We start from the raw sequence: 56,972 nt of genomic DNA on the forward strand, positions 1-56,972 counted from the left end.
AACGCAGAACGGCCCGGGGGCCCTTCGGTGAAGCGCTGGACGATGGACGCTCCCTCAGTCGCCGCGTGCGGGTTGAGCCTAGGCTCAAGTCCGACGACCATCCGACCCTGAGGGTCGTCGCTGGCCGGCGATGCTGCTGGAAGGACCGGAGGACGGCGTGCCGTCGCGTCCGGTGAAGCGGATGTAGTGGGGCTCGCCGCGCGACGCAAGGGGCCGGGCGCAGGCCGGCCAAGCCCGGGATGCACACCTCCGCATCCGCGCCCGACCGACCGCCGCCGCATCGCCTGTAGTCCTCCGCGGACCGGCGGTTTCGCAAGCGTCCTGTCCGGGTGCCCGAACCGATCCCCCTCGCGCGGCCGACAGGCCGGGCGCGCCGGCCGGGAACCTGCGGATCGCCGCGATCGCCGACGCCCGCCCCCGCCCGCGGCTCCCTGAAGAGTACCGGGCTCATGGCATGAGCGCAGCGGACCGGGCGGCGGCGAGCGGCATGATCGCATTCGCAGTCTTGAACGCAGATCAAGCCCGCGATCTTCTGGTCCTTAAAGATGGAATTAGCATCTTCGCATCTATGGAGTCCCTGTTTCCAGCCGCAGCTTGCCCGGCGGCTCACTCCGAGGCCCCTTAGGCATGCGCGCGGATCCCCAGCCTGCCGACCTGTCGCGCCGGGAGGCGGCGCGTCCGCCCCTGCCGGAGCGGGGCGTCGGGCGCGATCCCCTGCTCCCCTTTCTCGACGCGGTCCGGCAGGGTCTGCTGATGATCGACCCCACCGGGACGGTCATCGCGGCGAACGCCCCGGCCCGGCAGCTCCTGGCCGGCCTCAATGTCACGCTGCGGGTGCAGGCTTCGGCGATCCCGCTGCTGCGGGCCCTGCGGGCCGGGACCGCCCCGCCGCGGGGCGCCCTGCTGCGCAGCCTCCGCCGCGCGCTGGCCCGGCGGCAGCCGGTCGTGTTCGAGTTGCGGCACCGGGACCACACGGTCCAGGTGGAACTCCATCCCCTCGCGACGGGCGGCTGGGTCGTCTCGCTGGAGGATGTCAGCACCCGGAAGGCCACGGAAGCCCGGGCCGACGCGATGGCGCGGCGCGATCCCCTCACCGGTCTGCCGAACCGCCTGCTCCTGCGCGAGCGTCTCGCCGAGGCTCTTGCGCGTCTCGCGCGCACGGGCGAGTGCTGCGCCCTGCTGCTGATCGACCTCGATCGGTTCAAGCCGGTCAACGACACCCTCGGTCATCCGATCGGCGACGCGCTGCTGGAGACGGTCGCCGACCGCCTGCGCTCGACGGTGCGGCCCACCGACACGGTGGCGCGGATCGGCGGCGACGAGTTCGTCATCCTCCAGGCCGGGATCCGCGACGCGGCGGGCACGCAGGCCCTCGCCCGCCGCGTCGTCGACCTGATCGGCCGCACCTACATGGTGGAGGGCCATCTCCTGACGATCGGCGCCAGCGTCGGCGTGGCGCTGGCCCCCGAGGACGGGACCGACGCCGACCGGCTCCTGAAGAACGCCGACCTCGCCCTCTACCGGGCCAAGCTCGACGGCCGCGGCACCTACCGGTTCTTCGAGCCGGAGATGGATGCGCGCATGCAGGCGCGCCGCAAGCTCGAACTCGACCTGCGGCAGGCGCTCGCCCGGCGGGAATTCCAGTTGCACTTCCAGCCGCAATTGCAGCTCGCGAGCGGCACGCTGATCGGCTGCGAGACCCTGATCCGGTGGCGCCATCCCGAACGCGGGTTGGTCTCGCCCCTCGATTTCATCCCGCTCGCCGAGGAGATCGGCCTCATCGTCCCGATCGGCGAGTGGGTCGTTCGCCAGGCCTGCCGCGACGCCATGACCTGGCCGGAGCACATGTCGGTGGCGGTCAACGTCTCGCCGGCGCAGTTCAAGAGCGACCGGCTGGTGGAGACGATCATCTCGGCCCTGGCCGGCTCGGGGCTGCCCGCCCGGCGGCTGGAGGTGGAGATCACCGAGGGCGTGCTGCTGCAGGAGAACGACAGGACGCTCCAGACCCTGCACCGGCTGCGGGAACTCGGCGTGCGCGTCTCCATGGACGATTTCGGCACCGGCTACTCGTCGCTGAGCTACCTGCGCTCGTTCCCCTTCGACAAGATCAAGATCGACCGTTCCTTCGTGAAGGATCTGACCAGCAAGCCCGACGGCGAGGCGATCATCCGGGCGATCGCCGGCCTGGGCAAGAGCCTGGGCATGACCACCGTCGCCGAGGGCGTCGAGACGGCCGAGCAGATGCAGCGCATCCGCCTGGAGGGCTGCACCGACGTGCAGGGCTACCTCATCAGCAAGCCCGTACCCGCCGAGGACCTGCGCCAGGTCTTCGCCGGCTTTCCGCAGACCTGATCACTCTCCCCTTCGGGACGCCTTGCCATGAGCGACCTCTACCGTCTCGTCTATGCCAGCAAGAACCTGCTGCAGGGCTCGGAGCCGGAGGTGATGGCCGCGGTCCGCCAGATCCTGGACGCGTCCCAGCGGAACAACGCGGCCCTCGGGGTAACCGGCGCCCTGATGTTCAACGCGGGCGCCTTCGCGCAGGTGCTCGAAGGTCCGCGTCGGGGGGTCGAGACGACCTTCGAGCGGATCCAGCGCGACCTGCGGCACGACGACGTCACGGTCCTGCAATGCGGCCCGGCGGAGAGCCGCGCCTTCGCCAACTGGTCGATGGCGTTCGTGGGCCAGTCGTCCAGCGGGCAGGCCCGCTTCAGCAGCCTCTCGGCCGAGAGCGGCTTCGACCTCGCGCGCCTCGACGGCGACCGGGTCTTCGCCATGCTGCACGGGCTCGTTCTCGAGGAAGAGGGATTTCCGGTCGTGGGGGCCGATCCCGTGGCGACAGCTATCTCGGAGACCGCCCCCGTGGAGGCCGCCCCCTTGGAGAGCGCTCCCGTGGAGCGCGCGCCCTTGGCGGCCGGGCCCGAGCCGCGTGCGGCTGCCGGGCTCGACGTCGCGCAGGTGCGGGCCGAGATCGCGCGGCTGCGTCCGGAGCCCGCATCCCAGGCCCCGGCGCCGGCTCCTGCCGGGTCGGATCGGGCGCCGCGGGCCGCACCGGTCCTGCGTCGCCCCGCCGGGACGCGCGGCGCGGCCGAAGCCGCCCTCAGCGTGCTCAAGGCGGCCCTGGCGAGCGAGCGGCAGCGTACGACCGACCTGCGGGCGGAGATCGACGGCCTGCGCGTCGCACTGGCCGCCTCCGCGGACCGGCTTGAGGTCCTGCGCGACGAACGGGACCTGTGGGCCGGACGGGCCGGTCTCCTTGCCCGCACCCTGGCGCAGGAGGCCGAGGGCGTGCGGGCCGCCGCACCGGCCGTGGCGGACGAGACGCCACCGGCGGCGGTGCGCGAGACCGGCACCGCCTGACTCCGCCGCGGCGAGCGGGCGAAAGGGTGTCATCGTGGCCGACCTTGAGGGACCCGATGACGCGGCCGCACAACCTCCGGAGCCCCCGGGCATGACCGGTGGCGCCCTGTGCCTGCCCCTGTCCGCCACCGACAGGAACATCCTGTTCGACGCGTTCACCCCGCAGCGCGCACAAGACCTGCGGCACTGGCACACGGTCGTCACGCTCGGCCAAGGCGGCGACCTGACCGCCGGGGCGACACAGTCCTGCGCTACGGACTGTCCACCGTGATGCTCGGCTATCGGGCGGCGGCCCTGCTGCGCGCGCGGACCCGACGGGACAGGTCTTCGCCGGCATGGCGCCCTGGCCGTGGCGTCGCCGGGCGCTGACCGTCCCAGCATGAACGCGGGATCGTTCTCTTGAAAGTCTGATACGTTCTGCATAAAGAACGCCCGTTCGCTCCGGTTGGACGGTGCGGACGATCTCTGCGTGGAGGACGAGGCGATGTCAGAGGGATTTGCGGCCCGTACCGTTGCGGCGGCCAACGGCGTGGCCCAGGACGCGGCCTTCGGCGCGGTGATTGCGCCGATCCACCTGTCGACGACCTTCAAGTTCCCGGCCTTCGAGCAGGCCGGACCCTATGACTACTCGCGTCTCGGCAACCCCACGCGGGACGCCCTCGCCGACACGATCGCCAAGCTCGAGGGCGGCGCCCGCGCCGTCATGGTGGCGAGCGGCATGGCGGCCCTCGATCTCGCGCTGTCGAGCCTGCGGCCGGGCGATCTCCTGGTCGCGCCGCACGATTGCTACGGCGGGACTCACCGGCTGTTGAGCTTCCGCGCCGCCCGCGGGCATTACCGCGTGGCCTTCGTCGACCAGACCGATCCGGACGCGCGGGCGGCAGCCCTGGCCGAGGGGCCGAAGGTCGTGCTGATCGAAACGCCCAGCAACCCGCTGATGCGCGTGGTGGATATCCGACGCATCACCGCGGACGCGAAGGCGGCCGGCGCGCTGGCCGTGGTGGACAACACCTTCCTGTCGCCCGCCCTGCAGCAGCCGATCGCCCTCGGGGCGGATCTGGTCGTCCATTCCACCACCAAGTTCCTGAACGGCCATTCCGACGTCATCGGCGGGGTCGTGGTCGCCGCCGACAAGGCCGTTGGGGAGGAACTCGCCGCCTGGGCGAACACGATCGGGGTCACGGGCTCGCCCCTCGACGCTTATCTGACGCTCCGGGGCCTGCGCACCCTGTTCGTGCGGGTGGAGCAGCAGCAGCGCAACGCCGCCGTCCTGGCGGCCTTCCTGGAGGCGCATCCGGCGGTGGCCCGCGTGCATTACCCGGGTCTGCCCACCGATCCGGGACATGCCCTGGCGAAGACGCAGCAGGCGGGCTTCGGCGCCATGCTGAGCTTCGAGCTCGCCGGGGGCCGTGCGGCGGTGAAGACCTTCGTGGAGGCCCTGCGGGTGTTCACGCTGGCCGAATCCCTGGGCGGCGTCGAGAGCCTGATCGCCCATCCGCCGACCATGACGCATGCGGCCATGGACCCGGAGGCGCGCGCCATCGCGGGCATCACCGACGGGCTGCTGCGTCTCTCCGTCGGCCTGGAGGCGGAAGCCGACCTGCTGGCCGACCTGTCGCGGGCCTTCGAGGCCCTGGACGGCTGAGCCGGCCGGTCACTCCTCCTCGACCACGCTGAACCCGGACTCGTCCTCGACCACCCGGAAACGGGCGCGCTGCACGGTCCGGGAGCGCTCGGCCGCCTCGTCGCGGCACTTGTCGACATGGGCGGCGCGGTTGACCACCTGCAGGTTCGGCGCCCCCCAATAGCCGAGCAGCACCGGCCAGGGCGCGTCGCGGTGTTCCCGCCAGACCCGGTAGAGCGGCAGGGTGTGGTCGACCTCGGCCGTCTTCAGCAGGCGTTTGCCGGTGGTGGTGCAGCGATGCCGCTGGCGGAGCTTCAGCGCCCGGACCTGGGCATGCGGCGCGATCCAGAACTTCCAGGCCGCGACACAGGCTGCGTGCCAGCCGGCATTGGTGTTGGGGGCGCCGCGCGCCCAGAGATCCCGGTGCCAGCCGAACCGGTAGACCGGCTGACCGCAGATGCAGCAGACGCCCCGGCCGCGGGCGAAGGCCGGATCGCGGTAGGGTGCCGGCGGCATGCGGAAGCTTCCGGCCCGGCCCTCGGCCCCGAGCTGCCAGGTCCAGCCCTCCGGCGTCCCGGAGCGGGCCGCCAGTGCCCGGGCCAGCCGGTCGGCGCGGAGGATGTGGTTGCGCCAGTAGCTCTCGACGGCGAGCCGCGGCGTCGGCGGGATCAGCGGGCGCGCCAAGGCGTGCTGGAGGACCGGTGCCGGGAAGATGGCCGGCAGGGCTTTCTCCAGTCGCGCCCGGGCCTGCTCGTTGCGGAGGGTGCGCCAGCTCGATGTGGTCATGGTGGACCGGTGGTAACCCGGCCGGCGCCGCGCCGCGACGGCGCCGCTGCAACAGCGGGCGGCCCCCGCACGCCCGACCTTCAGGGTTAAGAAAATGTTTCCCGTGAAACATTGCGCGGCCCGTCAGAAGCAGCATGGCCGCTCCGGTCCGGCTCAGAGATCCACCGCCATCGACAGGAGGTAGGTGCGCGGCGCGCCCTGGAAGAAGGTGCCGAACGACGCGACCCCGGTCCAGTACCGCGCGTCGGTCACGTTGAGGATGCTGGCCCGGAAGGTCGTCGGCCGCTCGGCGACCAGGGTCGTGTAGCGCAGGCCGAGGTCGAGGCGGGCCCAGGCCGGCAGGGCCTGGGTGTTCGCGAGGTCGACGAACTGCCGCCCGGTAGAGATGACGGCGCCGTTGAGCGTCAGGCCGGGCAACCCGGGCAGGTCCCACTCGGCGCCCAGGCTCGCCTGGACCTCAGGCACGCCGATCGGCCGGTGCCCGCGATTGGCGGCGAGCGCCGTCCGGACGAGGCGTCCGTCCAGCAGGGTCACGCCGCCGACCACGCGCACCTGCGGCGTGATCTCGCCAAACAGGCTCAGCTCGAGGCCGCCGACGCGCTGCTCGCCGGTCGCCGCGAAGCGCCCCTGCGGGCCGAGCTCGCCCGCGGGCTTCGTGATCCGGAAGGCGCCAAGCGTGGCGCCGAACCGGCCGAGATCGAGCTTCACACCCGCCTCGACCTGTCGGGCCACGTAGGGAGCGAGGATCGTGCCGGAATTGGTCGCCACCGCCGGGGCCACGTCGCCGCGGCTCAGGCCCTCGATGTAGTTGCCGTAGAGCGAGACCGAGTCCCAGGGCCGCACCACGAGACCGACCATCGGGGTCGTGGCGCTCTTGTCGTACGACGAGGCCAGCGTGCCGACATTCGACAGGTAATTGTGCGCCTCCACGCGCTGGCGGCGCACACCCAGGGTCAGCAGGACGCGCTCGTCGAGGGCCGACAGCGTGTCGGCCACCGCGATCCCCGACAGGGTGCTGTCGGACAGGCGGGGCCGGCCGATGCCGTAGATCGGCGCGATGTACGGGACGAGGGCCGGCACGTAGAGGTTCGACAGGTAGGCGCCCCGGCCGGGCGAGAACCGCCGTCCCGTCGCCTCGTCGTACACGGAGCCCTGAAGCGTGAGGGCGTGGCGGATGAATCCGGTCTCGAACCGGGCCCGGACGCCGGCGTCGTAGGTGAGCCGGTCGACGCCGAGGGCGTAGAATTGCGGCGTGCTGGTCGTGTCGCCGCGGCCGTTGAGGATCGTCGGCGCCGATTGGAAGTACCGCTCCACGCCGGTCTGCCCGCCGCCGACATCCGCGAACAGCGTGACCTGATCGGTCAGGTCGTACTCGGTGCGCAGCAGGCCGCCGCGATCGTCGACGTCCGAGTATTCCCAGGGCTGGGTCAGGTTCAGGCGACCGTCGGGCGCCCGCGGTACGGGCACGCCGGCCCGCAGGAGGAACGGGCGCAGCGGCGCGTTGAAGCGGTCCGTCTGCGCCAGCAGGTAGAGCCACGCGCGGAACCGGTCACCCTGGTAGTCGAGGGCCAGGGCCCCGACGCCGGTCGTCTCGGTCTGGCGGTCGAAGGGCGTGGCGCCGCCGTGCAGGCTGCCGACGACGCGGGCGCCCCATTCCCGTCCCGGCCCCCAGCGGCGGGCGACGTCGACCTGGCTGCCGCCCCAGGCGGTCGAGCCGTAATCCAGGGTGACGCGGGTCAGGTGCGCGCCGGCGCGCTTCGGGACGATATTGACCACGCCGCCGACCGCGCCGTTCGGCGACACCCCCGTGAGGGCGGCGGACGGCCCCTTCAGGACCTCGATGCGCTCCACGTAGTCGGTGAAGATGCGGAAGCTCGGGGCAATGCCGTAGAGCCCGTCGAAGGCGACCTCGCCGCTGGTGTTCTCGTTGGACGGGAAGCCCCGGATGGAGAAGGAGTCGAACGGCGCCCCCGTGGTCTGGGTGGCGCGCACCGACGGGTCGAGGACCAGGGTCTCGGATACCGTCCGCGCCTGCCGGTCCCGGATGAGCGTGTCGGTGTAGCTGGCGATGCTGAAGGGCGCCTTCTGGATCTCGGTATCGCCCAGCAGGCCGAGGCGACCGCCCCGCGCCACCTGACCGCCGGCATAGGCCGGGACCGGTCCGCGCGGCGCGGCCGCGCTCGCGACCGAGATCTCGTCGAGCTGGACCTCCCGGCCGGCCCCGGCCTCCTCCGCGCGGGCCGCGTGCAGCCCGGAACCGACGAAGCCCAGCAGGAAAGCCATCGGGAGAACCGGCCGTGCCGCGCGCCGCCGGCGCCGGTTCCGCGCGGAAACCGACACCGAGAAATCTTGAGACCGCATTGTCGTGACGAAAGCTCCGAATCACGGAGCAAGGCAGCAAATATCTCTACGTGTGTCAAAAATACATTTGGATTAATTATAATTATATTCAGCGCACGCAGGGTCGATCTACGTGATCGATATTGATTGCTTTCTATACTGACTTCCATTGCCGAACGACATCATTATCAGTGCCTCACTCATCATCGCACGGTCGAGCAGGCGATTTCGCGGAAGGCCGGGTTAGAGCTCGGCTGAGGCGCGCGGCCGGGATCGTCGGGCCGGGCGGGGCGTGCGGGGCCCGACACGGCCGCGATCGGGTGTGGATCGCGCGCGTCCGATCGGGTTGCCGCGGCGGAGACCGGGGCGCCCGGTTGCCAGGGTTGCCCACCCCGCCTAGACGGGCCCGGCGCGAAACGTGCCTGTCACCCCTCCTCTAGTGCAGAGGTTTTCCCGTGATCACCGGTCCGTGCCTCATCGTCCAGCCGATCCACGCGGCGGGCCTCGACCGGCTGCGGGCGGCCGGATTGGAGCCGCGTCCGGCGAGCGGCACCGATCCCGAGACCCTGGCCCGCGAGGCCGCCCCGTGCGTCGCCGTCATCACCCGCAACACCGGCTTCCCGGCCCGCGCCATCGCAGCGGCCCCGGCCCTGCGGGTGATCGGCGTGCACGGCACCGGCACCGACCACGTCGCCACCGCCGAGGCGACCGAGGCCGGGATCGTGGTGGTCAATACGCCCGGCGCCAACGCCGTCTCGGTGGCCGAGCAGACGCTGGCGCTGATCTTCGCCCTGGCCAAGGCCCTGCCGGAGGCCGACCGCTCGGTCCGGCGCGGGGACGACAGCTTCAAGTTCACCGCCCGCCTGATCGAGCTGGCCGGCCTGACGCTGGGCCTCGTCGGCTTCGGGGCGATCGGGCAGGCGACGGCCCGGCTCGGCACGGCCCTCGGCCTGCGGGTGCTGGCCTACGGCCCGAGCCGGCCGGACGCCGACTTCGCCAATGCCGGTGCCCTGCGGGCTCCTTCGGTGGACGCGCTCCTCGCGGAGGCCGACATCGTCTCCCTGCACGTGCCCCTGACCCCGGCCACCCGCGGCCTGATCGGCCGGGACCAGCTCGCCGGGATGAAGCGGGACGCCTTCCTGATCAACACCAGCCGCGGCGGCCTGATCGACGAGGCGGCCCTGGTGGAGGCGCTGGAATCCGGCACGATCGCGGGCGCCGGGCTCGATGTCTTCGCCCAGGAGCCCCTGCCGGCCGACCACCCCCTCGCCCGTCAGGCGCGGGCGATCCTGACGCCCCATGTCGGCGGTTCCACCGGGTCGGCCCTGATCCGCACCGCCGAGACCGCCGCCGGCCGCGTGGTCGACGTGCTGGCAGGCCGGCGGCCGGGCGGACTGGTCAATCCGGATGTCTGGGCGCGGCGGCGCGCCCTGTGATACCCTGAGACGGGTTGCCGCCGCGGGCCGCGCGACCGATCTCCGACCGGCACCTCAGGATGAGGGCGCGGGTGGGAAGGCCGCGCTCCAACGGCTCCGACCGCGCCCGGATCACGCCCTTTCGTCCGCACCACGACCACCCGCCGCGCACGTTGTCATGCAATCGTCGCAGACGGGCCGGAAAGCCACGCGCTGCATCCGAGGCCAGAGAGGGCTCCATGGACTTCCACCGTCGCTTCACGGTCCTGATGTGCGCCCCCGCCTTCGATCCGGACGATCTCGAAGGCGCGCGCGTCAATCAGATCGTGGCAGCCGTGGAGCAGCGCGGCTTCGAGGTGGTGCGCGCCCGGCGGGTCGAGGACGCGGCCATCGCGGTGCAGACCGACGCCGCGGTGGGCTGCCTCGTGGTCGATTGGGGCAAGCGCGGCCTCGACGGCAAGGCCGCCGCCCTCATCGACATGATGCGCAAGCGCGGCCTGGAGATGCCGATCGTCATCATGGTCCGCCGCAAGCGGCTGGAGGACATCCCGGTCGAACTGCTCGATTTCATCGACGGCTACATCTTCCTGGCGGAGGAGACGCCGGAATTCATCGCCCGCGGCCTCGTCAGCCGGGTCACGCAATACGCCCAGACCCTCAAGACGCCGTTCTTCGGCGCGCTCGTCGACTACGCCGAGAAGGGCAACCAGCTCTGGACCTGCCCGGGCCACAACGGCGGCATCTTCTACAACCGGTCGCCGATCGGCCGGATCTTCGTGGAGCACCTGGGGGAAGCGATCTTCCGCGACGACCTCGACAACTCGGTCCTCGACCTCGGCGACCTGCTGACCCACGAGGGCCCGGCGCTGAAGGCCCAGAAGGAGGCCGCGAAGATCTTCGGGGCCGAGAAGACCTACTTCGTCCTCAACGGCACCTCGGCCTCCAACAAGATCGTCCTGTCCTCGCTGATCGCGGAGGACGACCTCGTCCTGTTCGACCGCAACAACCACAAGGCGGCGCATCACGGCGCCCTGTTCCTGGGCGGCGGCATCCCGATCTTTCTGGAAACGGACCGGAACGCCTACGGCCTGATCGGCCCCATGTATCATGAGGCCCTCGACGAGACCCGGATCCGGGAGAAGATCCGCCGGAACCCGCTGGTGACCGATCCCGAGGCGTGGCGCCGGGAGCGGCCGTTCCGCGTTGCGGTGATCGAGCAGTGCACCTACGACGGCACGATCTACGACGCCCAGGAGATCCTGGAGAAGATCGGCCACCTCTGCGACTACATCCTGTTCGACGAGGCCTGGGCGGGCTTCATGAAGTTCCACCCGCTCTACGCCCGCCGCTTCGCCATGGGGCTGACCGGCCTCGACGAGACCTCGCCCGGCATCGTCGCCACGCAATCGACCCACAAGCAGCTCGCGAGCTTCTCCCAGGCCTCGCAGATCCACACCCGCGACGGGCATATCCGCGGCCAGACCCGGCGGGTCGAGCACAAGCGGCTCAACGAGAGCTTCCTCGTCCACGCCTCCACGTCGCCCTTCTACCCGCTCTTTGCCTCCCTCGATGTCGGCGCCCAGATGATGAAGGGCCGCTCCGGCATGATCCTGTGGGACGACACGATCCGGCTCGGGATCGAGTGGCGCAAGAAGGTCCGGGCGATCCGGCGGGAATTCGAGGAGAACGAGCGCGATCCCGCAAGGCGCTGGTTCTTCGACCCCTTCGTGCCGGACGTGACGGTGAATGCCGACGGGGCCGAGGTGCCTTGGGAAAGTGTGCCGACCGACGAGCTCGCCGCCACGCCGCGCCACTGGGAGCTGAAGCCGGGCGCCCGCTGGCACGGCTTCACCCACGTGGCGCCGGGCTACGCGATCACCGACCCGAACAAGCTCACCGTGCTCACCCCCGGCTTCGACCGGCACACGGGGGCTTACGCCCAGCACGGCGTGCCGGCGCCGATCGTGGCCCAGTACCTGCGTGAGAACCGGATCGTCGCCGAGAAGAACGACCTGAACTCGCTGCTCTTCCTGCTGACCCCGGGGGTCGAATCCTCCAAGGCCGGCACGCTGATCTCGGGCCTCGTCGCCTTCAAGCGGCTCCACGACGACAACGTCCCGCTGGAGGAGGCCATGCCGGAATTCGTCAACCGCCGGCCGAACCGCTACCGCGGCGTGCGCCTGCGCGACCTCTGCGCCGAATTCCACGCCTTCCACCGGGAGGCCGGCACCTCCACGCTCCAGCGGCGCCAGTTCGCCCCGGAGCACCTGCCCGAGATGGTGATGCCGCCCAAGAAGGCCGCCCAGCTGCTGACCCGCAACAAGGTCGATTACGTGCCGATCGCCGAGGCCGAGGGGCGGATCGCCACCACGCTGATGCTGGTCTATCCCCCGGGCATCGGCACGGTGCTGCCGGGCGAGCGCCTGGACGACCGGGCCAAGCCCATGCTCGACTATTTCAAGATGTTCGAGGCCTCCGCCAACCTGTTCCCGGGCTTCGAGGCCGAGATCCAGGGCGTCTACCGCGAGGTCGATCCGGACGGGCGGATCCGCTTCCACACCTACGTGGCACGCGAGGGGGCCTGATGGAGATCGAGGTCGAGACGCCCGGCCTGGTCCCGGCCCGCACCTGCCCCGACATCGTCATCCGCGCCTCCTCGGATGCGGATGTCGAGGCGATGGTGGCGATCTACGAGCACCACATCAGCAGGGGCGTGAGCGATGTCGGCGTCGCCGAGGAGGACCGTCTGCTTCCCGACGACCTGAAGCGGCGGCGCAAGACCATGCGCAAGAAGCGCCTGCCCCACCTCGTGGCCGACCGGGACGGCGCGGTGGCGGGCTACGCCTACGCGGTGCCGTTCCGGAAACGCCCGGCCTACCGCTACACGCTGAAGCACTCGATCTACGTGCATCCCGACCACCTGCATGCCGGGATCGGCCGCCGGCTGCTGCCGGCCCTGATCGAAGCCTGCGCGGCCGGCGGCTACCGCCAGATGATCGGCTACATCGACGCCGAGAACGCCGCGTCCCTGCGGCTCCACGAGGCCTGCGGGTTCGAGCGGGTCGGCTACCTGCGGGCGGTGGGCTTCAAGTACGGCCACTGGTCGGACAGCGTCATGGTCCAGCGGGCGCTGGGCACCGGGTCGGAGGACCGGCCGGGGTAGCGGGCCGGGACGGGGCGGCGTCCGACGCCCGGCCGCCGTCATTGCGAGCGCAGCGAAGCGATCCAGGAGCGCCACACTTACGGAGGGCGCGCTACCCTGGGTCGCTTCGCTGCGCTCGCAATGACGGAGCGCGTGACACCCGCCGAAGGAGTCGACCGGGGCCGGGATCAGTGGCCGGAGGCCGGCTGCGCCGTCGCGACGATGTCGACCTCGACGCCGACATCGAGCGCCACCCATTGGCCCGAGGCCCAGGCCCCCTGGCCGACGCCGAACTCGGTGCGGACGAGGCCGACGCGCCCCACGGCATGCGCCGCGCCGCCGTCGAAGGTCAGGTGGAACGGCAGCGTCACCGGCCGGCTCGTGCCGCGGATCGTCAGCGTCCCCACCGCCGCGTAGTCGCCCTGCCCCTTGTCGACGAAGCGGGTCGCCTCGAAGCGCGCCTGGCTCGCCGCCTTGACGTCGAACCAGTCCTTCTGCGGCAGGGCCTCGTCGCGCTGGACGTCCCCGGTCCGCGCGCTGGCGAGGTCGACCAGCACGAGCGCGTGCCCCGCCTCGGGCTTGGCGGGGTCGAAATCCACGCTGGCCGTGAACCGCTCGAACCGCCCGGTGAACGGGACGCCGACCTGCACGCCCGAGAACCGGATCGCGCTCCGGGCCGGATCCACCGCCCACTCGGCGGCGGCGGCCGGCAGGGCTTCGCCCAGGAACGCGCCCAGGAACGCGCACAAGAACGCGCCCTGCAGCGCCGCGAGCAGGCAGAGGTGACGCGCGTTCATCGGGTGGGCTCCACGATCGGGGCGGTCGACGGCCGGCGCCCCGGCAGCATGCGGCGCAGCACGTCGTCGCGCAGGAGGAAATGGTGGCGCAGGGCGGCCGCCACGTGGACCCCGAGGAGGGCCGCCAGGAACCACGCCCCCAGGGCATGGACCTGCTTGAGGAGACCCTCGGCGGCGGCGGGGTCGGGGACGTGGGCCGCCAGCGGCAGGTGTGGCCAGGGGACGAGGCCGTAGAGCACCGTCGGGATGTTGAACGGCGACAGCGAGACCACGGCCCAGCCGGTCAGGGGCAGCCCGACGAGGAGCAGATAGAGCAGGTGATGCGCCGCCGCGGCCGCCCGCCGCTCCCGCGCCGGCATCCCAGCCGGGTGCGGTGGCGGCCGGTGGGTCAGGCGCCAGAGGAGGCGCAGGACCGTCAGCGCCAGCACCGTGACGCCGACCGACTTGTGCCACTGGTAGAGCTGGAACTGGCGCAGCGGCGCCAGGGCCGCGTGCGTCATGGTCAGCCCGAGGCCGATCAGGACGAGCACGGCGAGCGCGCTCGCCCAGTGCAGCAGGATCGCCACGGCGGAGTACCGCCGCGCGGAAACCCCGTTCGCCATGGCCGATCCCCCGGTGTCAGTCCTGCTTCTCGAAGGCGCCCGCGATGGTGAGGTGCAGCTCGTCGCCGATCAGCGGCACGTAGGTCTTCACCCCGAACTCCGAGCGCTTGAGCGTGCCGGTGGCCTCGAAGCCGACCGTATACTTCTTGCTCAGCGGGTTCACGCCGGCGCCGACCAGGGTGACGTCCAGCGTCACCGGCTTGGTCACGCCGTGGAGCGTCAGGTCGCCCGTCACCTTCGCGTGGTCCTTGCCGGCCGGCGTGACCTTGGTGGACACGAAGGTCATGTCGGGGAACTTGGCGGCGTCGAGCCACTGGTCGCCCTTGAGCTCGTCGGTGAGCTTGGCGCTGGTGGTCGTCACCGAGGCGACCGGGATCTTCACCGAGAGCTTGGCCGCCGCCGGGTTCTTCGGCTGCAGCTCCAGCGTGCCGGACACGTCCGAGAAGCCGCCGGCATAGTTCGAGAAGCCCATATGGGACACGCGCCAGCCGACCTGGGTGTGGCCGGGATCGACCGCGTAGGTGCCGGCCTGGATCTGCGCCGGATCGCGGGTCGGCGGGGTCTGGGCCAGCGCCGAGGTGGCGACCGGGGTGGCGACCAGCAGGGCCAGCAGGCCGGAGGCGAGAATCGACTTCAAGGGTGTCTCCTGCAGAGCAGACGGTCGAGCGCGAGTCGCTGCGCCGCAGCAGCCCTGTAGACCCGTTCACGGCACCGGTTGAGCCTGCTATCCGGAACCCCATGGTTGCGAGAACGGAAACCTTCCGGGGCGGACTCGAGGATGTGCGGGCCTTCTGCGCCGTCGTCGATCTCGGCACGGTGACGGCCGCGGCCGCGAGCCTGCAGGAGACCAAGGGCAGCGTCAGCCGACGGATCTCCCGCCTGGAACAGGCGCTGGGCGCCCGGCTGATGGCGCGCACCTCACGGGCGGTCTCGCCGACGGCCGAAGGGCTGGCCTTCTATGCCAAGGCGCAGGAGAGCCTGACCCTCCTCGACGAGGCGGCCGAGACCGCCCGCGACGCCCGCACGGTGCCGACCGGGCACCTGCGGATCACGACCTCGATCGATTTCGGGATCGAGGTGATGCCCGAGATCGTCGCGAGCTTCCGGACCGCCTACCCGCAGATCACCGTGGAGATGCTGAACACCGACGCGCGCCTCGACCTCGCGGCCAACCGGATCGACCTCGCCCTGCGTCTCGGCGGCGCGGAGGAGACCGGCTACCGCGCGATGGTCCTCGCGACCCTGGCTCTGGGCCTCTACGCCGCCCCCGCCTATCTGCTGCGCCGCCCGGCCCCGACGGACCTCGCGGGCCTGCACGACCACGACCTGATCCTCGCCCGGGAGCGGATCGGCACGGCGGGACTGGTGCTGACCGACGGGCAGGGCCGTACCGAGCCGCTGGCCTTGAGCCCGGCCATCCGGGTCAGCGACTTCGCCACCGCGCACCGGCTGACCCTGGCGGGCGCCGGGATCGGCCATCTCCCGAGCCTCGTCGCCGCCCGCGCCGTGGAGGCGGGGGAGATCCTGCGGGTGCTCAGCCCCTGGGCGACCCGCGGCGCGCATCTGCGCGCCGTCACCCTCGCGGGGCGCGAATTGCCCGCCCGCGTCCAGGTCTTCCGCGAGCATGTCCGCAGCGCCCTGGCGGCGCGCGACTGCCCCGGCGCCACCCTGGACGGCGACGACCCAAACAGATGACGCCCTCTCTTGCGCCGAAGATGACAGGGGCTGCGATCGGAATGGGCATCGCCCGGGCGACCGCCTAAGCCGGGCGACCCGCCGCCACCAGGTTCGTTCTGCCGTCGGCGGGCCGGTCCATCACGACCGACTTATATCTGCGCCGTGGCGACAGCATCGCCATGCGCACCGGCGATGCGCGCCTACCCCCGGACCAGCCGACGGATCTCGCCATCCCGTGCGCGACGCACCCTTCCGCCCCGTCGGAGTCGGGGCATCGCGGCGCGGCTCAGCCGTCGCGACCGAGGCCGAGACCGCGGATGATGTCGCCGATCGGATCGATCTTCGGGGACGGGGCGGCCACCGGGGCCGTCTGGGGGGCCGCCGCGACGACGGCCGGCCGATCGGATTGCGCGGTACGCTCGAGTGCGGCGTGGCGAAGCCGGGCAGTCCGGCGCGACCCGCGCTCCGCCCCCTTCGGCCGATGCGTCGCCACGGCCTTCCGCAGCGATTCGGCCGGACGTGCCATCTCGGCCGGAAGCGGCGCGGTCGGCATCGCCGTGGAGGGGACCGCGGCGGCGATCCGCGGCGTCGGGACAGCCGCCAGCGCCCCGGTGGTCTCCGGTGCGGACGAGCGGGCCGGGGGATTCACCCAGGCGGCCGGCGCGACCGGTGCCGCAGCCGTCACGACCGGACGTGCAGGGCGTGTCTGCACCTCGTAATTGCCTGGATGCAGAATATGCGCGGCCGCCACCAGCCCGAATACGGCAACGGCAGTGGTACCGAGGGTGGAGCGGTAGTGTTCCATGGCGGAAAAACGTACCGCCAAGCTCTCGGTTCCGCGCCAACGAACCGTGCGTCGGCGCAAACAAAAAAGGCCACTCCCGAAGGAGCGGCCCGAAGTCTAGGGAGGAAACGCCCAAGAAGGGCAGCGGGATCGCGACGCCATCGCCATCCCGCAATGCAAAGATAGGATACCGCAGTGCGGCATGCAACGGATCGGACGCCGGGGAGATATGCATATGCTCCCCTGTCGGGCCGCCCAGCCATGCACCTAAAGCATGTCACCGCGCGGGATCGCGGACGGACCGCGCGACGCGCAGAGCGCCCTGCACGCGGATCTGGCGGTGGCGGGTGGACGAGAACGGGATCTAGGCCCCCCCGGACCGACCATCCTGGCCGATGAGCCGCTCGATCTCCGCCTCCGCGACGGCGCGTGCCGCGTGCTCGGAGGTGTACGGGCGGAACGACCCCCGGACCAGCTTGCCGCGGTCGCGGATCGCCCAGGTGAAGCGGCCGGGATCATGCCGGCTCGGCCTGACCTCGACCGTGTAGAGATGCCCGCCCGTCGCACCCATGCTGGGAATGTGCGGAAGCGTCCCGCATCGGGACAGGGGGTGCGACCCTGGGCGTCAGCCCCGGTCGCGAGAGCCGTTCTCCCCGCGTTGCTATGGCGCGCTCCGGACCAGGGCCGGCCGTCCGACCCGCCCCCGTCCTCCGGAGGGGCCGGAGCGCGGGCCCCTCAGGCGGAGAGGGGTGGATCGGAACGCCGCGGAGGCCGCATCGTCGGTCCCGTCACCCCGCGGTGGGGAATCACAGAACCCGGTTGCACCCCGTGCGGGAACGGCCCTAGCGCGCCGGCCGCCGCCGGCCCTGGGCCGGTCCGCGCGGTCCGGCGCCGCCCGCCGGTCGGCCCTCGCCCCGGCCCTCGCCCCGAGCCTCGCCCCGAGTCTCGGCCTGCCCCTCGGTCCGGGTCCCGAGCCAGACCACGTGCTTCGGGCCGCTGCCCCGGCCGCTCGCGTGGACGCGCTGCTCGTCGACCGCGAAGCCGGAGCGCTGCAGGCGGCTCTTGAACTTCCGGTCCGGCGCGCCCGACCAGACGCCCAGGATGCCGCCCGGCCGCAGGGCCCAGCGGGCGCGCTTCAGGCCCCAATTGTCGTAGAGCCGGTCGTTCGCCTTGCGCATCAGCCCCTCCGGGCCGTTGTCGACGTCGAGCAGGATCGCGTCGTAGCGCGCCGGGCCGGCCTGGATCAGGCGGTTGACGTCGGCCTCCTGCAGGTCGACCCGCGGATCGTCCAGGCAGCCGGCGAAGACGTGGGCGAGCGGCCCCCGGGCCCAGGCGACCACGGCGGGCACCAGTTCGGCCACCACCACCTGCGCCTCCGGCCCGAGGCCTTCGAGCGCCGCCCGCAGGGTGAAGCCCATGCCGAGGCCGCCGATCAGGATCCGGGCCCGGGGCCGGTCCTGGAGCCGCGCGCAGGTCATCGCGGCGAGCGCCACCTCGGAACCGCTGCGCCGGTTGTTCATGAGCTCGATCGTGTCGGCCATGATGGCGAATTCGTCGCCGCGCCGCATCAGGCGCAGGTCGGTGCCGCCCCCGGGCACGGATCCGGTATCGAGATGAACCCAGGGTATCACGCACACGTCCTCGGCTTGCCGGCGCCCGTCCCGTACGGGCGGCGGAGGGATCGCGGCAGGAGCAAGGCGGCGCCCGGACCCGGCAGTGCGCGTCGCGCAACCCCCTGCCCGGCGACGCACCTTGCCGCGACCGATTCCGGCGGCGTATCAGCACCTATGGCCAAACGCATCAAGTCGAGACCCCAGGAGCGGGGCTCCGTTCTGTTCGATATCGTCTTCACGGACGGTTCACGGGCCTCGAACCGGCGTGTGCCGGCCGAGATCCTCGGCGGCCTGGACGGCGACGAGCCGGCCCGGCAGCTCATCGCCGAGCAGGAGGAAGAGATCGCCCGCAAGGCCGGACGGCCGGGCCGCGCGATCGAGAGCCTGACGCGCTCGCCCGTCGTCAAGCCGAAGCCGGTCGTCTGACCGGAGCGGTCAGGCGCTCTCGGCCAGCCGGCGCAGGACCTCGTCGCGCAGGGCCTCGTTCATCGCCGCGAACCGGGGCTGCAGGCGCGTCCGCAGCCACGGGACCAGGGCGGGGGCGAGCAGGCCTGCGACGGCCACCGCCTGGACGAGGCGGACCCCGTCGGCGGTCTCGAGGATCCGGACCTCGTGCTCGCCGACGAGCAGGGGCGGCATCGTGAGGCCGCCGCGCCAGGCGAGGCGCCGGCCGGGCTCCCAGCCGGTCACCGTCACCTGGCGCGTCCGGTAGGCGCGGCCGTTCAGGGTCCGCTCCAGGCGCCAGCGCGCGCCCTCGCGCAGGCGGCCCGCCGCCTTGCGGATATACGGGTTCCACGCCGGGTAGGAATCCAGATCCGTCAGCACGGACCAGACGAGTCCGGCCCGCGCGGGGATCGCGATCTCCGTGCTGCTGATCCGAACGCCCGTCATGCCTTCCCTCCCGCCGCCCTCCCGCCGGCGCCCGTTCGCCCCGGCCGCTCCCGCTCTCCGAAACCGCGCGCCGCCCACCCGGCGGTTCAGACCGCGCCCTCGACCACTTCCAGCGCCCGCAGGATGGCGAACCCGATCCGCTCGGCCTCAGTCTCCGCGTCGGCGGGGAGCAGCGCCACGGTCTCGACCCCCCGCTCGTCCTCCGGACCGACCACGACCCGGATCACGTCGCCCTCGACCGCCGACGGGTCCCGGATCAGGCCGACCCGATGGCCGGCCCCCGTGCCGAAGACGCGCAGGGGCGCCTGGGCGGGATCGGGCTCCGGTTCCGGCGCGGGGGTGCGGGGGACGCCGAAGGCGGGGCGGATGACGTTGTCGTCGGACATGCGGAACCCAGTCTCCGTTCGTACGCGGGTGCCGGTGCGGCCGGGGCTCAGGCCGGCCCGGTCCGGGGGGCGGCGAGACCCGCCGTCGCGAGCACCGCGTCGGCCAGCACCTCCAGGCCGGCCCCGGCCCAGGCCGGCGTGATGCTCTCGGCCTCGTTGTGGCTGATCCCGCCGTGGCAGGGGCAGAACACCAGGGCCGCCGGCACCGCACGGGCGCAGTAGACGGCGTCGTGGTAGATCGCGGTCGGCATCCGCGTCCAGGCATGGCCCCGCGCCTCCGCCGCCGCCTGGACGCGATCCACCAGAACCGGATCGAACGGGGTCGGGGGCGCCCGCCAGAACTCCGAGACCTGGATCGTGACGCCGCGCCCGGCCGCCAGCGCGTCGGCCCGGGCGCGGATACGCGTCCCCATCGCCTCCAGCTGCGCGGTGTCGCCGTGGCGGGTGTCGAGGCTGAACCAGACCCGGCCGGGCGTGATGTTGCGGCTCGCCGGCTCCGCCTTCAGCACGCCGACGGTGGCGCGGCCGCGCTCGCCCCCCTCGCCGACCGCCGTCTCGGCGATGTCCTCCAGCGAGGCGATCAGCGCCGCCGCGGCCATCATCGCGTCCCGCCGGCCCGCCATGGGGCTGCCGGCATGGGCCTCCTCGCCCAGCACGGTGATCTCGTACCAGATCTGGGCGAGCGCCCGGTCGACCACCCCGATGGTGAGGCCGGCCTCCTCCAGGCGCTTGCCCTGCTCGATGTGGAGCTCGAAATAGGCGCCGATCTCCCGCAGGGCGGCCGGATCCGCCGTGCCCTGCCAGCCGATGCGCCGCAGCGCGTCGCCGAAGACGTGGCCCGCGAGGTCGCGGGTCGCCAGGATGTCGGCCTCCGGGACGATGCCCATGGCGACGCCGCTGCCGCTCATCGGCGGGGCGAAGCGTGCGCCCTCCTCGTTGCACCAGTTGATCAGCAGGAGCGGCGCCTCGGTCTCGATCCCGGCCTCGTGCAGGGCGCGCATGATCTCGAGCCCGGCCAGCACGCCGAGGGGTCCGTCGAACTTGCCCCCGGTGGGCTGGGTGTCGAGATGGCTGCCGATGGCCACGGGCTTGCGGCTCGGATCGCGCCCGGGGCGGCGGAAGATCATGGTGCCGACCCGGTCCACGGTGAGCGTCAGCCCCGCCGCCTCGCCCCAGCGTTGGAACAGGGCGCGGCCCTCGGCGTCGCGGTCGGTCAGGGCCTGCCGGTCGTTGCCGCCGTTGGGGAGCGCGCCGATCCGGGCGAGGTCCATCAGGCTGTCCCAGAGCCGGACCTGCGAGAGCGGGAGGTTGATGCGGTCCACCGTGCGCTCCATGGTGCCTCTGCCGAATGCCGACCGGACGGTGCAGGTTACGGCGCACCGGCAACCCGCACCAGGGTCGGGCGACGCGCGTTCCGGCGGCCGGGCAGCGGCCGTCCCGGAGCCCGGGGCGGAGTGCGGAATTCTCTCCGATCGCGCGGTCTACCCATCATTTGTGATCGAACTTTCTCTGCCGCAGCGATGTGGATCCGGTCTTTGTGCCGTGATGGGACGACCGAGACCTGTCGAGGAACGCCGAGATTCGCCCTGCGCCGCATCGATGTCTTCCTCGGCCGCAATGCGACCCGAAACTCGGCGGCCGCGACGCCGCGTATGAAGCTGTCGACCGGGACGATACTGGACATCCGGCTTGCCGCGCGCATGTGGCGCGGATCAATCTGTCCATCATCGTACAATCATCGATACTAGCCAGTTCGGAGAGGATTCCATGATGCTGGCTTCTACGGCAGCCTCTGCCCTGCAGGCCGCCGGACTGATCGGACTCTGGGATACGGACGTCCGGGCCGGCCGGTCGGTGCTCGACACGGGCGCGGCGTCTCTTCTGGCGGGGGACCCGCGGCTCGCCGGGACGCCGCTGCCGCTCGACGCCGCCCTCGGCCGCATCCACCCGGCGGACCGGGACTGGGTGTTCGGCCGGATCCACCATGTCCGTCGGACCGGGGGCCCGGTTTCGCTGGAGTTCCGCATCCTGACCGGGGCGGGCGAGACCCGCTGGATCCTCAACCGCGGCTGCCTGACGCCCGACGCGGACGGCGTGCTGCGGGGGCGCGGCGCCTATATCGACGTGACGGATCTCCATCCGCCGTCGGTGCGGGCCGCGGAGGGCAGCGGCGCCGCGCAGGGGGCCGACCTGAACGTCGCGGCCGACCACGGCATCGCGGTCCACGCGGCGCTGGAGCGCCACGGGGACCCTTATCTGAAGACGGTCTCGGAGATGCTGCTCCTCGGGATCGGCCGTGCGCTGGCGCGGCGCGAGCCCTGAGGAATCCGCAGGCTCAGGTGCGCCAGGGATGGGCCGGCAGTTCGGTCTGGCCGATGGCCTTGGCGCCGGCTTCCGCGACGGTGTGGTCGTTCTCCACCGTCGAGCCGCTGACCCCGATGGCGCCCGACATCACGCCGTCGGCGTCGACGATCGGGATCCCGCCCGGGAAGGTGATCAGCCCGTCGTTGGAGTGCTCGATCCCGTAAAGCGGACCACCCGGCTGGGACAGCTGGCCGATCTGGCCGGTCATCATGCCGAAGAACACCGACGTCTTGGCCTTCTTCTGGGCGATGTCGATGGACCCGACCCAGGCATCGTCCATGCGGTGGAACGCCTTGAGGTTGCCGCCGGAATCCACCACGGCGATGCACATCTGGGTGCCGAGCTCGACGGCCTTCGCCCGCGCGGCCGCGATCGCCGTCTCGGCCTGCTCGATCGTCACGTGCATGGGACACTCCCGTTCGCGTTGTCTGCGCGACAGGCTGTGACGGTTTGAAGCGCCCGGCGCAAGATCGACCGCAGATCGGCGGCGCGCTCAGCCGGCGCGCTCCCGGGCGGCGCGGATGCGCTCCAGGAGGTCGGCCGCCAACGCCGCGCACCCGGCGGAATCCGGGCAGGGCCGCTTCCACACCACCCGTCCCTTGCGCAGGATGACGTCCGCCTCGGCGGCCATCGCGGGCAGCGGCCGGTCCGGCCGCAGATCGGCCGCGACGCCCTGCGGGCCGCCCCGGAGCCGGGCGACGCCCAGCGCGCAGCAGGATGCGCGCAGCCGCGCTAGGTCGAACAGGGCGAGCACCGGCGCGGGGGCCGCGCCGAACCGGTCCTCGACCTCGCCGGCCAACGCTTCGATCGCCTCGGGATCCTGCAAGCGCAGGAGGCGCGTGTAGAGGCTGAGGCGGATCTCGGGCTCGGGGACGTAATCCTCGGGAATGCGGCTCGGCAGACCGAGTTCGATCTCGGGGCTCCAATCCTCGGCGCGCTCGCCCTTGGCGGCGGTGAGCGCCAGCTGCAGCAGGTGCTGGTAGAGCCCGAGCCCGACGAGCTTGGCGTGACCCGCCTGATCCTCGCCGACGAGGTCGCCGGCGCCGCGCAGATCGAGGTCCCGGGCGCTGACCGCGAAGCCGGCGCCGAGGCGGTCCAGGGCCTCCAGGGCCCGCAGGCGCTGGAGCGCCGCCGCCGGGGGCGGCGCTGCCGGGTCGCTCAGCAGATGGACGGTGCCGCGCCGCTGGCCGCGGCCGACGCGGCCCCGGAGCTGGTGGAGCTGCGCCAGCCCGAACCGGGCGGCCTCCCAGACCAGCATGGTGTTGGCCCGGGGCACGTCGAGACCGCTCTCCACGATGGCGGTGGCGAGCAGGACGTCGCCGTCGCCATCCGCGAAGCGGACCATGACCTCGTCCATGGCGGAGGGCTTGAGATCCCCGTGCGCCACCAGGATGTCGAGGCCCGGCACGAGGGCGCGCAGCCGCTCGGCCATGGGGCCGATATCCTCGATCCGCGGGCAGACCACGAAGCTCTGGCCGCCCCGGCGGTGCTCGCGGATCAGTGCCTCGCGGACCGCCTCGGCGTCGAAGGGCGCCACCACGGTCCGGACCGGCTGGCGCAACGCCGGCGGCGTGGCCAGCACGCTGAGGCTCTGGAGGCCGACGAGCGCCGCCTGGAGCGTGCGCGGGATCGGGGTCGCGGTGAGCGTCAGGACGTGGCCGCCATCCGCGAGGCGGCGCAGGTCGGCCTTCATCTTCGCGCCGAAGCGCTGCTCCTCGTCGATCACGGTCAGGCCGAGATCCGCGAAGGACACCCCGCTGCCGGCGAGCGCGTGGGTGCCGACCACGAGCCGGATCGTGCCGTCGGCGAGCCCCGCCTTGACGCGCTTGGCCTCGGCCGGCGCCACGAGGCGCGAGAGCTGCGCCACCTCCACGCCGAACCGCCCGAAGCGGCGGCGCAGGGTCTCGGCATGCTGGCGGGCCAGCACGGTGGTCGGGGCGATCAGCGCCGCCTGCCGGCCGGAGAAGATCGCGGCCGCGAGCGCCCGGAGCGCCACCTCGGTCTTGCCGAAGCCGACATCGCCGCAGACCAGCCGGTCCATCGGCCGGCCAGAGGCGAGGTCGGCCATCAGCGCATCGACCGCAGCCGCCTGATCGGGCGTCGGCGCGAAGCCGAAGCCCGCGGCGAACCGCTCCATGTCCCGGGCCGGGGGCGACAGGACCGGCGCCTCCGTCTCCCGGCGGGCGCGGGCGGCCTCCAGCATCAGGCGGGCGGTCCGCGCCATGGTGGCCTCGGCCTCCAGGCGGCGCCGGGGCCACGTGCCGCCGTCGAGCTTGTCGAGGGTGACGGCGTCGGGCTCCGGACCGTAGCGCCAGATCCGGTCGGCCTGGGTCACCGGCACCATCAGGATCGCGTCGCCGGAAAAGCGCAGGCGCAGGGCCTCGGAGGGCTCCTCGCCCCGGGTCGTCACCGCCTCCAGCCCCTCGAACACGCACAGGCCGTGATCCCGGTCGACGGCCACGTCGCCGGGGCGCAGGTCGACCTCGCCCATGGGCAGGATCGCCCGGGCGCCGCCCGTGACGGCGGCCTCCGGGCCGAACAGGTCGGCGGCGGCGATCACGGTCGCGCCCTGCTCGGGCACCCGGAAGCCGGCCGCCAGCGGCGCCTCCAGGGCGAGGACGTCGCCGGGTGCCGCCTCGGCGACGTCGGCCCAGGCGTCGATCAGCCGGATCGGGCGCTCGGCGATCTTGCCCGCCTGGCGCACGAGGCGCCGGAGCGGCCGGACCGAGCCGGCGAGCACGACGACGTCGCCGGCCTTCAGCCGCTCGCGCAGGACCTTGGCGAAGGCCGTTCCCGGCCGGCGCTCGCCGGCGAAGGTCGGCATGGCCCGGGGCTCCCCGGCCGCCTCGGTGACGGCAAGCCGGCCGTGCGCCGCCACGATGGCGCGCCACGCCTCCGGCGTCAGATAGAGGGCGGCGCCGGGCTGCCCCTGCGCGTCGCGGGCGGTCAGCCGGCCCCGCGCCTCGTCCATCTGCTCGAAGAAGGCGTCGACCCGGGCCTGCGTGCCGTCCTCGACCGCGAGGCGCGCGCCGGGCACGTAGTCCAAGAGGGTGACGAGGCGGGGGTAATAGCGGTCCAGGCGATGCTCCTGGCCGGTGAAGGGCTCGAAGCTCTGGCCGGATCCGGGCTCCAGGATGATCTCGGTGGCGGGATCGATGACGAGTTCGTCCGCCTCGGCCACCGAGCGCTGCGAGATCGGGTCGTAGGAGCGGATCGCCGTGACGCGCCCCTCCGCGTGCTCGATCCGGCAGGGCCGCGGCGCGGCGGCGGGGAACACCTCGACGGTGCGGCCGCGGACGGCGATCTCGCCGGGCTCGTCGACCCGTTCGTCGAGGATGTAGCCGAGGCGCTTCAGGTCGGCGGTCGCGGCGGCGACGTCGAGGGGGTCGCCGACCCGCAGGGTCACGCGGGCCGAGGCCCAGGTCTCCGGCGGCGGTACGCGCTGCACGAGGGCGGGGGCGGTGGTCAGCACGAAATCCGGCAGCGCCTCCCGGTCGGTCAGCCAGCGCAGCACCGCGGCCCGGGCGCCCATCATGGCCCGCGACGGCGAGGCGTGGTCGAAGGGCAGGCAGTCCCATTCGGGATAGATCGCGACCTGCGCGTCGGGATCCAGCGCCCGGAGGGTCGCGGCGAGGTCCTCGAGGCGGCGGGCATCCCGGGCGACATGCACCACCGGACCGGGGCCCTCGGCATAGGCCAGGAGCGCCACCGCCAGGGCGCCGGTGGGCATCAGCGGCGCATCCTCCAAGCCCTGATGGGCGCCCGCCTTCGTCCTGCGCTTGGCCATGCCTGATCCGAACCCGTCCCTCTTGAGCCGGCAACGCCGCACCGCCCCCGCGGGCTCCCGGCCGCGGCGATCCGATCCACAGCCGTGACCGCGCGGCCTCCGGTGCGGTCCGCGCCGGCACAGATCACGAAGACACCGCAGCGGGCGCCCGGACGGGATCGCCGGCCCGGACAAGACTTGGCCGGCGCCTGTGAAACCATGTTGTCGCCGACGATCCGATGCGAATGTCGACTAATGGACTGTCGCGGAATGCTTGGGCTGGTCGCGCCGCCGGGCCCGTGAGGCAGAGTTTCATTAGGGAGGCGCGGGCGCTTACGCTATGACGGTCCCGTGTCGCAGACCGAGACAATATCCCGCCCGTCGGGTTTCGAGCCCGAGCATCCCCAGCGGCTCGCCGCCTTGCGCGCCTACGCCATCCTCGACACGCCGCCGGAGCGCGCGTTCGACGAGATCGCCGAGATGGCCGCCCAGGCCTGCGGCACGCCGATGGCCCACATCAATTTCGTCGATGCCGACCGGCAGTGGATCAAGGCCGCGTTCGGCCACCCCGCGCGGGCGATGCCGCTCGATTTCGGCTTCTGCACCGAGGCCATGCGCGAGGACGGCGTCCTCGTGCTGCCCGATCTGGCCGCGCTGCCGGACCGCGCCGCCAATCCGCTCGTGGCCGGCGAGCCGCACCTGCGCTTCTACGCCGGCGTGCCCCTGGTGACGCCGGACGGCTGGGCCATCGGGACGCTCTGCGTCCTCGACCGCGTCCCGCGCACCCTGACCGACCAGCAGATCTTCATCCTCAAGGCGCTCGCCCGGACGGTGATGACGCAGCTGGATACCCGGAATGCCGAGGCCGCCCTGCGCCGGAACGAGGAGCGCTACCGCTCGCTCTTCACCTTCATCGATGCCGGCTTCTGCCTGGTCGAGCTGACGTTCGAAGACGGCCGGGCGGTCGATTACCGCTTCCTGGAGGCCAATCCCGCCTTCGAGCGGCAGACCGGCCTGACGGACGTGGTGGGGCGGTGGATGCGGGACATCGCCCCCGATCACGAGCAATGCTGGTTCGACCTCTACGGCCGCGTCGCCCTGACCGGCGAGCCGGTCCGCGTCGAGCAGGCCGCCAAGGCCCTCGACCGCTGGTACGACGTGCACGCCTACCGGGTCGACGGGCCGGGCCGGAACCGCGTCGCGATCCTGTTCAACGACATCACCGAGCGCCGCCGGAGCGAGATCGCGCTCCGCGCCCGGGAGGCGGAACTCCGGCTGGTCGCGGACGCGATGCCGGTCCTGATCGCCTTCATCGACCGCAGCCTCACCTATCGGTTCGCCAACGCCGCCTACGAGTCCTGGACCGGCTGCAGGCCCTCCGAGGTCGTCGGGCAGACCGTGCGGATGCTCATCGGTCCCGAGGCCTTCGCGATGCGGCAGGCCGCCTTCGAGCGGGTGCTGGCCGGGCAGGAGATCCGCCGGGAATGGACCTGGACGCTCCCGAACGGCGAGACCCGCGTCGCCGACACCCGCTACCTGCCGCGCCGGGGAGCGGACGGAGGGGTCGACGGGTTCTACGTCTTCGCCCACGACGTCTCGGAGCGGAAGCGGATCGAGGCGCTGCTCCAGTCCCGGGCGGAGCGCCTCGAAGCGCAGGTCGCCGCCCAGACCCGCGACCGCGACCGGGTCTGGACGCTGTCGCCGGTGCTGAAGCTCGTCGCGGACCGGGACGGGCGGGTCCAGTCGGCGAACCCGTCCTGGAGCCGGGCGCTCGGCTGGTCGGAGGCCGAGACCCTGGGCCGGGCCGCCCTCGACTTCGTGGCCGCCCCGGAGCGGGCGGCCGCGCAGGCGGCGCTGCGGCCCCTCTGCGACGAGAGCCGGGTCGAGGATGTCGAACTCTCCTGTCTGACCCGCGCCGGCGACCGGCGCCGGGTGCTCTGGACCGTCGTGCCGGAGGACGGGCTGTTCTACGGCTTCGGGCGCGACATCACCGAGCAGCGGCAGGCCGAGGAGGCCCTGCGGCAATCGCAGAAGCTGGAGGCCATCGGCCAGCTCACCGGCGGGGTGGCCCACGACTTCAACAACCTCCTGACCATCATCCGGTCCTCCATGGAATTCCTGCGCCGGCCCGACCTCGCTGAGGAGCGCCGCCGCCGCTACGTCGACGCGGTCTCCGACACCGTGGACCGCGCGGCCAAGCTCACCGGCCAGCTCCTCGCCTTCGCCCGGCGCCAGGCGCTGAAGCCCCAGGTCTTCGACATCGGCGCGCGCCTGCGCAGCATCGCCGACATGCTCGACTCGGTCACCGGCGCGCGCATCCGCGTCATCATCGAGCTGCCGGAGACGCCCCGCTTCGTGCGCGCCGACGAGAGCCAGTTCGAGACCGCGCTGATCAACATGGCGGTCAACGCCCGCGACGCCATGCGTGGGGAAGGCAGCCTGACCCTGCGCCTGGAGGGCGAGTGCCCGATGCCGCCGATCCGCGGGCATGCCGGCGCGCCGGGGCCGTTCGTGGCCGTGCGGGTTTCCGATACCGGCGACGGCATCCCGGACGCCGATCTGGGGCGGATCTTCGAGCCGTTCTTCACCACCAAGGAGATCGGCAAGGGCACCGGCCTCGGCCTCAGCCAGGTCATCGGCTTCGCCAAGCAGTCGGGCGGCGACATCGACGTGGCGAGCGCGCTCGGGCGCGGCACGACCTTCTCGCTCTACCTGCCCCAGGTCGAGGCGCCCGCAGAGGTCGCCGAGGCCGACCGCGACCGCCGCCGGGCGGCGGAACCGCGGCGGGGCCTGTGCATCCTCGTCGTGGAGGACAATCTCGGGGTCGGCCGGTTCTGCACCCAGATCCTGGAGGATCTGGGCCATGCCCCGGTCTGGGCGAAATCCGCCGAGGAGGCGCTGGGCGAACTCGGGCGGACGCCCGACCGCTTCGACGTGGTCTTCTCCGACGTGGTCATGCCGGGGATGGGCGGCTTCGCCCTCGCCCGGCAGCTCCAGGCCGACCGTCCCGACCTGCCGGTGGTGCTGACCTCGGGCTACAGCCACATCCTGGCCACGGACGACGCCCACGGCTTCACCCTCGTGCGCAAGCCCTACTCCGCCGAGCAGCTCGCCCAGGTCCTCTACGAGACGGCGAAGCGCGGCGGGCAGCCGGCCGCCCCGGCGCCGCAGCCGGGCGGCGCTGACGGGGCGCGCGATCCTTAACCGCCTTCGCCCGAATTCGTCCGCATTCTAACCTAAGCATTTTGGGCCACACCGGACTGGATGTATTGTATTCGCCTCGACAATCGGGGCGCGAGACCGCCATGCCGCTGACCGGACGCTTCTGGTTCCGCCGGACCTGGACCGGCAAGCTGATCCTGCTCGTCGAGGAGGAGCGCGGGCGCTGGTTCCGTCGCCACCTCGGCCGCAAGCTGCGCTGGCGCGATGCGCGGCTCCTCGACCTCGCCGAAGCGCCCCTGCGGAACCTGATGACGCTGGAGCGGACCTACCGCGCCGAGTTTGGCCCCGGAGATCTGCGCCGGCCGGTCGGAATCGCTCCGATGACGGGCGCATTGCCGTTGCGACGCGGCGTTCCGGATCCAGGAACAAGACCACCTGTGTCGAGTTGATGCCGGGCCAGACGGTGCCGACCGCATTGTCCGGCCGCCCCGCTCGGGCGTTTCCTCCCTAGACTTTCGGACCGTTCTCTTGAGGGCGGTCTTTTTTTATTGTCGGTCCCCTTCCCCAGCCTGACCCGGAGCGAAGAGTTCTCAAGTTTCTCTTAGAATATCATCCGGGTCGCCGTCCGGCCCCGCCTCCAGGGCCAGGACCGCGAAGGTCGCGAGCCAGTGCTCGCCCATGTAGTCGCCGGTGACGTGCGGGAGCCCCACCGCGAGGTGATCCTCCGCGGCCGCGCCCAGGAGCGGCCGGCGGGGATCGTCCGCATCGAGGGCCGCGGCCAGCGCGCGGAAGCACCATGCGCGGCTGAGATTCAGCCCGTCGAGATGCGCGATCTTGCCGTCCGAGCGGTCGGTCACGCGGGCCGGGCGGAACAGGGTCGCGGGCCGGGACGCCGGGAGATCGGGCAGGAACCGGTCGAACCAGGGCGCGAAACGCGCGGGGGGCAGCAGCCGGCGCATGCATTCGGCCTCGATCAGCGCGGAGGACAGGAAGTCGTCGCCGCCGGGCTCGCCCCAGGCCGGGCAGTCCGTGTCCGCCCCGTACCAGCGCTCGGCTGTGTCGCGCAGCAGGGCGGTCAGCCCGGCATCCCCCGCGCCCTCCGCGTAATCGGCCGCCAGGCGCAGCGCGAAGGCGGTGTTGAAATGGGTCCCGACCCGTACCGGATAGACGGCGACCGGCAGGAAGTCCCGGAACCGCTGCGCGATCATCCCGGCCAGCGGCGCCAGGGCCTCGGACCAGCGGCGCTCGGGGAGCGCAGAGAGTTCGTCGGCGAGCTTCAGGAGCCAGCCCCAGCCGTAGGGCCGCTCGAAGCCCCGGGCGGTCGGGGCGGCGAAGTAGGCGCATTCCCCCGCCACCGTCTCGGGGGTCAGCTGCGCGTCGAGCCGGGCGCGGATCGCCGGGGCCTGGGGGCCGTCCGGGTACAGGCGCAGCACGCGCGCCAGCAGCCAGGTGCCGTGGACGCAGGAATGCCAGTCGTAGCTGCCGTGGAAGGCCGGGTGCAGGGCCGCGGGGGTGCGGGCATCCGCCGGACCGGCCAGGACGTGCCCGGGCTTGTTCGGATATTCGCGGGCGACGTGGCCCAGGGCGACCGCGGCGAAGCGCGCGGCGATGTCGGGGGTGAGCGCGGTCGTCATCGCGGGCATGGCGTCATCGCGGGCCTCCGGGGCGGCGAAGCGGCCGGCATAGCGGGTTTTCCGGTGCGGCGTCAGCGTCTCCGGATCCTTTGCCGGCAGGGCCCCGGATCGGCTATTGCGGGACGGCCAAGCCGACGCGCCGCGCCGGCTCGATCGGGGAGCCCTCATGCGCCGCGCGCCGTTCGCCGCCCTCCTCGTGGCGCTCTCCGCGATGGCCGCGGTCCCGGCCGCGGCCGCCCCCGATCCGAGCCGCGACGTCCTGTGGGCGGCACTGAAGACCTGCGTGCTCGCCAAGCGGCTCGCCAACCGGACCTTCCCGTGCCTCTCGGTCGACCTGGGCGACGCGGATCGTCCGGGCTCGGCGGTGCTGCGCGCCCCCGGCGAGCCGACCCACAGCGTCGTCATGCCCACCGACACCGTGGCGGGCCTGGAGGCACCGGTCCTGCGCGGGCCGCGGGGCGCCGCCTACTGGCGGGCGGCCCTGGCGGCGCGGCCGCTCGTGTCGGACGTGCTGAAAGGGAAGCTGTCCCCCGCGGAGGTCGCGCTGGCGGTCAACTCGGCCCGGGGCCGCAGCCAGGACCAGCTGCACATCCATCTCGACTGCCTGAAGCCGAGCGTGCTCAAGGCGGTCCGGGCGCACGGCCGGCAGGTGCGCCACACCTGGAGCCGCTTCCCGGTGCCACTGGCCGGCGACCGCTACTACGCCCTGCGCGTGCCGGAGGCGGAGGCCGCGCAGTTCAACCCGTTCGCGGCCCTGCACACCCTGCCGGGCGCCCGGCCGGACCTGCACCGGACGAGCTTCGCGGCGCTCGCCACGCCCCCGGGCGATCCCGAGCCGGGCTACATCCTGCTGGCCTACCGGGCGCCGAGTGCCAGCGCCGAGGACGTCATGGACCACAGCTGTCGGCTCGCGGCTGACCGGAGCGGCGCCTGAGCGGTCGCGGGCCGAGCGTGCCGAGGGTCACGGCGATCGCGGCGGCGGCAGCGCGTCGAGCAGCTGGCGCAGGAATGCCCGCACCGCCTTCGGCAGCCGCCGGTCGCGCATCGCCTGGATCTTCACGCCCCGGGCGAGGCTCGTCCGGGACTGGATCGGCAGGCTGACAAGCTCGTTGAGCCGCAGGGGCGTCTGCACCGACAGCGCCGACATCAGGGCGATGCCGCGGGAGCGCCGCACGAAGGGCAGCAGCGCCGAGAGATTGTTTGAGGTCAGCACCGGCTCCACTGCGATGCCCTCGTGCGCGCAGGCGGCGTCGAAGACCTGCCGCAGGGTCGTGTCCCGGGTCGGCAGGGCGACGGGATAGTCCAGCAGGTCGGCGAGGCGCAGGGCGGGCGCCCGCGCGAGGGGATGGTCGGGCGCGGCCAGCGCCAGCATGTCGACCTGCCCGTCGTAGAGCACCTCGACCTGCGCGGTGGGTGTCAGCGCGAAGGTGATCCCGAGATCGGCATCCCCCACTGCCACCGTCTGGGTGACCTGGGCCGGGGGCTGGACCGTGACCTCGAAGCGGATGCCGGGATGGGCCGCGTGGAAGGCCGCGATCGCGTTCGGCACGATGTCGAGGGAGAAGCCCTCGGAGCAGGCGACCCGGATCAGCCCGCGGGCGAGCCCTTCCAGCTCCCGGATCTCGGTGACCACCTGCTCGGAGCGGATCAGCACCTGATGGGCGTGCTGCGCCAGCAGCTCCCCGGCCGGGCTCGGCACCATGCCGCGCGGGCGCCGCTCGAACAGCACGCAGTCGAGCTCGGCCTCCAGGTTGGCGATCTGCCGGCTGATCGCCGAGGCGGCCACGTTGAGCTGGGCCGAGGCCGCCGCGATCGAGCCGGTGCGGGCCACGGCCAGGAAGTAGCGCAGGCCCGTCGTCTGCATTATCGTGCTCGATACGCTGTATGCTGCCATGCACATTGCCAATACGGCAACGCAGCACTCGCCAAATTCTACTTGTTGCGATCCCAGATGCACAACACCATGGCAGGGTGAAAAACGCGGCAGCCGCGGATCGATCCGCCGGACCTGTCCGCCGCGCCGTCGGAGACCGCATGCCGCTACGGATTCTCACCCGGGCCGCGACCCTCGCCGCCTCGTTCGCGACCCTGATCGCCGCGCATCCGGCACTGGCCGGGAAGGCCGACGACACCCTGGTCTACGCCTCGGACAGCGAGCCGGAGAATGTCAGCCCGTATCACAACAGCGCCCGCGAGGGTGTGATCCTGGCCCGGAACTGCTGGGACACCCTGCTGTACCGCGACCAGAAGGACGGCACCTACAAGCCGATGCTGGCGACCGCCTGGACCTGGGCGGACGACACGACCCTGGATCTCACGATCCGCGAGGGCGTGGTCTTCCACAACGGCGACCCGCTCGGGCCGGAGGACGTGGCCTTCACGTTCAACTACGTGCTGACGCCCGAGGCGCGCACGGTCACCCGCCAGAACGTCGACTGGATGAAGTCGGTGGAGGTCACGGGCCCGCATACGGTCCGCATCCACCTCAAGGCGCCGTTCCCGGCAGCGCTGGAATACCTCGCCGGCCCGACCCCGATCTTCCCGGCCAATTACTTCAAGAAGGTCGGTCTCGACGGCTTCGCCAAGGCGCCGGTCGGCAGCGGCCCGTACCGGATCACCAAGGTCGACAGCGGCCGCGGCGTCTCCATGGAGCGGTTCGACAAGTACTGGGCCGGCAGTCCGCTGGGTAAGCCGAAGATCGGCAAGCTGCAGTTCCGCGTCATCCCGGACGGCGAGAGCCGGATGGCCGAGCTGATGACCGGCGGCGTCGACTGGATCTGGCGGGTGCCGAGCGACCAGGCCGAGCAGCTGCGCGCCGCGCCCAACATCACGGTCCTCAACTCCGAGACGATGCGGGTCGGCTTCCTGCAATTCGACACGCTGGGCCGCGCCAAGGAGAACTCGCCGCTCAAGGACGTGCGCGTCCGGCAGGCGATCTCCTACGCCATCGACCGCAAGGCGATGGTCGACAACCTCGTGCGCGGCGCCTCGCGGGTGATGAACGCGCTGTGCTTCGTCGACCAGTTCGGCTGCACCGACCAGGGCGTGCCGCGCTACGCCTACGACCCCGCCAAGGCCAAGGCGCTGCTCAAGGACGCCGGCTACCCGAACGGGTTCGAGATCGATCTCGGCGCCTATCGCGAGCGCGACTACGCCGAGGCGGTGATCGGCTATCTCGGCGCCGTCGGCATCAAGGCGCGGCTGAACTACCTGCGCTACGCCGCCTTCCGCGACGCGCTGCGGGCCGGAAAGACCTCGATCGGCTACCAGACCTGGGGGTCGTTCTCGGTCAACGACGTCTCGGCCTTCGACGGGGTGTATTTCCGCGGCGGCGAGGAGGATCTGACCAAGGATCCGCAGGTGATCGCCGATCTCCAGAAGGGCGACGGCTCCACCGATCCGGAGACGCGCAAGGCCGCCTACGCCAAGGCGCTGCAGCGGATCGCCGGAGAGGCCTATGCCCTGCCGATGTTCTCCTACTCGACCAACTACGCCTTCACGTCGGACCTGAACTTCACCGCCCAGCCCGACGAGGTGCCGCGCTTCTACGCGGCGTCGTGGAAGTGAGGATGGTGGTCTTGGCGCGACCGGCTCCCTCTCCCGTGCGGGAGAGGGTTGGGGTGAGGGATCAGGTCTTCCCGGAGAGGTCGCACCCCTCACCCTGTCCCTCTCCCGCACGGGAGAGGGGACCCGCGATCCAGCCGGGTTCCGACGACGGGAGCCGATCCGGTCCGCATCGCCGAAAGGGAGCCTGAGCCCATGCTGGCCTTCACGTTCCGGCGCGTGCTGGTCGCCCTGGCGGTGGCCTTCACGGTCTCGGTGGCGAGCTTCCTGCTCCTCCACCTCTCGGGCGACCTCGCGACCGCGATCGCCGGCCCGGAGGCCACCGGGCCGCAGATCGCCCAGATCCGCCAGGATTACGGCCTGGACCAGCCGCTGCTGACCCAGTTCCTCACCTGGGGCTGGCGGGCTTTGCACCTCGATTTCGGCAACTCCTTCTATTTCCGCGAGAGCGTGATCGACCTGCTGGCCGCCCGCCTGCCGATCACCCTCTATCTCGGCATCATCGCGCTCGGCGTGGCCCTGTTCGTGGCGATCCCGCTGGGCGTCGTCGCCGCCGTGAAGCGGGACACCTGGATCGACCGGACGGCGCTCGCCGTCTCGGTGCTCGGCCAGGCGATGCCGAGCTTCTGGTTCGGCCTGACGCTGATCCTGATCTTCTCCGTGAACCTCCGCTGGCTGCCGGTCTCGGGCAACGCCACGTGGAAGAACTTCGTCCTGCCCGCGGTGGCGCTCGGCTACTACGCGATGCCCGCCGTGATGCGGCTCACCCGCAACGGCATGCTGGAGGTGCTGGCCTCCGACTACGTCCGCACCGCCCGCGCCAAGGGATTGCCGCCCAGAAAAATCCTGGTGCGGCACGCGCTGCGCAACGCCGTGATCCCGGTGATCGCCCTGTCGGCGGTGCAGTTCGGCTTCATGCTCGGCGGCTCGATCGTGATCGAGGCGGTGTTCTCGCTCCAGGGCCTTGGCCAGCTCGCCTGGGAATCCATCGCCCGCAACGACTTCCCGGTCGTCCAGGCGATCGTGCTGGTTCTGGCCATGATCTACATCGGCCTGACGCTCGCCGCCGACCTCCTGAACGCCTTCCTCGATCCGCGCCTGCGCCAGGCCTGAGGACGGAGATCGCCATGAGCCTCCCCCCCGACACGGCGGCGCTCGCCGCCCCCGCTTTGCCCCCGGACGCGCCGGTCGCGCTGGCGGCGGTGCCCTCCCCCACCCGCCTGATCCTGCGGCGGGGCCTGCGCCACACCGGCTTCCTGATCGGGGCCGGAATCCTCGGGCTGATCGTGCTGGCGGCGCTCGCCGCCCCGCTCATCGCGCCGCACGACCCCTACGCGCAGGACGTGTCCCGCCGCCTGATCCCGCCGGTCTGGCAGGCCAAGGGCACCTGGGACCACGTGCTCGGCACCGACAAGCTCGGCCGCGACTACCTGAGCCGCCTGCTCTACGGCGGCCAGATCTCCCTCCTGATCGGGATCTCGGCGGCGCTGATCTCGGGGCTGATCGGCACGGTGCTCGGCCTGTGCGCCGGCTATTTCGGCGGCTGGGTCGACTCCGTGGTCAGCTACGTGGTGACCACGCGGCTCGCCATGCCGGTGGTGCTGGTGGCGCTCGCCATGGCGGCCCTGGTCGGCGGCTCCCTGAAGGTGGTGGTGCTGGTACTGGGCTTCCTGCTCTGGGACCGCTTCGCCGTGGTGACCCGGGCCGCGACCCAGCAGATCCGCAACCAGGACTTCGTCTCGGCCGCCCGCGCCGCGGGTCTGACCGACCTGCGGATCCTCCGCCAGGAGATCCTGCCCAACATCATGAACGCCCTGATCGTCGTGGCGACCCTGGAGATGGCCCACGCGATCCTGCTGGAGGCCGCGCTGTCGTTCCTCGGCCTCGGCGTCCAGCCGCCCCTGCCCTCCTGGGGCCTGATGATCGCCGAGGGCAAGCAGTACATGTTCTTCCAGCCCTGGGTGATCACCATCCCGGGCGTGGCGCTCCTCCTCCTCGTGCTGGCGATCAACCTCCTGGGCGACGGCCTGCGCGACATCACCGCCCCCGAGGCGCGCAACTGACGGCTTCGCCGGGCCAGGGCCCGTCGACAGGTTACCAAAATGTTTCACGGGAAACACACCATGACGCGAGACGCCGCCATCGCGCGCGCCACGGAGGCTTTCGATTCGGGCGCGTTCCTCGCCCTCCTGCGGGAGGCGGTGGCGATGCCCACCGAGAGCCAGGCCCCCGGCCAGGAGGCGGCGCTCCGCGCCTACCTCGAAAGCTTCATCGCGCCACTGGTCAGCCGGCTCGGGTTTGAAACTCCAAAAATCTTCCCGAACCCGGACGGGGTGCACGGCCCGTTCCTGATCGCCGAGCGGCGCGAGGGCGCGGAGCTGCCGACCGTGCTGATCTACGGCCACGGCGACACGGTGCGGGGCTATCCCGAGCAGTGGCGCGCGGGCCTCGGCCCCTGGGAGATCGTGGTCGAGGGTGACCGCTGGTACGGGCGCGGCACCGCCGACAACAAGGGCCAGCACGTCCTCAACCTCGCCGCCCTGGAGCAGGTGATCGCGGCCCGCGAGGGCCATCTCGGCTTCAACGTGAAGCTCCTGATCGAGATGGGCGAGGAATCGGGCTCCCCGGGCCTGCGGCCGTTCTGCCGGGAACAGGCCGATTCCCTCCGCTCGGACGTGCTGATCGCCTCGGACGGACCCCGCCTCAACGGCGAGCGCCCGACCCTGTTCCTGGGCTCCCGCGGCGCCTACAATTTCGAGCTGAGCCTCAACCTGCGCGAGGGCCCGCACCATTCCGGCAACTGGGGCGGCCTGCTGCGCAACCCCGGCACGGTGCTGGCCTCGGCGATCGCCTCGATGGTCGACGCGCGGGGCAGCATCCTAGTGGACGCCCTGCGGCCGCCGCCGATCCCCGAGGGCGTGCGCGCGGCGCTCGCCGACATCCGCGTCGGCGAGGACCCGACCGCGCCCACGATCGATGCCGACTGGGGCGAACCGGGCCTGAGTCCGGCCGAGCGGGTCTTCGCCTGGAACACCCTGGAGGTGCTGGCCTTCAAGACCGGCGATCCGGACGGCCCGCTCAACGCTGTCCCGCCCCACGCCAAGGCGACCCTGCAACTGCGCTTCGTGGTCGGCACCGATTGGCAGAACCTGATCCCGAACGTCCGCGCCCATCTCGATGCCCACGGCTTCCCGATGATCGAGGTCCGTCCGGCCCGCGCCGCGGAGGTGTTCCAGGCGACACGTCTCCCCGTCGAGGACCCCTGGGTCGAGTGGGCGCTCCAGTCGATCGAGGCGAGCTCGGGCAAAAAACCGGCGCTGCTGCCCAATCTCGGCGGCTCGTTGCCGAACGACGCCTTCTCGGAGATTTTGGGCCTGCCGACCCTCTGGGTGCCGCATTCCTACCCGGCCTGCCGCCAGCACGGGCCCGACGAGCACATGCTCGCCTCCGGCACCCGCGAGGGCCTGGCGATCATGGCCGGCCTGTTCTGGGATCTGGGTGAGGCCGGACCCGACATCCTCCGTCGCCGCAAAGCGAGGGCCTGAACCATGAGCGCGCCGGTCGTCCGCATCCGCGATCTGACGATCGCGCTCCCCAAGGGCGCCGACCGCCCGCACGCGGTCGAGGGCCTGAACCTCGACCTCGAGGCCGGGAAGATCCTGTGCGTGGTCGGGGAATCGGGCTCGGGCAAGTCGATGAGCGCCTACGCGCTGACCGGCCTCCTGCCCCGGGCGCTGAAGCCGACGGCCGGCACGATCCTGTTCGAGGGCCGGGATCTCCTGACCCTCGACGAGCCCGCGTGGCGGTCGCTGCGGGGCCGGCGCATCGCCATGGTGTTCCAGGAGCCGATGACGGCGCTGAACCCGGTGATGCGGGTCGGCGACCAGATCGCCGAGATGTTCGAGGCGCACAACCTGCTCAGCCGGAGCGAGCGCTGGGCCCGGGCGGTGGCGCTCGCCACCGAGGTCGGCCTGCCGAACCCGGAAGAGGCGGTGCGGGCCTACCCGCACCAGCTTTCCGGCGGCCAGCGGCAGCGGGCGATGATCGCCATGGCGCTGGCGCTGGAGCCCTCGGTGCTGGTCGCCGACGAGCCGACCACGGCCCTCGACGTCACCACCCAGGCCCAGATCCTCCGGCTGATCCGCGACCTGCAGCGGAAGCGCGGGATGAGCGTCCTGTTCATCACCCACGATTTCGGCGTGGTGGCGGAGATCGCCGACCACGTGGCGGTGCTCCAGCGCGGCCGGCTCGTGGAATCCGGCACGGCCGAGGCGGTGCTGCGCAATCCGCAGGCGCCCTACACCAAGGCGTTGCTCGCCGCCGTCCCGAGCCTCACGCCGCCGCCGCGCGCGCCCCTCGCGGCGGCCCCGGTCGCCCTCTCGGTGACTGGGCTGTCCAAGACCTATTCCGGGCGCTCCGGCCTGTTCGGCAAGCCGCGGGTCGTGGCGGCAGTCAAGGAAGTTTCGTTCGACGTCCGCCGCGGCGAGACCCTTGGAATCGTGGGCGAGTCGGGCTCGGGCAAGTCGACCACGGCGCGGCTCGCAATCCGCCTGATCGAGCCCGACGGCGGCACGGTCCGGCTGGGGGACCTCGACTACACGGCCCTCGGCAAGACGGCCCTGCGCGACAAGCGCAGCCGCATCCAGATGATCTTCCAGGACCCGTTCGCGTCGCTGAACCCGCGGCGCACCGTGGAGCAGATCATCACGGCGGGGCCGATCGCCCATGGGGTCCCGGCCGCCGAGGCCCGGGAGCGAGCCCGAAACCTCCTCGACCTCGTCGGCCTCGATCCGAAGGCCGCCGCCCGCTACCCGAACGCCTTCTCGGGCGGGCAACGCCAGCGCATCGGCATCGCCCGGGCGCTCGCCATGGAGCCGGACGTGCTGGTGGCCGACGAGGCGGTCTCGGCGCTCGACGTCTCGGTCCAGCGGCAGGTGCTGGACCTGCTGGAGGATCTGAAGCAGCGTCTGTCCCTGGCGATGCTGTTCATCACTCACGACCTGCGGGTGGCCGCCACGATCTGCGACCGGATCGCCGTGATGCACCACGGCGCCATCGTGGAGATGCGGGGCACCGCGGAGCTGTTCGCCGCGCCGGAGCACGCCTACACCCGCAGCCTCCTCGCGGCGGTGCCGGGCGCGCACGCCTCCTGAGCCCGCCGGGGCCGGGACCGGGCCAATCTGGGACGCAGAGACAAGTTTTTTGGACGGGACCGCCCTGTCCGGCCCCTGCAAGTTCAGTAGGATAGCGCCGTTGTCGCGGGTGGAGCACCCCGACGGATCCACGGCTGCACCCGCTATCCGTCCTCGCTCCCGCCCCGACTGCGGACGGGGTGATTCAGCGTGTCGATCTCAGACAGGACCGACGACAGGCAAGCGATCCGCCGGCGCAGCGCGCCGGATGGACCGCCGGCGCTGCGCCGCGGGCGCGAGCACCGGATCGTGCGCTGGATCAGCGCCGGCAACCGCAAGGCACCGCCCCCCGCGGAGGAGACCACGTCCGCGGCTCCGGATTGCCACGTGATCAAGCTGAGCTGGGCCGACACGTTCGGGCGTCCGGACCGCGCCGCGCTCGGCAGGTCCGTCCCGGGCCCCGCGCAGGTGCTTCCGTTCCAGAGCCGCAAGGCCGAGAGCGCGCCGCCACCGGGCTCCCGCCGCGCCGCCGATCAGCCGCCGGTGCCGGTCCTGCGCTGATCGCTGCGCCCGCCGGGCACGCCGAGGCCGATCGCCTTGGCGAGCGCGGAGCGCTGCGCGGCGTAGCCGGGCGCGGTCATCGGGTAATCCTCCGGCAGGCCGTAGCGCTCGCGATACCGCTCCGGCGTGAGGCCGTGGGCGGTGAGATGGCGCTTCAGGGTCTTGTAGGTCCGGCCGTCGATGAAGCTGACGATGCCGTCCTCCTGGACCGACTTCCGGATCTGTGCCGGCGTCGGCCGCTCCACGGCCGGTTCCGCCGGGGCAGCCGGTTGCCCGTCGAGGGCCGCCAGCGCTCCATGCACGCTCGCCATCAGCTCCGGCAGCGCCGTCGGCGGAACGGAATTGTTCGAGACGTAGGCGGCGACGATCTCGCCGACCAACGTGACCAACCGGAGGCGGCTCTCGGGATTCTGTTCAGGCACTGCGCGAGTCCATCCGAAGCTTTCGACGACGATGGACGTGGTTCCAAAGCAAAAATCGCGGATGTGTCAAGACGGTCTTGAAAGACAGTCGATCACCGAAAGGGCTTTTCGATCCGAACGGGCGCGATCGCCCGCGAAAAGGATCCGTCACCTGCACAAAGATGCCGATCCTGCCCCGGTTACAGGCGCCGGACGCGCACAGGCCGGGAAATACCGCGCCACATCCGGCCGGAGCGCAGGACGGCGCGGCGTCAGCCGATCCCGAGGACGCGGATCAGCGTGAGGCTGAGGACGATCAGGACGGCGAGGGAGGCGATGACCGCGAGGGTGACCCGGCCGCCGACCCGGGCGAGAACCCGCACGTCGACCCCGAGCCCCAGGGCGGCCATGGACAGGACCGTGAGCACGCCGGCGAGCTGGGTCAGCGGCTTCACCGCGGCATCCGGGACGAGGCCCAGGGAGCGCAGAGTGGCCAGGGCCAGGAAGCCGACAATGAACCAGGGCACGAGCTTGGTGAGGCCGGGACGGGCCGGCGCGCCCGGCGCCCCCGCCGCCTGCGGCAGCCGGGGCGCGATCAGCGAGAACGCCACCACGACCGGGCCGAGCATCAGCACGCGGACGAGCTTCACCAGGGTTCCGACCTGGGTCGACAGCAGGCTCACCGGCACGGTCGCGGCCAGCACCTGCGGCACCGCGTAGACGGTGAGCCCCGCCAGCACGCCGTACTGGTTGTCGGTCATGCCGGCGAGCGGCACGAACAGCGGCAGGCCGAGCACCATCAGCACCCCGAGCACCGCCGTGAAGGCGATGGCGGCGGCGATGTCCTTCGGCTCCGCTCCGATCACCGGCGCCACCGCGGCGATGGCCGAGTTGCCGCAGATGGCGTTGCCGCAGGCGACGAGGATCGCCATCCGGGCCGGCAGGCCCAGCACCCGGCAGATCGCCACGCTGGCGGCGATGCCGAGGACCACGGTCCCGACGATGCCGGCCAGCAGCGCCGGGCCGGAGGCGAGGATCGCCCCGAGGCTCAGGGAGGCGCCGAGCAGCACGACGGCGACTTCGAGGAGCTGCTTGGCCGAGAAGGCGATGCCGGTTCGGAACCGGGCCGGGGGCGTCCAGGCGGTGCGCACCGCGATGCCGACCAGGATCGCCAGGACCAGGGCCTCGATATAGGGATGGCCGGCGACCCGCTCCTCCAGCGCCTGCGCGGCCATCGCCACCGCGGTGATCGCCGCGCACAGGCCGATGCCGGGCAGGACCGAGGCGGCCGTATCCGACCGGCCGCCCCGCTCGGGAAGCGCCGGCGTCGGGGCTGCCTGGGAAGAGGATTCGAGGCTCACAGGATCGGACTCCGCGGTCGTCGACGGAGCTTATAGGAAGAAAACGTTCGTCGCACCCGCGCAAAAGAGAAATTACTTCTCTATTCAGGCAGCGTTCGAGAAGACGCATCTAAACACGTGCTGGACCCGACCGCGCGCCGGGACGCTCCCGGTCGTCGGGCGCCGCGGCGCCTCAGGCCTGCATGCCCCAGCGCTGGACGGTGCGCCGCTCGATCGTCTGGAAGATCAGGTTCTCGACCACGAGGCCGATCAGGATGACGGTGAGCAGACCGGCGAACACGTTCGGGATGTCGAGCATGTTCTTGTTCTCGAAGATGAACCAGCCGAGCCCGCCCGCCCCGGACGACACGCCGAAGACCAGCTCGGCGGCGATCAGGGTGCGCCACGCGAAGGCCCAGCCGACCTTCAGCCCGGTGAGGATCGCGGGAAAGGCCGCCGGGATCAGGATCTTGCCGATCAGCCGCGGCCCCGACAGCCCGTAATTGCGCCCGACCATCTTCAGCGTCCGGCTCACCGACAGGAAGCCGGAATGGGTGTTCAGCGCGATCGCCCAGGTCACCGAGTGGACCAGCACGAAGATCAGGCTGCCGTTGCCCAGGCCGAACCAGATCAGCGCCAGGGGCAGCAGCGCGATGGCCGGCAGCGGGTTGAACATCGACGTCAGGGTCTCGAGCAGATCGGTCCCGATCCGCGACGCGATGGCGAGGCCCGTGAGCACGGTCGCCAGGGCGATGCCGGCGGCGTAGCCCATGAGCAGCACCTTGAGCGACGACCAGGCGCGGGCCGGCAGCGTGCCGTCCGCGATACCCCGAAAGAAGGCCTCCACGGTGGCCGAGAAGGTCGGGAACAGCAGGTCGTTGTCGAGGTAGCGCCCGTAGGCCTCCCAGATCCCGGCCAGGAGGACGAGGATCACGATCTTACGCAGCCAGGCCTGGTTGTAGAGCCGCTCGGCGAGCGACAGGGGCTTCTCCACCACCGTGGCGCCATGGGCGTGGCCGGTCTCGCGCACGATCTCGGGGCGGCCGGATTCCACGGGCGTCAGGCGCGGCGCGACGCCGGTCAGCGGGGCGCCGGTCAGGGCTTGCGCGCTAGACATTCTCGGCCTCCTCGATCTCTTCCGAGAACAGCATGTGCTGGATCCGGCTCTCCAGCTGCAGCGCCGCCTCCGGGGATTCGGCGCTGTTGAGTTCGGCCTTCACCTCGCCGGGATGGGGCGAGAGCAGCAGGATGCGGGAGCCGACCTTGATCGCCTCCGGGATCGAGTGGGTGACGAACAGCACGGTGAAGCGCGTGCCCTCCCACAGCATCAGCAGCTCGTCCTGCATGCGCCGCCGGGTGAGCGCGTCGAGCGCCGCGAAGGGCTCGTCCATCAGCAGGATGTCGGGCTCCATGGCCATGCCGCGGGCGATGGCGACGCGCTGCTTCATCCCGCCCGACAGGGTGTGGGGATAGCTGTCGGCGAACTTCGTGAGATTGACCTTGTCGATGTAGAGGTTGGCCCGGTCCAGGGCCTCCCGGCCCTTGAGCCGGCCCGAGGCTTCCAGCGCGAAGACCACGTTCTGCCGCACGGTCTTCCAGGGCAGGAGCTGGTCGAATTCCTGGAACACCATCATCCGGTCGGGGCCGGGCTCGGTGACCGGGCGGCCCTTCAGGCGGATCTCGCCCTCGGTGGGGGCCATGTAGCCGCCCACCGCCTTGAGCAGGGTCGACTTCCCGCAGCCGGAGGGCCCGAGCAGGACGAACCGGTCCCCGGGCCAGACCCGGAAGCTCACCCGGTAGGTGGCGGTGACGAGGTGCTCGGGCGTCTTGTAGCGGAGTGTGACGCCGTCGACCTCCAGCAGAGGCTGACCCGTGTCCATCCATCCTCCCTGGCGCCGCAGCTTCGACCGCGTGTCGCAGAGGGCCGGCGATGGCCCGCCCCTCACGGGAAAGTGTATCGGGCCGCCGAAGAGGCTGTAAAGGTCGATATTCTGTATGCGATCGGACTGAGGACCTGCGGGTCCGGTCCCGGCGCGGTCAGGCCGGATGCCACCACCGGCCCTTCAGCACCACGCCCTCGGCGGTGATCCGCTGGGCGCCGGTCATGGTCTCCCCCCGCGTGTCGACGTAGTCGAAGGCCCCGTCCCGCACCGCCAGCACGGTGGCGTCGCCCAGCGCCCCGACCTTCAGGGTCCCGTATTCCATACGCTTCAGCGCCACGGCGGCGTTCACCGTGGAGGCGGCGATGACGTCGGTGAGGCTCATGCCGAGGCAGAGCATCTTCGACATGGTGGTGACCTGGTCGAAGGCCGGCCCCTCGATGCAGAGCTGGTGCACGTCGGACGAGATCGTGTCCGGCAGGAAGCCCCCCGCCAGCATGGCCCGCGCCGTCCGGAAGGCGAAGGAGCCCTTGCCGTGGCCGATGTCGAACAGCACCCCCCGCGCCCGCGCCTCGCGCAGCGCCGGCTTCACGGCCCCCTGCGCGGTCACGGGCGAGTTCGGGAAGGGCCGGAAGGCGTGGGTCAGCACGTCGCCGGGGCGCAGCATGGCGAGCACGGCCTCGTAGCTCGGCGGCGGCTCGTCGATATGGGCCATCAGCGGCAGGCCGGTCTCCTCGGCGACCTGCAGGGCAATGTCCAGCGGCGCGGTGCCCTGGTCGCCGGAGGCGTGGCGCCCGACCCGGACCTTGATGCCGACGATCACGTCCCGGTTGGCCTCGGCGACCTCCACGGCCTCCCGGGGCGCCATCAGCCGCGGATCCTCGCTCTCGCCGACCATGATGGTCTTCGAGAACCCGAAGATGCCCGCGAAGGAGACGTGCAGGTAGGCGAGGATCCGCGCCTGCGACCGCTCGATCACGTGGCTGCGGAAGCCCGCGAAGTTGCCGGGTCCCGCGCTGCCGGTATCCACCGAGGTGGTCACCCCGGAGGTGCGGCAGAATTCGTCGGCGTCGATGCCCAGCGACGTGCCGCCCCAATAGACATGGGTGTGCAGGTCGATCAGGCCCGGCGTGACGATGGCGCCTTCCATCTCGCGGACCTGCGTGCCCGGGCCGGCCGGCAGGTCGCGGCCGAAGCCCGAGACCCGTCCGTCCGCGAAGGCGACGTCGCAGATCCCGTCGTGGTTCTGCGACGGGTCGATGACCCGCGCGCCCTTCAGGATGAGGTCGTGCTGCACGGTTGTCTCCAAAAGCCGTCTGCAGGGATCCGATCCGTCATCGCGCGCGCAGCGAAGCGACCCAGGGATCCGCCACGCTCGGGGATCGCGCGCCGCACCGGGTTGCTTCGCTGCGCTCGCAAAGACGGCTCCGTCAGGCCGCCCGGGCCGGCGCGGCCGCGTCGTTGAGGTGGCAGGCGGCGAAATGGCCGGTGCCCACCGCGTCGAGGCCGGGCACCTCGGTCCGGCAGCGGTCGAAGGCGTGCGGGCAGCGGGTGTGGAAGCGGCAGCCGGAGGGCGGGTTGATCGGGCTCGGCACGTCGCCCTTGAGCACGATGCGGGTGCGCCCGGCCCCGGGCTCGGGGATCGGCACCGCCGAGAGCAGGGCCTGCGTGTAGGGGTGCTTCGGGGCCAGGAACAGATCGCGGCGTGGCCCGATCTCGACGATCTTGCCGAGATACATCACCGCCACCCGGTGGGTCATGTGCTCGACGATGGCGAGGTCGTGGGAGATGAACAGCATGGCGAGGTCGAGCTCGCGCTGAAGATCCCGCAGCAGGTTGACGATCTGCGCCTTCACGGAGACGTCGAGCGCCGAGACCGCCTCGTCGCAGATGATCAGGTCCGGCTCGGCGGCGAGCGCCCGGGCGATGCCGATGCGCTGGCGCTGCCCCCCCGAGAACTCGTGTGGGAACCGGCCCAGCGCCTCGCGGGGCAGGCCGACCCGCTCCATCAGGCTGGCGAGCTTCGCCTCCAGATCGGCGGCATTGCGGGCGAGGCCGAAATTGCGGATCGGCTCGGCCAGGATCGCCCGCACCCGCATCCGCGGGTTGAGGGACGAGAACGGGTCCTGGAACACCATCTGGATGTGGCGCCGCAGGGGCCGGAGCGCTCCGGCCGAGAGGTCGTCGATGCGCCGCCCGTCGAGCACCACCTGTCCGGCGGTGGGCGCGTAGAGACGCATCAGCGCCTTGGCGACGGTGGACTTGCCGCAGCCGGATTCGCCGACGAGGGAGAGGGTCTCGCCCCGGGCCACCGTGAAGGACAGGCCGTCCACGGCCTTCAGCACGCGGGTCGACCGGCCGAACAGGCCGCCGCCGAGGGAAAAGTGCTTCTTGAGGTCGTTGACCTCCAGCAGGGTGCGGGCGGCGGGTGCGGGCGTGGCGCTCATGCCGCGAGGGCGTCCTTCGGCGCGTAGTGGCAGGCGGCGAGGTGGCCCGGCGCCTTCGGCTCCAGGGCCGGGGCGTAGGCGCGGCACAGGTCGGTGACGTCCGGGCAGCGCCCGGCGAAGACGCAGCCCTCGATCCGGCCCTTCAGGCTCGGCACCATGCCGGGGATCTCGGCGAGCCGCGCGTCGGCCCCGTGCTCGACGGCGCCGAGCTTCGGCACCGCCCCCATCAGGCCCCGCGTGTAGGGATGGCGGGGCGCCCGGAACAGGTCGCGGACCGGCGCCTCCTCGACCTTGCGGCCGGCATACATCACCACCACCCGGTCGGCGACCTCGGCCACCACCCCGAGATCGTGCGTGATCAGCATGATCGCGGCACCGACCCGGGCCTTCAGATCGCGCATCAGGTCGAGGATCTGGGCCTGGATGGTCACGTCGAGCGCCGTGGTCGGCTCGTCGGCGATCAGGAGCTTGGGCGAGCAGGCGAGCGCGATGGCGATCATCACCCGCTGGCGCATGCCGCCGGAGAGCTGGTGCGGGTATTCCCGCACCCGGCGCCGCGGCTCGGGGATGCCGACCAGCGTCAGCATCTCGATTGCCCGCTCCTCGGCCTCGCGTCGGCCGAGCCCCTGGTGCAGGCGCAGGGTCTCGCCGATCTGGCGGCCGACCGTCAGGACCGGGTTCAGCGAGGTCATCGGCTCCTGGAAGATCACGCTGATGTCGTTGCCGCGGATCTTGCGCATGGCGCTGTTGGGCAGGTCGAGGAGGTTGGTCCCCTCGAACTTGATGGCGCCGGCGATGCGGGCCGGCGGCTCGGGCAGGAGCCGCAGGATCGACATGGACGTCACGGACTTGCCGCAGCCGGATTCGCCGACGATCGCCAGGGTCTCCCCCGACTGGATCGCGAACGAGACCCCGTCCACCGCCCGGTTCACCCCGTCGGGGGTGCGGAAATGGACCTGCAGGTTCTCGATCGACAGGAGGGGTGCGCCGCTCATGCTGCCGGTCCTCATCAGACGTCTTTCGCCATGCGGGGATCGAGGGCGTCGCGCAGGCCGTCGCCGACGAGGTTCACGGCCAGCACCGTCATCGAGAGGAAGATCGCCGGGAACAGGATGATGTAGAACTTCACCTGCCAGAGGGCCCGGCCCTCGGCCATGATGTTGCCCCAGGACGGCGTCGAGGGCGGCACGCCCGCGCCGATGAACGACAGGATCGCCTCGGTGATCATCGCGGAGGCGCAGATGTAGGTCGCCTGCACGGTCATGGGCGCCAGCGTGTTGGGCAGGATGTGGCGCCAGATGATCGCCGGCATCCGCGTGCCCGTGGTCACCGCCGCCTCGACATAGGGCTGCTCGCGCAGGGACAGGACCACGCCGCGCACGAGGCGGGCGACCCGCGGGATCTCCGCGATGGTGATCGCGATGATCACGTTCTGGACCGAGCCGCGGGTGAGCGCCATCAGCGCCACCGCGAGCAGGATCGGCGGGATCGACATCATGCCGTCGACGACCCGCATGACGATCCCGTCGAGCCAGCGCACCATGCCGGAGACGAGGCCGACCGCGAGGCCGGCGATCGAGGCGAGGAACGCCACCGAGAAGCCGACCAGCAGCGAGACCCGGGCTCCGTAGACCACCCGCGAGTAGACGTCGCGGCCGAGCATGTCGGTGCCGAACCAGTATTGCGCGGACGGAGCCCGGGTGCGCTTGGCGGGCGCCAGGGCGGTCGGGTCGACGGTGCCGAGATACGGCGCCAGCAAAGCCATCAGGAAGACGACGAGGAGCAGCACGCCCCCGACCACGATGGTCGGGTTGCGGCGGATATAGGTCCAGACCGGGCCCCGGCGCTTGCGGGCCGGGAACACGTCGGGCAGCGGCGCCGCGATGGCGAGGCCCGGCGGCGGGGGCGCCTTGGGGGCGGTCGCCTCGGACGGGGTCCCCGCCTGCGGGGCGCTGCTGGGGAAGGGCGCGACGGTCGCGGTCAATAGCGGATCCTCGGGTCGAGCACGGTGTAGAAGAGGTCGATGGCGAGGTTCACCAGCACGTAGACGAAGCTGAACAGCAGGACGACGCCCTGGATGACCGGGTAGTCGCGCCGCAGGATCGCATCGACGGTGAGGCGCCCGAGTCCGGGAATCGCGAAGACCGTCTCGGTCACCACCGCGCCGCCGATCAGCAGGGCGATGCCGATGCCGATGACGGTTACGATCGGCACCGCGGCGTTCTTGAGGGCGTGGACGAACAGGACCGGCCCCTGCCCCAGCCCCTTGGCCCGGGCGGTGCGGACGTAATCCTGCTGGAGCACGTCGAGCATGGTCGCCCGGGTCACCCGGGCGATCAGCGCGATGTAGACGAGGCCGAGCGTCACCGCCGGCAGGATCAGGTTGGACAGCCAGGGCCACAGGCCCTGCTCGATCGGCGTGTAGCCCTGCACGGGCAGCCAGCCGAGTTCGAGGGCGAAGACGTAGGCGAGCACGTAGCCGACCACGAAGACCGGGACCGAGAATCCCGTCACGGCGAGGCCCATCACGAGGCGGTCGATCAGGCTGCCGGCCTTCCAGGCGGCGACGACGCCGAGCGGCACCGCCACCACGATGGCGAAGACCAGGGTGACCAGCATCAGCGAGACGGTGGGCTGCACGCGCTGGCCGATCATGGTGGTGACCGGCAGGTTGGTGAAGATCGAGGTGCCGAGATCCCCGTGGAGGATCTGCCAGGACCATTCCCAGAACCGCACCAGGAACGGCCGGTCGAGGCCCAGCGTGGCGCGGATCCGGGCGACGTCGTCGGGCGTCGCCTGGTCGCCCGCGATGATCGCCGCCGGATCGCCGGGGGCGAAGTAGAGGAGGCTGAAGACGAACAGCCCGACCACCGCCATGACCGGGATGGTGGCGAGGATGCGCCTGCCGATATAGCCGAGCATGGGTCCTCGCTAGGCCGTGGGACGAAGGGCGCGGCGGGCGCCGCCGCACCCCCTCCCCCCTCTGCGGGGGAGGGTGGCCGCCGAAGGGGGTCGGGAGAGGGGAACCCGGCTTCCGGAAGGGGCGCGGCCTGCATGAAGGGCGAAGCCCGATCCTGCATCGTCGCTCCCCTCTCCCGACCCTCGCTGACGCGAGGGCCACCCTCCCCCGCAGAGGGGGGAGGGAGAACGCGTCGCGTTCGCCGGCATGATCACCACCCGCCCCATCACGCCTTCGACACGCCCCAGGTGAACGGGATCGGCCCCTTCACGATGCCCGAGACGTTCTTCCGCCACGCCTGGTAGCCGAGGAAGAACCCGGTCGGGACGTAGACCACGCCCTCGCAGGCGGCGGCGTTGACCTTGTCGATGGCGGCCTTCTCGGCGGCCGGGTCGGCGGCGTCGAACCATTCGGCGATGGCCGTCTCCACCGGCGGGATGTTCGGCCAGCCGAACCACGCCTTGTCGCCACTCGCCCGCACCGCCGGGTAGCCCGCTGGGTTGATGCAGTCGGCGCCCGCGTGCCACGTGTGGAACATGTTCCAGCCGCCCTGGGACGGCGGTGCCTTGGAGGCCCGGCGGGTGCCGGTGGTGCCCCAGTCGGTGGCGACGAAGTCGACGTTGAAGCCCATCTGCTTCAAGAGGTCGGCGGTGATGTCGCCCTGCGCCTTGGTGATTCCCTGGTCCTGCGCCACGATGCAGACCACCGGCTCGCCCTTGTAGCCGGCTTCCTTGAGCAGCTTCTGGCCGAGCTTGATGTCGCCCTTGCCGACGTTGCCGCCGCCCGCCTCGCTGTAGAGGGGCGTCCCCGGCGTGAAGAAACCCGGCAGCTTCTTCCACAGGCTGTCGTCGTCGCCGACGATCGCCCGCATGTAATCCTCCTGGCTCATCGCGGTCATGACCGCCTGCCGGATCTTCGGATTGTCGAAGGGCGGGTGCAGGTGGTTCATCCGGAACGAGCCGACATTGCCCAGCGGGTCGGCGATATCGACGTTGAGGTTGCTGTTCTTGCGCAGCAGCGGGACGAGGTCGGAGATCGGGTTCTCCCACCAGTCGACCTCGCCGTTCTGCAGGGCCGCCGAGGCGGTGGCGGCGTCCGGCATGATCACCCACTCGACCCGGTCGACCAGCATGCGCTTGCCGCCCGCGAGCCAGGAATTCGGCTCGTCGCGGGGCTTGTAGTCGGTGAAGGTCTCGAACACCGCCCGGGCGCCCGGCACCCACTCGTTGCGGACGAACTTCATCGGGCCCGAGCCGACATATTCGGAGATCTGCGTGAACGGGTCGGTCTTGGCGATCCGCTCCGGCATCATCAGGGCCATCGGCGCGTTGGTCTTGCCGAGCGCGTAGAGCAGCTTCGGGAAGGGCTTCTTCAGGCGCCACTGGAAGGTCTTGTCGTCGGCCGCCGCGAGGTCGTCCTGGATTCCCCGGATCATCAGGCCGATCGGGTCCCGGGCCATCCAGCGGGTGAGGCTCGCCACCACGTCCTTGGCGAGAACCGGCTCGCCGTCGTGCCACTTGAGGCCGGGGCGCAGCCGGAAGGTCCAGGTCAGCTTGTCGCCCGAGACCTCCTCGGACTCGACCATCTGGCGCTGCGGCTTCAGCTGCGCGTCGACGCCGTAGAGCATGTCCCAGACGAGGGTGCCGGCGTTGCGCACCACGTACTGGGTCCCCCAGATCGGGTCGAAATTGGCGAGGTTCGCCTGCGGCACGAAGCGCAGCACCTTCGCGCCCTGCGCCAGGGCCGGCCGCGCGATCTGCGGTGCCGCCAGCCCGAGCGCGGCCGAGCCCTTCAGGAACGTCCTGCGGTCCATCGTCTTCTCCCTGGCGGTGCGGGTCTCAGGCCCGAAGCGCCGGCCCACACCTTGCGGGCGAGTTTGAACAATTCTTAAGCAGGGGCGCAATGGCCCGGCGTGACAATGGAGCTCGGGCAAGCGCCCGCGCGACCACCGATCTGGGGACGGAGTCGGGCTGGGCGCAGGCGGTGCGTGCGCGGGCGGTGCTTGCGCGGATCCAGGTCACGGGGCGCATCTCGCAAGCCCCGCGCCAGTCCGGCCATCACTGCGTTATGTATTCAGGATCGGCGGGGGATTTTTTCGCGCGCGGGCGCAGGGCGAGACTTCGCCGGAGCCGGTGCGGCCTCACTGCGCGGCGCGCAGCGGTCGGAGCCGTGTGAGCATCGTCGTCCGCAGGGAACGGGGGCCCGTCGCGCCTGTCCCGGGCGCGGCGGGCGGAGGCTGGACGTAACGCCTCAGCCCACCTGCCGCAGGTGGCTGCCCCGCGTGCCGGGCACCGCCTGCATGGCGCGGATGAAGGCGGCGATACGGGGGGCGATCACCGCCCGGTAGCGGGAGCCGTTGAACACGCCGTAATGGCCGACGCCGGCCTGGAGATGGTAGGCCTTGCGGGCGTCGGGCAGGTTCGGCGTGAGGTCCAGGGCCGCCTTGGTCTGGCCGACGCCGGAGATGTCGTCGTTCTCGCCCTCGACCGCGAGGATCGCGCAGCGGCGGATGGCTCCGAGATCGACCGGCGTGTCCCGGTGGCGCATCCGGCCCGTGGGCAGGGCGTGGTCGACGAACACGGTCTGCACGGTCTGGAGGTAGTACTCGGCCGTCAGGTCCATCACGGCGAGGTACTCGTCGTAGAATTCGCGGTGCTTCTCGGCCGAATCGCCGTCGCCCTTCACCAGGTGGTCGAACATGTCCGAATGGGCGGTGACGTGCCGGTCGAGGTTCATCGCCATGAAGCCCGACAGCTGCAGGAAGCCCGGATAGACCCGGCGCCACGCCCCCGGGTAGATCGGCGGCACGAGGCTGATCGTGTTCTGCTCGAACCACGCCTGGCCGCGCTCCTGCGCGAGGCAGTTCACCGCGGTAGGCGAGCGGCGGGTGTCGATCGGGCCACCCATCAGGGTCATGGAGGTCGGCACCGCCGGCTCGTCGGCCGCCTCCATCAGCGCCACCGCGGCGAAGACCGGCACCGCCGGCTGGCACACCGCCATGACGTGCAGGTCCGGCCCGAGGACGGCGAACATCTCCTGCAGGTAGTCGATGTAATCGTCGAGGTCGAACTGGCCCGCGAACAGCGGCACCATCCGGGCATCGGTCCAGTCGGTGACGAACACCCGGTGGTTCGGCAGCATCGCCTCGACGGTGCCGCGCAGGAGCGTGGCGTAATGGCCCGACATCGGCGCGACGATCAGCAGCTTGGGCTGCGCCTCGGCGGGGGGCGTCGGGAAGGCGCGGTCGAAGGCGATCAGGCGGCAGAACGGCCGCTCCCAGACCACCCGCTCGGTGACCGGGACCGGCGCGCCGTCGACGACCGTCTCGGTGAAGCCGAAGGCGGGCTTGCCGTACTGGCGGGTGACGCGCTCGAACATCTCGCAGCCGGCGCTCACCGCGCGTGCATAGGGGCCGTAGGCCAGGGGGTTGCCCGGCAGCTGCAGCCCGTAGCGCGTCAGATCGGCGGCAACGCGGGCGGGCGCCATCAGGGCGCGGGCGCCCTCGTACATCGAATAGGCCAGCAGCATCGTCACCTCGCGGTCTCGGTCCGGCCGCCGGCATTGCGCCGCACGGCCCGTCCCCTGCAACCCGAATCGGTAGGATAATGCTCCACCCTGAACGCCGGTGGAACATCCCGGAGCCGCGGCGACTTGCCTGTGACCACGTTCACCAGCGACGACTTGTCCGGGTCGGCTTGCCGGGATCCCCGCCACCGCGTCATGCGGTGGGGATCCGCGAGAAGCCGGGCCGGTCGGGTCCGTCCGGCGACGCATCGAAACACAGCATGCCCGATACCGATCTCAGCGGCCTCGGCCGCGACGCCCGACACCTACGGCTCGACACCTTCGTCCGCCTCCGCTGGCTCGCCGTCACGGGCCAGAGCGCGGCGGTGGTCGGGGCGCAGTTCGGCCTCGGCCTGCCGCTCCCCTTCGGCTGGTGCTTCCTGGTGATCGCCACCTCGTCCTGGCTGAACCTCGCCCTGCGGATCCGCTTCCCGGCGAGCTACCGTCTCAGCGACGATTCGGCCGCGCTGCTGCTCGCCTTCGACATCGTGCAGCTCGCGGCTCTGCTGTTCCTCACCGGCGGCCTCCAGAATCCGTTCTCGCTGCTGTTCCTCGCCCCCGTGCTGATCTCCGCGACCGCCCTCCCGCCCGAGCGGACGCTGGCGCTGGGGCTTCTGGCGGTGGGGCTCGCGACCCTGCTCGCCCTGGTGCACCGGCCCCTGCCCTGGTTCGCCGACGGGCGGATCGAGCTGCCGTTCCTGTACGTCTCCGGCGTGTGGACGGCGATCCTGCTCGGCACCGCCTTCACGGGCGTCTACGCGTGGCGGGTGGCGGAGGAGACGCGGCTTCTCGCCCAGGCGCTCGCCGCCACCGAACTCGTGCTCGCCCGCGAGCAGCACCTGTCGCAGCTCGACGGGCTGGCGGCCGCCGCTGCCCATGAATTGGGCACGCCGCTGGGCACCATCATGGTGGTGACCAAGGAGCTGATCCGCCAGCTCGGCCCCACTGCCTCGCCGGCGGTGGCGGAGGATCTCAACCTTCAGCGCGAGCAGGTCGACCGCTGCCGCGGCATCCTCGGCAAGCTGACCTCCCTCGACGGGGACGGGGTCGGCTTCCTGGAGACGGTCACGTTCAGCCACCTCGTGGAGGAGCTGGTGGCGCCCCAGCGGGCGCTGGGCGCCGCCCTCGACGTCACCAGCGCCGGCGACGGCCCGGAGCCGGCCTGCCGCCGCAACCCGGGCGTCATGTTCGGCCTCGCCAACATCCTCGACAACGCCGTGGACTTCGCCGAGGCCCGCGTCTCCGTCGAGGGGCGCTGGACGCCGGACCGGGTCTGGATCGAGATCCGCGACGACGGGCCGGGCTTCTCCAGCGAGGTGTTGCTGCGGGCCGGCGAGCCCTACGTCACGACCCGCAGCCACGACCGGCCGCAATCCGGCGAGACCGTGGGGGCCGGGCTCGGCCTGGGCCTGTTCATCGCCAAGACCCTGATCGAGCGCTCGGGGGCGCAGCTCGCCCTGATGAACGTCGCCGCGCCGGACGCCCATGGGGCGATCGTGCGGGTCTCCTGGGCCCGCCACATCTTCGAGCGGGGGGCGGCGCCGCGACATTCTCCGGAACTCAGTATCCGCGCCCCCCTGCCACCGCGCGATGCCGTACCTATATGAGGCACAGACCAAGAACCCGACGACGAAAACCCAAAAGGAGTGTCGGATGCTCACGCAGCCCGGGACTGTGGCGGCGACCAACCCCGCCGTGATCGACGATGCCGATCCGCTGGCCGCCTTCTCCGACCGCAGCCTGTTGATCGTTGACGACGACAAGCCCTTCCAGACCCGCCTCGCCCGCGCCATGGAGAGCCGCGGCTACCACGTGCAGGTGGCCGACAGCGTCGCGGACGGCGTCTCGGCCGTCGAGGCGCGCGCCCCCGCCTTCGCGGTGATCGACATGCGCCTGGGCGACGGCAACGGCCTGGACGTGATCGCCCGCCTCAAGGAGCGCCGTCCCGAGGCCCGGGGCGTGATCCTGACCGGCTACGGCAACATCGCCACGGCGGTGACCGCGGTGAAGCTCGGCGCCTTCGACTACCTCGCCAAGCCCGCCGATGCCGACGAGATCCACGGCACGCTGATGGCGCAGCCGGGCGAGCGGGCCGACCCGCCGGAGAACCCGATGTCGGCGGACCGGGTCCGCTGGGAGCACATCCAGCGCGTCTACGAGCTGTGCAGCCGCAACGTGAGCGAGACCGCCCGGCGCCTCAACATGCACCGGCGGACCCTGCAGCGGATCCTGGCCAAGCGCGCGCCGCGCTGACGCGGGATCCGTCCCGTCGGTTGCATCACGCGGCCGCTCCGGGCTAGCTGCGCGCGTCCCGGACGGCGCGTCCGGGACGCGAAATCGATTCGAGGGCGGATCTCGTGAACGGGCGCAACGCCATCACCATCATCAGCATGATGGTCCTCGTCGGCACCGAGGTGTTCGCCGTGGCCATCGCGGCGGGCTGGGCCATCGCGGGCATCTTCGATCTCGGCGAGCGGGTGGGACACGTCCTGATGGGCGTGTTCAGCCTGTTCGCGGCCTGGGTCATGCTCCAGCTCTGGCGCCGGGCCACCAGCATCGAGCCGCTGCGGAGCCCGGCCACGCATCGCTGAGCGAGTGCGCCTGCTCTAGAAATATTCGTCAAGTTGCACCGAATACCGGAATTATCCCCATGCGTGCGGGGTGTTCGACAGTTCGGCGGCCTTCCTGCTAGAAGCGGTCCGCGGCGGTCTGTGTGACGATGTCGCAGGTCACACTCCCGTCCCGGACACGCGTGAGACCCGAAGATCCATGAAAGCCCGTATCATCGTCACCCTGAAGACCGGTGTGCTGGACCCGCAGGGTAAGGCGATCGAGGCCGCACTCAGATCCCTCGGCATCGAGGGCGTCGACGGCGTCCGGCAGGGCAAGGTCTTCGACATCGAGGTCTCGGCGGTCGACAGCGCCGCCGCAGAGGCGACGTTGCGCACGGCCTGCGAGAAGCTCCTGGCCAACACCGTCGTCGAGAATTACGCGATCGAGATCCTCTGATGCACGCCGCGGTCGTCGTCTTCCCGGGTTCCAACCGCGAATCGGACGTCGTCCGGGCCCTGCGGCGATCCGGCGCGCAGGTGAGCCTCGTCTGGCACGCGGACCACGAACTGCCCGCCGGCACCGACCTCGCCGTGCTGCCTGGCGGCTTCTCGTACGGCGACTACCTGCGCTGCGGCGCCATCGCCGGCCGTGCCGCCGCCATGGATGCGGTGCGGGCCCACGCGGCGCGCGGCGGGCTCGTGCTCGGCATCTGCAACGGCTTCCAGATCCTGTGCGAGTCCGGCCTTCTGCCCGGCGTGCTGATGCGCAACGTCGACCGGCGTTTCATCTGCCACCGCCAGACGCTCCGGGTCGAGCGCACCGACACCCGCTTCACCAGCGCCTACGCCCCGGGTCAGGTCATCGACGTCTGCGTCGCCCACGGGGAAGGCAATTACTTCGCCGATCCCGAGACGCTGGCGCGGATCGAAGGCGAGGGCCGGGTCGCCTTCCGGTACTGCGACGCCACCGGCGCCATCACCGTGGAGGCCAACCGCAACGGCTCCCTCAACGCCATCGCGGGCGTCCTGTCGGAGACCGGGAACGTGCTCGGGATGATGCCGCACCCGGAGAACTTCGTCGAAGACCTGATCGGCGGAACCGACGGGCGCGGCCTGTTCGACAGTCTGGCGGCCTGAGATCACCGGCCGAAGATTTGTATTAACTGCCGATTAAGGTTTCCGGGGCATAAAGAGGCATCCAGTGATCTGGATGTCGAGTTGGACATGTTCGTCCGCTCTGTTTTGATGCCTCCCTGATGACTCTTCGAGCCGCTCCATCCGGGGCGGCTTTTTTCTGCGCGGATGCCGGTGCGCGGATCGCGCGAGCCACGTCTTCCGGACCGCGCAGGGCCGCTGCCGCGCCCCGGAACGACGGCACGGACCCTGAATCGCCCAGGGCAGGCACCCTGATCCCACGCGGGAGGGGGACAGGATGAGGCCGGATCCGTGACCCTCGTCGAGGCCATGCCGCGGCTTCAGAACGCCGCTCCGGCGTCGGCGCTGCGCCCGCTCGGGATTCGCAACAGAAAGCCCAGGCCGGGCGGACCCGACCTGGGCAGACTCGACTTGGGCAGACCCGACTTGAGCGGAGCGCGAGCCGGGACCGGTCGCCTCAGTACAATCCGCCGGCCTGCGCGGCCCGGTCGGGATCGGCCGGGACCGCCGCGGGGGCGGCCGCCTGGCCGCCGCCCGAGGACGACGGCGCCACGTAGGAATCCGCCGGTGCGGTACCGGGCTTGAACGCCTCCAGGATGGTCCCGGCGCCCTCGCCGGATCCCGCACGGGTGCCGCTGGCGAGATTGATGCGGATCAGCTTGATCCCCGGGGGCACGCGGAACGGCGTCGGCGGCTTGTCCTTGAGGGCGGTCTTGAGGAACTCCAGGGCGATCGGCGCCGCCAGCCCGCCGCCGGTGGCGCGGTCGCCGAGCGAGCGCGGCTTGTCGAAGCCGATATAGATGCCGACCGCCAGATCCGGCGAGAAGCCCACGAACCACGCGTCCTTGGCGTCGTTGGTCGTGCCGGTCTTGCCGGCGAGCGGCTTGCCGATCTGCTTCAGGATCGTCGCGGTCCCGCGCTGGACCACGCCCTCCATGATCGAGACCATCTGGTAGGCGGTCAGCGGGTCGAGCACCTGCTCGGAATCGTCCACCAGCTTCGGCTCGTCCTGGCCGGACCACTTCTCGGCGTCGCAGCCGATGCATTTGCGGTTGTCGTGGCGGTAGATGGTCT

At 71.6% G+C, this 56,972-nt stretch carries 51 protein-coding genes (1 of these 51 running past the window's edge); 24 read left to right on the top strand and 27 right to left on the bottom strand.

What is annotated here, in order from left to right:
- The first annotated feature begins 627 nt into the window (after positions 1-627).
- The 4 genes from PQI07_RS09760 to metB all read left to right on the top strand — a co-directional run bounded on the left by PQI07_RS09760 (position 628) and on the right by metB (position 5,005).
- Complete coding sequence (locus tag PQI07_RS09760; protein ID WP_274926527.1) at positions 628-2,352, top strand: putative bifunctional diguanylate cyclase/phosphodiesterase; 1,725 nt, start codon at positions 628-630, stop codon at positions 2,350-2,352.
- Positions 2,353-2,379: 27 nt separating this feature from the next.
- Positions 2,380-3,360 (top strand): BLUF domain-containing protein, encoded by a 981-nt coding sequence (locus PQI07_RS09765; protein WP_274926528.1) that lies wholly within the window; start codon positions 2,380-2,382, stop codon positions 3,358-3,360.
- Between the two features lie 34 nt (positions 3,361-3,394).
- Positions 3,395-3,631: a hypothetical protein gene (locus tag PQI07_RS09770; RefSeq protein WP_274926529.1), complete on the top strand. Its 237-nt coding sequence runs from the start codon at positions 3,395-3,397 to the stop codon at positions 3,629-3,631.
- 213 nt (positions 3,632-3,844) lie between these two features.
- Positions 3,845-5,005 carry a cystathionine gamma-synthase gene (gene metB / locus PQI07_RS09775; protein WP_075382030.1) on the top strand — a complete coding sequence of 387 codons (1,161 nt, stop codon included), beginning with the start codon at positions 3,845-3,847 and terminating at the stop codon, positions 5,003-5,005.
- Between the two features lie 9 nt (positions 5,006-5,014).
- Here the strand turns inward: metB and PQI07_RS09780 are convergent, their stop codons facing one another.
- Both PQI07_RS09780 and PQI07_RS09785 read right to left on the bottom strand, forming a co-directional pair.
- Entirely contained in the window at positions 5,015-5,770 is a 756-nt protein-coding gene (locus tag PQI07_RS09780) for a hypothetical protein (RefSeq protein WP_179697460.1), read from the bottom strand.
- 153 nt (positions 5,771-5,923) lie between these two features.
- Positions 5,924-8,053 carry a TonB-dependent receptor gene (locus PQI07_RS09785; RefSeq protein ID WP_274926530.1) on the bottom strand — a complete coding sequence of 710 codons (2,130 nt, stop codon included), beginning with the start codon at positions 8,051-8,053 and terminating at the stop codon, positions 5,924-5,926.
- Between the two features lie 512 nt (positions 8,054-8,565).
- Between PQI07_RS09785 and PQI07_RS09790 the strand changes: the two genes are divergently transcribed.
- From PQI07_RS09790 to PQI07_RS09800, 3 genes are all read left to right on the top strand, one after another.
- Positions 8,566-9,546 carry a hydroxyacid dehydrogenase gene (locus tag PQI07_RS09790; protein WP_043387093.1) on the top strand — a complete coding sequence of 327 codons (981 nt, stop codon included), beginning with the start codon at positions 8,566-8,568 and terminating at the stop codon, positions 9,544-9,546.
- Between the two features lie 218 nt (positions 9,547-9,764).
- A complete protein-coding gene (locus PQI07_RS09795) occupies positions 9,765-12,110 on the top strand; it encodes an Orn/Lys/Arg family decarboxylase (protein ID WP_043348722.1) in 2,346 nt (781 codons plus the stop codon).
- Entirely contained in the window at positions 12,110-12,688 is a 579-nt protein-coding gene (locus PQI07_RS09800; protein WP_043348725.1) for a GNAT family N-acetyltransferase, read from the top strand. Before PQI07_RS09795 ends, PQI07_RS09800 begins: the two co-directional genes overlap by 1 nt.
- A gap of 167 nt (positions 12,689-12,855) precedes the next feature.
- Here PQI07_RS09800 and PQI07_RS09805 read toward each other — a convergent pair whose 3' ends face one another.
- Genes PQI07_RS09805 through PQI07_RS09815 form a run of 3 tightly spaced genes read right to left on the bottom strand, consistent with a single transcriptional unit; the run spans position 12,856 to position 14,703 of the window.
- Positions 12,856-13,464, bottom strand: a complete 609-nt coding sequence (locus PQI07_RS09805) for a YceI family protein (RefSeq protein ID WP_075381054.1) — start codon at positions 13,462-13,464, stop codon at positions 12,856-12,858.
- On the bottom strand, positions 13,461-14,066 hold the full coding sequence (locus PQI07_RS09810; protein WP_274926531.1) for a cytochrome b: 606 nt from the start codon (positions 14,064-14,066) through the stop codon (positions 13,461-13,463). Before PQI07_RS09810 ends, PQI07_RS09805 begins: the two co-directional genes overlap by 4 nt.
- Before the next feature lie 16 nt (positions 14,067-14,082).
- Complete coding sequence (locus PQI07_RS09815; RefSeq protein ID WP_043759663.1) at positions 14,083-14,703, bottom strand: YceI family protein; 621 nt, start codon at positions 14,701-14,703, stop codon at positions 14,083-14,085.
- A 101-nt stretch (positions 14,704-14,804) separates the two neighbouring features.
- Between PQI07_RS09815 and PQI07_RS09820 the strand changes: the two genes are divergently transcribed.
- Complete coding sequence (locus PQI07_RS09820) at positions 14,805-15,761, top strand: LysR family transcriptional regulator (RefSeq protein ID WP_043387084.1); 957 nt, start codon at positions 14,805-14,807, stop codon at positions 15,759-15,761.
- Positions 15,762-16,029: 268 nt separating this feature from the next.
- Here the strand turns inward: PQI07_RS09820 and PQI07_RS09825 are convergent, their stop codons facing one another.
- From PQI07_RS09825 to PQI07_RS09835, 3 genes are all read right to left on the bottom strand, one after another.
- Complete coding sequence (locus PQI07_RS09825) at positions 16,030-16,569, bottom strand: hypothetical protein (RefSeq protein WP_274926532.1); 540 nt, start codon at positions 16,567-16,569, stop codon at positions 16,030-16,032.
- A gap of 322 nt (positions 16,570-16,891) precedes the next feature.
- Positions 16,892-17,098 (bottom strand): hypothetical protein, encoded by a 207-nt coding sequence (locus tag PQI07_RS09830; protein ID WP_043348747.1) that lies wholly within the window; start codon positions 17,096-17,098, stop codon positions 16,892-16,894.
- Between the two features lie 271 nt (positions 17,099-17,369).
- Positions 17,370-18,158, bottom strand: coding sequence for a spermidine synthase (locus PQI07_RS09835; protein ID WP_274926533.1), 789 nt, complete (start codon positions 18,156-18,158; stop codon positions 17,370-17,372).
- A gap of 156 nt (positions 18,159-18,314) precedes the next feature.
- Here PQI07_RS09835 and PQI07_RS09840 point away from each other — a divergent pair, with 156 nt between their 5' ends.
- A complete protein-coding gene (locus tag PQI07_RS09840) occupies positions 18,315-18,566 on the top strand; it encodes a hypothetical protein (RefSeq protein WP_043348754.1) in 252 nt (83 codons plus the stop codon).
- Positions 18,567-18,575: 9 nt separating this feature from the next.
- Here PQI07_RS09840 and PQI07_RS09845 read toward each other — a convergent pair whose 3' ends face one another.
- From PQI07_RS09845 to PQI07_RS09855, 3 genes are all read right to left on the bottom strand, one after another.
- Complete coding sequence (locus tag PQI07_RS09845; protein WP_274926534.1) at positions 18,576-19,031, bottom strand: SRPBCC domain-containing protein; 456 nt, start codon at positions 19,029-19,031, stop codon at positions 18,576-18,578.
- 86 nt (positions 19,032-19,117) lie between these two features.
- A complete protein-coding gene (locus tag PQI07_RS09850) occupies positions 19,118-19,417 on the bottom strand; it encodes a hypothetical protein (protein ID WP_043348759.1) in 300 nt (99 codons plus the stop codon).
- Between the two features lie 47 nt (positions 19,418-19,464).
- Positions 19,465-20,751, bottom strand: coding sequence for a Zn-dependent hydrolase (locus PQI07_RS09855; protein ID WP_179697454.1), 1,287 nt, complete (start codon positions 20,749-20,751; stop codon positions 19,465-19,467).
- A gap of 433 nt (positions 20,752-21,184) precedes the next feature.
- Between PQI07_RS09855 and PQI07_RS09860 the strand changes: the two genes are divergently transcribed.
- On the top strand, positions 21,185-21,739 hold the full coding sequence (locus PQI07_RS09860; protein ID WP_274926535.1) for a PAS domain-containing protein: 555 nt from the start codon (positions 21,185-21,187) through the stop codon (positions 21,737-21,739).
- A 13-nt stretch (positions 21,740-21,752) separates the two neighbouring features.
- Here the strand turns inward: PQI07_RS09860 and PQI07_RS09865 are convergent, their stop codons facing one another.
- Both PQI07_RS09865 and PQI07_RS09870 read right to left on the bottom strand, forming a co-directional pair.
- Positions 21,753-22,187 carry a GlcG/HbpS family heme-binding protein gene (locus PQI07_RS09865; protein ID WP_043355601.1) on the bottom strand — a complete coding sequence of 145 codons (435 nt, stop codon included), beginning with the start codon at positions 22,185-22,187 and terminating at the stop codon, positions 21,753-21,755.
- An 87-nt stretch (positions 22,188-22,274) separates the two neighbouring features.
- Positions 22,275-25,568, bottom strand: coding sequence for a DEAD/DEAH box helicase (locus tag PQI07_RS09870; protein WP_274926536.1), 3,294 nt, complete (start codon positions 25,566-25,568; stop codon positions 22,275-22,277).
- Between the two features lie 330 nt (positions 25,569-25,898).
- Here PQI07_RS09870 and PQI07_RS09875 point away from each other — a divergent pair, with 330 nt between their 5' ends.
- Positions 25,899-28,751, top strand: coding sequence for a PAS domain-containing protein (locus PQI07_RS09875; protein WP_274926537.1), 2,853 nt, complete (start codon positions 25,899-25,901; stop codon positions 28,749-28,751).
- Between the two features lie 101 nt (positions 28,752-28,852).
- Positions 28,853-29,158 (top strand): hypothetical protein, encoded by a 306-nt coding sequence (locus PQI07_RS09880; protein ID WP_274926538.1) that lies wholly within the window; start codon positions 28,853-28,855, stop codon positions 29,156-29,158.
- Positions 29,159-29,299: 141 nt separating this feature from the next.
- Here the strand turns inward: PQI07_RS09880 and PQI07_RS09885 are convergent, their stop codons facing one another.
- Positions 29,300-30,343 (bottom strand): DUF2891 domain-containing protein, encoded by a 1,044-nt coding sequence (locus PQI07_RS09885; protein WP_274927702.1) that lies wholly within the window; start codon positions 30,341-30,343, stop codon positions 29,300-29,302.
- Positions 30,344-30,509: 166 nt separating this feature from the next.
- Between PQI07_RS09885 and PQI07_RS09890 the strand changes: the two genes are divergently transcribed.
- On the top strand, positions 30,510-31,277 hold the full coding sequence (locus tag PQI07_RS09890; protein WP_274926539.1) for a CDP-diacylglycerol diphosphatase: 768 nt from the start codon (positions 30,510-30,512) through the stop codon (positions 31,275-31,277).
- A 27-nt stretch (positions 31,278-31,304) separates the two neighbouring features.
- On the opposite strand, the gene PQI07_RS09895 is transcribed toward PQI07_RS09890, so the two are convergent.
- A complete protein-coding gene (locus PQI07_RS09895) occupies positions 31,305-32,207 on the bottom strand; it encodes a LysR family transcriptional regulator (RefSeq protein WP_043351634.1) in 903 nt (300 codons plus the stop codon).
- Between the two features lie 170 nt (positions 32,208-32,377).
- On the opposite strand from PQI07_RS09895, the gene PQI07_RS09900 reads away from it, so the two are divergent.
- The 6 genes from PQI07_RS09900 (at position 32,378) to PQI07_RS09925 (ending at position 39,600) form a co-directional block, all read left to right on the top strand.
- Entirely contained in the window at positions 32,378-33,910 is a 1,533-nt protein-coding gene (locus PQI07_RS09900) for an ABC transporter substrate-binding protein (protein ID WP_043759657.1), read from the top strand.
- 192 nt (positions 33,911-34,102) lie between these two features.
- Positions 34,103-35,020: an ABC transporter permease gene (locus tag PQI07_RS09905; RefSeq protein ID WP_274926540.1), complete on the top strand. Its 918-nt coding sequence runs from the start codon at positions 34,103-34,105 to the stop codon at positions 35,018-35,020.
- Positions 35,021-35,034: 14 nt separating this feature from the next.
- Positions 35,035-35,970: an ABC transporter permease gene (locus PQI07_RS09910; RefSeq protein WP_043351629.1), complete on the top strand. Its 936-nt coding sequence runs from the start codon at positions 35,035-35,037 to the stop codon at positions 35,968-35,970.
- A gap of 60 nt (positions 35,971-36,030) precedes the next feature.
- Positions 36,031-37,452, top strand: a complete 1,422-nt coding sequence (locus PQI07_RS09915; RefSeq protein WP_075381043.1) for a M20 family metallopeptidase — start codon at positions 36,031-36,033, stop codon at positions 37,450-37,452.
- A 3-nt stretch (positions 37,453-37,455) separates the two neighbouring features.
- Positions 37,456-39,060 carry an ABC transporter ATP-binding protein gene (locus PQI07_RS09920; RefSeq protein WP_274926541.1) on the top strand — a complete coding sequence of 535 codons (1,605 nt, stop codon included), beginning with the start codon at positions 37,456-37,458 and terminating at the stop codon, positions 39,058-39,060.
- A gap of 189 nt (positions 39,061-39,249) precedes the next feature.
- Positions 39,250-39,600: a hypothetical protein gene (locus tag PQI07_RS09925; protein WP_043351624.1), complete on the top strand. Its 351-nt coding sequence runs from the start codon at positions 39,250-39,252 to the stop codon at positions 39,598-39,600.
- Here the strand turns inward: PQI07_RS09925 and PQI07_RS09930 are convergent.
- From PQI07_RS09930 to PQI07_RS09980, 11 genes are all read right to left on the bottom strand, one after another.
- Entirely contained in the window at positions 39,573-40,022 is a 450-nt protein-coding gene (locus PQI07_RS09930; protein ID WP_043384757.1) for a Ros/MucR family transcriptional regulator, read from the bottom strand. The genes PQI07_RS09925 and PQI07_RS09930 overlap by 28 nt on opposite strands.
- Before the next feature lie 251 nt (positions 40,023-40,273).
- Entirely contained in the window at positions 40,274-41,362 is a 1,089-nt protein-coding gene (locus PQI07_RS09935) for a YeiH family protein (protein WP_043384759.1), read from the bottom strand.
- A gap of 172 nt (positions 41,363-41,534) precedes the next feature.
- Positions 41,535-42,458 (bottom strand): ABC transporter permease, encoded by a 924-nt coding sequence (locus tag PQI07_RS09940; protein WP_051976149.1) that lies wholly within the window; start codon positions 42,456-42,458, stop codon positions 41,535-41,537.
- Positions 42,451-43,221, bottom strand: coding sequence for an ABC transporter ATP-binding protein (locus tag PQI07_RS09945; RefSeq protein WP_043350049.1), 771 nt, complete (start codon positions 43,219-43,221; stop codon positions 42,451-42,453). The genes PQI07_RS09940 and PQI07_RS09945 overlap by 8 nt, the downstream gene beginning before the upstream one ends.
- 157 nt (positions 43,222-43,378) lie before the next feature.
- Entirely contained in the window at positions 43,379-44,518 is a 1,140-nt protein-coding gene (locus PQI07_RS09950; protein WP_274926542.1) for an amidohydrolase/deacetylase family metallohydrolase, read from the bottom strand.
- A gap of 133 nt (positions 44,519-44,651) precedes the next feature.
- Entirely contained in the window at positions 44,652-45,668 is a 1,017-nt protein-coding gene (locus PQI07_RS09955; RefSeq protein ID WP_274926543.1) for an ABC transporter ATP-binding protein, read from the bottom strand.
- Positions 45,665-46,678, bottom strand: coding sequence for an ABC transporter ATP-binding protein (locus PQI07_RS09960; RefSeq protein WP_043350053.1), 1,014 nt, complete (start codon positions 46,676-46,678; stop codon positions 45,665-45,667). Before PQI07_RS09960 ends, PQI07_RS09955 begins: the two co-directional genes overlap by 4 nt.
- Positions 46,678-47,652: an ABC transporter permease gene (locus PQI07_RS09965; protein ID WP_043759643.1), complete on the bottom strand. Its 975-nt coding sequence runs from the start codon at positions 47,650-47,652 to the stop codon at positions 46,678-46,680. The genes PQI07_RS09960 and PQI07_RS09965 overlap by 1 nt, the downstream gene beginning before the upstream one ends.
- Positions 47,649-48,590, bottom strand: a complete 942-nt coding sequence (locus PQI07_RS09970) for an ABC transporter permease (RefSeq protein WP_043350057.1) — start codon at positions 48,588-48,590, stop codon at positions 47,649-47,651. The genes PQI07_RS09965 and PQI07_RS09970 overlap by 4 nt, the downstream gene beginning before the upstream one ends.
- A 263-nt stretch (positions 48,591-48,853) precedes the next feature.
- Positions 48,854-50,440, bottom strand: a complete 1,587-nt coding sequence (locus PQI07_RS09975; RefSeq protein WP_274926544.1) for an ABC transporter substrate-binding protein — start codon at positions 50,438-50,440, stop codon at positions 48,854-48,856.
- Positions 50,441-50,877: 437 nt separating this feature from the next.
- Positions 50,878-52,155, bottom strand: coding sequence for a polyhydroxyalkanoate depolymerase (locus PQI07_RS09980; protein WP_043350062.1), 1,278 nt, complete (start codon positions 52,153-52,155; stop codon positions 50,878-50,880).
- Positions 52,156-52,412: 257 nt separating this feature from the next.
- Between PQI07_RS09980 and PQI07_RS09985 the strand changes: the two genes are divergently transcribed.
- The 5 genes from PQI07_RS09985 to purQ all read left to right on the top strand — a co-directional run bounded on the left by PQI07_RS09985 (position 52,413) and on the right by purQ (position 55,880).
- Positions 52,413-53,798 (top strand): ActS/PrrB/RegB family redox-sensitive histidine kinase, encoded by a 1,386-nt coding sequence (locus PQI07_RS09985; protein WP_274926545.1) that lies wholly within the window; start codon positions 52,413-52,415, stop codon positions 53,796-53,798.
- A 46-nt stretch (positions 53,799-53,844) separates the two neighbouring features.
- Entirely contained in the window at positions 53,845-54,444 is a 600-nt protein-coding gene (locus tag PQI07_RS09990; protein WP_043350065.1) for an ActR/PrrA/RegA family redox response regulator transcription factor, read from the top strand.
- A gap of 104 nt (positions 54,445-54,548) precedes the next feature.
- A complete protein-coding gene (locus PQI07_RS09995) occupies positions 54,549-54,782 on the top strand; it encodes a hypothetical protein (protein ID WP_043350069.1) in 234 nt (77 codons plus the stop codon).
- Positions 54,783-54,960: 178 nt separating this feature from the next.
- On the top strand, positions 54,961-55,200 hold the full coding sequence (purS, locus tag PQI07_RS10000; RefSeq protein WP_043350071.1) for a phosphoribosylformylglycinamidine synthase subunit PurS: 240 nt from the start codon (positions 54,961-54,963) through the stop codon (positions 55,198-55,200).
- Complete coding sequence (gene purQ / locus PQI07_RS10005) at positions 55,200-55,880, top strand: phosphoribosylformylglycinamidine synthase subunit PurQ (protein ID WP_043350073.1); 681 nt, start codon at positions 55,200-55,202, stop codon at positions 55,878-55,880. The genes purS and purQ overlap by 1 nt, the downstream gene beginning before the upstream one ends.
- A 475-nt stretch (positions 55,881-56,355) precedes the next feature.
- Here the strand turns inward: purQ and PQI07_RS10010 are convergent, their stop codons facing one another.
- A protein-coding gene (locus PQI07_RS10010) for a penicillin-binding protein 1A (protein WP_043350075.1) crosses the window boundary here: on the bottom strand, positions 56,356-56,972 show its 3' portion. Its footprint extends 1,816 nt past the window's final position; the window shows 617 of its 2,433 coding nt (coding positions 1,817-2,433); the start codon falls outside the window, past its right edge; the stop codon is at positions 56,356-56,358.

Source organism: Methylobacterium sp. 092160098-2, from assembly GCF_028920805.1.
Taxonomy (GTDB): Bacteria; Pseudomonadota; Alphaproteobacteria; order Rhizobiales; family Beijerinckiaceae; genus Methylobacterium; species Methylobacterium fujisawaense.

Bases quoted from the DNA above. Each gene is read 5' to 3' on its own strand.
- PQI07_RS09760 (WP_274926527.1), top strand. From the start codon at position 628: ATGCGCGCGGATCCCCAGCCTGCCGACCTGTCGCGCCGGGAGGCGGCG.
- PQI07_RS09765 (WP_274926528.1), top strand. From the start codon at position 2,380: ATGAGCGACCTCTACCGTCTCGTCTATGCCAGCAAGAACCTGCTGCAG.
- metB (WP_075382030.1), top strand. From the start codon at position 3,845: ATGTCAGAGGGATTTGCGGCCCGTACCGTTGCGGCGGCCAACGGCGTG.
- PQI07_RS09780 (WP_179697460.1), bottom strand. From the start codon at position 5,770: ATGACCACATCGAGCTGGCGCACCCTCCGCAACGAGCAGGCCCGGGCG.
- PQI07_RS09785 (WP_274926530.1), bottom strand. From the start codon at position 8,053: ATGGCTTTCCTGCTGGGCTTCGTCGGTTCCGGGCTGCACGCGGCCCGC.
- PQI07_RS09795 (WP_043348722.1), top strand. From the start codon at position 9,765: ATGGACTTCCACCGTCGCTTCACGGTCCTGATGTGCGCCCCCGCCTTC.
- PQI07_RS09800 (WP_043348725.1), top strand. From the start codon at position 12,110: ATGGAGATCGAGGTCGAGACGCCCGGCCTGGTCCCGGCCCGCACCTGC.
- PQI07_RS09805 (WP_075381054.1), bottom strand. From the start codon at position 13,464: ATGAACGCGCGTCACCTCTGCCTGCTCGCGGCGCTGCAGGGCGCGTTC.
- PQI07_RS09810 (WP_274926531.1), bottom strand. From the start codon at position 14,066: ATGGCGAACGGGGTTTCCGCGCGGCGGTACTCCGCCGTGGCGATCCTG.
- PQI07_RS09820 (WP_043387084.1), top strand. From the start codon at position 14,805: ATGGTTGCGAGAACGGAAACCTTCCGGGGCGGACTCGAGGATGTGCGG.
- PQI07_RS09830 (WP_043348747.1), bottom strand. From the start codon at position 17,098: ATGGGTGCGACGGGCGGGCATCTCTACACGGTCGAGGTCAGGCCGAGC.
- PQI07_RS09840 (WP_043348754.1), top strand. From the start codon at position 18,315: ATGGCCAAACGCATCAAGTCGAGACCCCAGGAGCGGGGCTCCGTTCTG.
- PQI07_RS09845 (WP_274926534.1), bottom strand. From the start codon at position 19,031: ATGACGGGCGTTCGGATCAGCAGCACGGAGATCGCGATCCCCGCGCGG.
- PQI07_RS09850 (WP_043348759.1), bottom strand. From the start codon at position 19,417: ATGTCCGACGACAACGTCATCCGCCCCGCCTTCGGCGTCCCCCGCACC.
- PQI07_RS09855 (WP_179697454.1), bottom strand. From the start codon at position 20,751: ATGGAGCGCACGGTGGACCGCATCAACCTCCCGCTCTCGCAGGTCCGG.
- PQI07_RS09860 (WP_274926535.1), top strand. From the start codon at position 21,185: ATGATGCTGGCTTCTACGGCAGCCTCTGCCCTGCAGGCCGCCGGACTG.
- PQI07_RS09865 (WP_043355601.1), bottom strand. From the start codon at position 22,187: ATGCACGTGACGATCGAGCAGGCCGAGACGGCGATCGCGGCCGCGCGG.
- PQI07_RS09870 (WP_274926536.1), bottom strand. From the start codon at position 25,568: ATGGCCAAGCGCAGGACGAAGGCGGGCGCCCATCAGGGCTTGGAGGAT.
- PQI07_RS09880 (WP_274926538.1), top strand. From the start codon at position 28,853: ATGCCGCTGACCGGACGCTTCTGGTTCCGCCGGACCTGGACCGGCAAG.
- PQI07_RS09885 (WP_274927702.1), bottom strand. From the start codon at position 30,343: ATGACGACCGCGCTCACCCCCGACATCGCCGCGCGCTTCGCCGCGGTC.
- PQI07_RS09890 (WP_274926539.1), top strand. From the start codon at position 30,510: ATGCGCCGCGCGCCGTTCGCCGCCCTCCTCGTGGCGCTCTCCGCGATG.
- PQI07_RS09895 (WP_043351634.1), bottom strand. From the start codon at position 32,207: ATGCAGACGACGGGCCTGCGCTACTTCCTGGCCGTGGCCCGCACCGGC.
- PQI07_RS09900 (WP_043759657.1), top strand. From the start codon at position 32,378: ATGCCGCTACGGATTCTCACCCGGGCCGCGACCCTCGCCGCCTCGTTC.
- PQI07_RS09905 (WP_274926540.1), top strand. From the start codon at position 34,103: ATGCTGGCCTTCACGTTCCGGCGCGTGCTGGTCGCCCTGGCGGTGGCC.
- PQI07_RS09910 (WP_043351629.1), top strand. From the start codon at position 35,035: ATGAGCCTCCCCCCCGACACGGCGGCGCTCGCCGCCCCCGCTTTGCCC.
- PQI07_RS09915 (WP_075381043.1), top strand. From the start codon at position 36,031: ATGACGCGAGACGCCGCCATCGCGCGCGCCACGGAGGCTTTCGATTCG.
- PQI07_RS09920 (WP_274926541.1), top strand. From the start codon at position 37,456: ATGAGCGCGCCGGTCGTCCGCATCCGCGATCTGACGATCGCGCTCCCC.
- PQI07_RS09940 (WP_051976149.1), bottom strand. From the start codon at position 42,458: ATGTCTAGCGCGCAAGCCCTGACCGGCGCCCCGCTGACCGGCGTCGCG.
- PQI07_RS09945 (WP_043350049.1), bottom strand. From the start codon at position 43,221: ATGGACACGGGTCAGCCTCTGCTGGAGGTCGACGGCGTCACACTCCGC.
- PQI07_RS09955 (WP_274926543.1), bottom strand. From the start codon at position 45,668: ATGAGCGCCACGCCCGCACCCGCCGCCCGCACCCTGCTGGAGGTCAAC.
- PQI07_RS09960 (WP_043350053.1), bottom strand. From the start codon at position 46,678: ATGAGGACCGGCAGCATGAGCGGCGCACCCCTCCTGTCGATCGAGAAC.
- PQI07_RS09970 (WP_043350057.1), bottom strand. From the start codon at position 48,590: ATGCTCGGCTATATCGGCAGGCGCATCCTCGCCACCATCCCGGTCATG.
- PQI07_RS09975 (WP_274926544.1), bottom strand. From the start codon at position 50,440: ATGGACCGCAGGACGTTCCTGAAGGGCTCGGCCGCGCTCGGGCTGGCG.
- PQI07_RS09980 (WP_043350062.1), bottom strand. From the start codon at position 52,155: ATGCTGCTGGCCTATTCGATGTACGAGGGCGCCCGCGCCCTGATGGCG.
- PQI07_RS09985 (WP_274926545.1), top strand. From the start codon at position 52,413: ATGCCCGATACCGATCTCAGCGGCCTCGGCCGCGACGCCCGACACCTA.
- PQI07_RS09990 (WP_043350065.1), top strand. From the start codon at position 53,845: ATGCTCACGCAGCCCGGGACTGTGGCGGCGACCAACCCCGCCGTGATC.
- purS (WP_043350071.1), top strand. From the start codon at position 54,961: ATGAAAGCCCGTATCATCGTCACCCTGAAGACCGGTGTGCTGGACCCG.
- purQ (WP_043350073.1), top strand. From the start codon at position 55,200: ATGCACGCCGCGGTCGTCGTCTTCCCGGGTTCCAACCGCGAATCGGAC.